The organism is Marichromatium gracile, assembly GCF_004343155.1.
GTDB lineage: Bacteria > Pseudomonadota > Gammaproteobacteria > Chromatiales > Chromatiaceae > Marichromatium > Marichromatium gracile.
Genome location: NZ_SMDC01000015.1, coordinates 13,955 through 69,974, shown reverse-complemented (window position 1 = coordinate 69,974; position 56,020 = coordinate 13,955). Strand labels below are relative to the sequence as shown.

The following is a 56,020-nucleotide window of genomic DNA, read 5'->3' as shown; positions in this document are numbered from 1 at the left end:
CGTCTTGGGCACGGATCGTTGCATGTTAGCAGCCCGTTGTGGGGTGGCGCGACGGTGTTCGATGGCCGCTTCAGCCGTCGGCGGCGCCCCCTCGGGCGAGCAGTGCTGCGCCGAAGGCCGCTTCCTGACGCAAGGCGCGGAGCACGGTGCAGTCGAGCAGGCGTGCGCGCAGCCGCGTCCAGGTGGGGTTGTGCGCGCCGCCGCCGATGCTGAGCACGTGGCGTGGTCGCGGTGCGCCGAGCTCGGCGAGCCGGGCATAGCCCTCGGCCTCGATCCGGGCGATGCCCTCGAGCAGGCCGTGGAGGCGGCGTACCGGGTCGCCGGGGTGAGGGTCGAGCCGTGGCGCGAGATGCGGGTCGGGGTGCGGGAAGCGCTCGCCGATCCCCGGCAGCGGGTAGTAGTCGAGCCCCGAGTCGCGCTCGGGGTCGATGCGTGCGCTGAGCGTGACGAGGGCGTCATCGTCGAACTCGCGGCGCAGCACCCCGGCGCCGCTGTTGGAGCCGCCGCCGACCAGCCAGTGCGCGCCGTAGCGGTGGCTGTAGACGCCGTAGTCGGGGGCCTCGATGCGCTGCGGCGAGAGCACCTTGACCACCAGGGTGGTGCCGAGGCTGGTGAGCGCCTCGCCCGGTCGCGCGAGTCCGGCGGCGAGCGCCGCGGCGGTGCTGTCGGTGGTGCCGGCGACCACCCGGGTGGTCGGGGGCAGTCCGGTGGCGGCGGCCACCGCCGGGGCGAGTGGTGCGATCCGGGTGCCGGGGGCGAGCACCTGCGGCAGCCGCGCGCCGGGTGGCAGCAGGGCGCCGACCCACTCGGGCCAGCCCGCGCGTTCGGGGTCGTGACCGAGCTTGAGGGCGTTGTGCCAATCGCTGGCGGCCAGCACGCCGGTCAGTCGGGCGGCGATCCAGTCGGCCTGGTGCAGCGCCCAGAACGGACCTGCGGGGGCGAGCCGGTCATGGAGCGCGAGCAGCTTGGCCAGCCCCGAGCCGGGGCCGCGCGCGGCGCTGCTCGTCGGCGCGCTGGCGGCGATGCGTGCGGCGGCCTGGTGGGCGCTCTGGTCGTCGTACATCAGCGCCGGGCCGAGCGGATCGCCGGCGGTATCGGCGAGCAACAATGTGGGGGAGGTGGCGGCCACGGCGAGCGCCGCGGGGCGATGATCGGGGAGTGCGGCGACCAGCGCGCGCAGCACCTCGGTGAGCGCCTGCCACCAGTCCTCGGGGTTCTGTTCGACCCGACCGGGGGCCGGTCGGGTCGAATCGGGGAGTGCGGTGCGGGTCTCGGCGAGCGGCTCGGCGGCGGCGTTGATCGCTACCGCCCGACACCCGGAGGTGCCGAGATCGAGCCCGATGAAGGCCGCTTCCCCGCGCATCGGTCTCAGGGCAGCTGCACCTGGGGCTGGGGCTGCCAGTCGGCGGCACGATGCTCGGCGACCACCGTGGTGTAGATGCCGCCGCGCACGTTGAAGTCCGCGGTCAGACGCATGAAGCGCGGCTCGGTGGCCGCCACCAGGTCGCCGAGGATGCGATTGGTCACCGCCTCGTGGAAGGCGCCCTCGTCGCGATAGGACCAGACATAGTTCTTCAGCGCCTTGAGTTCGACACAGCGCGCCTCGGGGATGTACTCGAGGGTGAGTTCGGCGAAGTCCGGCTGGCCGGTCTTGGGGCACAGACAGGTGAACTCGGGCACGCGGATGCGGATGGTGTAGTCGCGCTCGGGCTGGGGGTTGGGGAAGGTCTCGAGCGAACGGCTCGGGGCGCTTGGCATTTCTCGGTATCTCCTGATTTGAAGCAGGCCGCGGGTGGCGGCCGGGGCGCAAGTTTACGCGTTGCGCCGGTGCAAGGCGATGGTTCAGCGGTGCTCGGTCGGCTCGGGCTCGTGGTGCGTCGCCTCGCCGGCGGCGTCGATGCTGTAGCGCTGACTGTAGCGCACGATGAGGATGGCGATGCTCACCAAGAGGATGGCGCCGCCCTCGTAGAGCAGGTTCTCGGGGGCGATGTTCTTGCCCTGGAGCACGATCAGCCGCGACAGCGCGGTCACGGCGATGAACATCGGGTAGGTGAAGGGCACGGCGTGACGCACGAAATAGACGTGGGTCATCGCCATGATCTCGATATAGATGAACATCAGCAGCAGGTCTTCGAGGCGCACCTCGCGATGCTCGCCGATGCCCCAGACCAGCTGCGCGATGCCCATCAGCGCGAGCACGCCGACGCCGGTGAGCACCAGCTTCTCGGTGAAGCGGAACAGGGTCGAGAGCAGGGCGTTGAGTCGCTGTTCCAGGCGCATGTCGGCTCCTCCCTTCGACTGGACGTTGGGCCCCGTGACGATCGGGGGGCGGTTCGTCCAAGGATAGTCAGCCGTCGTGAGATATGAGATTTTGGGATCTGGGTCCTGCACGTGAGCAGAATCGAGTGTAGAGTTGGGCGCTAGCCCGAGTTTCTGTATGCCCCGGGGTGTCGAGCGCGATGCGCCGGGGCATGTCGCGAGTTCCAAGTGACAGACGTTCCCGCCGCCGTATCCCCGTCATGCTCGCCGCCTGCCCGACTCGGCACGCTGATCCGCGAGTTGCAGTCCCTTCCGCCGCTTCCCGAGCAGGCGCAGGTGCTGCTCGCCGAGTTGGTCGACCCCGAGCTCGATGTCAATCGTGTGCTCGAGCTGATCGAGCGTAGCCCGCCGATCGCCGCGCGGCTGCTCGGGATCGCCCGCTCGGCCTTCTTCGCCGGTCCCATCCCGGCGCGCGATCTCGGCGATGCGGTGATCCGGGTGCTGGGCTTGCGCCTGGTGCGCGACCTCAGCATCAGTCTGCTGCTGAGCGCGCCCTTCGAGCGCGATCGCTGTCCGGCATTCGACCCCGGGCGCTACTGGCGTCGGGCGATGCTCACCGCGACGCTCGCCGAGGCGCTCGCGGCCAAGGTGCCGGGCGATCGCGAGGAGACCCTCGCCGGGGTCTATCTCGCCGGTCTGTTGCACAACCTCGGGCTGCTGGTGCTGGTGCACCTGACGCCGGAGGTCATGGACGAGGTCTTCATCGCCGCCGCCGACGACCCCGAGCGAGGGGTCGCCGAGTTGACCCGACAACGGCTGGGACTCGATCACTGCCTGGCGGGGGCCGCGCTGGCGCGCGCCTGGCAGCTGCCGCCGGGGCTCGCCGTGACCATGGCGCGACACGGCGAGCCGGACTATGGCGGTGGGTACTGGCGGCTGGTGCAGCTGGTGGGCTTTGCCGAGCGCTTCGGGACGTTGGCCGAGCGTCATCCGGAGACGGCCGGGGATCTGGACCTGGCGCCGCCTGCGGCGTTGGGGGTCGAGGCCGATGAATGGCGGCGGACCGCTTCGCGCTGGTGCGCCCGGATCGGGCATCTGTGCGAGATGGCGGATGCCTTCAGCTAGAGGTTGACATGGATATCTTCCAACCCAGTGCAATGGACGCCGGTGGGGACTCCGGCATTCTTTCCCTGATCGAATCCCTGAGCATGCTGCGCAGTCTGGTGGTGCCGGACGCCACGGCGCTCGACGAACCCGAGCTGTGCGCGCACGCCGCCCGCGCCTGTGTCACGCATCGCGACCTCGAGTGCTGCGCCCTCTATCTCCAGCACGACCGCGCGCTGGTCTGCACCGCCCATGTCCGCCGCGACCCCGATGACGCCGATGCGCCCGGCGCGGCGCTCGACGAGCTGGCCGCGCGCGTCATCGCCGACGGCGAGATCCTGCGCGGCGCCAGCGAGGTCCACGGTTCGCTGCTGGCCGCACCGCTCGCCGCGGCGGGACGGGTGCAGGGCGTGCTGGTGGTCGGTCATCCTGCCGCCGGGCGTTATTCGCGCTGGCACGAGCGCCTGTTGCAACTGGTCTGCGACGTGTTGACGCAGACCCTCGAGCACGGGCGGCTGGTGCGTGGCCAGCGTGAGGCCATCGCCGAGCGCAGCCGCGCGCTCAGTCACTGCGACGCCTCGCTCGATGCCGAGCGCCGTCGGCGCTCGGCGGCCGAGTCGGCGCTGGTGCGCGAGTCGCGGCTGCGCGATCGGCTGGCGCGACTCGACACGCTCACCGGGCTGCTCAATCGCGCCGCCTTCGAGTCAGAGTTGGCGCGGGCGCTGGGGCGGGTTGCGCCCGGCGCCGGGGGGCGGGCGCTGATCCATGTCGATATCGATCGCTTCCGGGTGATCAACGACGCCGCCGGTCAGGCCGCCGGCGATCAGCTGATCCGGGTGCTCGCCGAGCTGCTGCGCGAGCATTTCGCCGGGGCGAGCCTGCTCGGACGGCTCGGTAACGACGAGTTCGGCATCCTGCTCGAGGGCAGGGCGGCCGACCGGGTCGAGACCCTGGCCGAGTCGCTGTGCGATGCGGTCGACGACTTCCAGTTCAGCTTTCGCGGCTATCGCTTCGTCATCAGCCTGAGTATCGGCGTGGCCGAGTATCGTGACGGCGACTCGGGCGAGCAGCTGCTGCGCAAGGCCTATTCGGCCTGTCTCTCGACCCAGGAGGTCGGCGGCGGCAACGTCCGGCTGTATCGCGAGCACGACGGCAAGCTCAAGCGGCGCAACAACGAGGCGCACGCGCTGTCGCGGCTGGTGCGGGCGCTCGAGGAGGACCGCCTGGAGCTGTTCTCGCAGCCGATCGTGGCCAACGCCAGGGCGCCGCAGGCCGCCGCCGAGCCGATCAACTACGAGATCCTGCTGCGACTCAAGGGAGAGGATGGCGATCTGATCTCGCCGGGGCAGTTCCTGCCGATCGCCGAACGCTACGGGCTGTCGGTGAAGCTCGATCGTTGGGTGGTGCGCTCGGTCCTGCAGACGCTCGCCGAACATGCCGAGCGCTTCGATCGCTTCGGCTATGTCACCATCAACCTCTCCGGTCACTCGCTCGGCAGTCGCGGTTTCCTCGACTATGTGCTCGAGCAGCTTCGCCACTTCGACACCACGCCGGGCAAGATCTGCTTCGAGGTCACCGAGACCGTGGCCATCTCCGACCTGCAGGCCGCACGTCGTTTCATCGCCGGGCTCAAGTCGCGCGGTTGTCGCTTCGCGCTCGACGACTTCGGCAGCGGCTATGCCTCCTATCTCTATCTGCGCGACCTCGAGGTCGACTTCCTCAAGATCGACGGCGAGTTCGTCCAGGGCATCGCCACCGACTCGGCCAACCTTGCGCTGATCCGCTCGATCAACGACATCGGCAAGATCCTCGGCAAGCGCACCATCGCCGAGCACGTCGAGAACGACGCCACCCTGGCGCTGCTCGAGGAGATCGGCATCGACTTCGTTCAGGGTTACTTCATCGGCCGTCCCGAGCCGCTGCGCAACATCCTCGAGCCCGAGCGGTCTCATTGAGCTGTTGGTGACGCGGCCATAGCGCCGTGTCGGCGGCATCGTCAACGAGATTTGACATCCACCGCGAGTTCATGGTTTTTCTGCCGCGATGCCGATCGCCGGTCCAGGGCGAGCGGACGCGGCGCGGGGTGTCGTCATCGCATCGTCGATGCCCTTTCTTATCAATGGCTTGAGGTCGCTCTGCACGGCTGTGCCGGGGACGGCAGGGATGGCTCGAGGTGTGGGTGGTGGCTCCCTTCGGGGGGAGCAGGCGCACACGCGACGAATTCCTTCGCGCCCCGGTCACGGGTCTCGCCGGAGCCGCCAGGTCAAGCACTGTGGAGTTAGCACATGGCGCGTATCGTCATTCTCGGGGCAGGGATTTCTGGGCACACGGTCGCCAGATATCTCGGCAAGTGGGTCAAGGGCAAGCACCAGGTCGTGGTGGTCTCGCCCAACGCCAAATGGAACTGGATCCCTTCCAACATCTGGGTCGGGATCGGTGAGATGACCGAGCGACAGGTCACCTTCGAGCTGGCCCCGGTCTACAAGAAGCTCAAGATCGACTTCCGTCAGGCCAAGGCGCTCTCGATCCACCCCGAGGGCGGGGAGGCGGGCGAGCGGCCCTATGTCAGCATCGAGTACACCGACCCAGCGCGGCTCGGGCAGACCGACACGCTCGACTACGACTTCCTGGTCAACGCCACCGGTCCCAGGCTCAACTTCGGCGCCACCCCCGGGCTCGGACCGGAGGGCGGCTACACCACCTCGGTGTGCACCGCGAGCCATGCCCTCGAGGCCAACGCCCAGTTGCAGGAGGCGATCGCGGCGATGCAGCAGGGCGAGCGCCGCACCTTCGTGGTCGGCACCGGGCATGGCATGTGCACCTGCCAGGGCGCGGCCTTCGAGTACATCTACAACATCGACCAATGCCTGCGCGACGCCGGGGTGCGCCAGCTCGGTCGGCTGGTGTGGATCAGCAACGAGTACGAGCTCGGTGACTTCGGCATGGGCGGGGTGCACATCACCCGCGGCGGCTATGTCACCAACGGCAAGACCTTCGCCGAGTCGCTGATGGCCGAGCGCGGAGTGGAGTGGATCACCCGCGCCCATGTCTACAAGGTCGAGCCCAAGGTGATCCACTACGAGCTGCTCGACGGCAGCCATGGCGAGTTGCCGTTTGATTTCGCGATGCTCATCCCGCCCTTCGCCGGGGCCCTGCTCAAGGCCTTCGACAAGGCCGGCGAGGACATCACCAGCACCCTGTTCGCGCCCAACGGCTTCATGAAGGTCGATGCCGACTACACCCCCAAGGCGTTCGAGGACTGGACCACCGAGGACTGGCCCAAGACCTATCAGAACCCGACCTATCGCAACCTGTTCGCGGTGGGCATCGCCTTCGCCCCGCCGCACCCGATCAGCAAGCCGATGAAGAGCGCCAACGGCACCCCGATCAGCCCCACGCCGCCGCGCACCGGCATGCCTTCGGCGACCATGGGCAAGGCGGTGGCGACCAGTATCCGCGACATGCTCAACGGCGCCGAGGAGCCGACCCATACCGCCTCGATGGCCGAGATGGGTGCCGCCTGCGTGGCCTCGACCGGCTCCGGTCTGCTCACCGGCAGCGCGGCGACGATGACCGTCTTCCCGGTGGTGCCGGACTATGAGCGCTATCCCGAGTACGGTCGCGACATGGACCTCACCTTCGGCGAGGTCGGACTGGCCGGACACTGGATGAAGTATCTGCTGCACCACGTCTTCATCTACCAGGCCAAGCTGCGCCCGGGCTGGTCGGTGCTGCCGGACTGAGTGATGCCGCGCCGAGCGCAACCCTTGTCATGGCGGGGCGCGTGCGCCCCGTGACGCCCCACACAGAGAGACCGTCATGCCGATCAAGAACAAAGAGCCCTACCAGCAGGAGTACTACGCGCCGGTGCCCACCGGGTTCACCCGCTACATGCGCACCTCGCTGATCTGGCAGATCGTGCGTTTTCTCGTCATCAACTGGAAGATCCTCAAGCTGATGACCCGCTCGCACGTCTCGCGCTGATCCCTCACGCCCGCCCCCGGTGCAGACCGGGGGCGCGGTCTCATTCGCCGCCGAGTTCGCGTGCGGTCTGCTCCAGTCCTTCACGCATCCCCTCGACCCACTCCCGGGCCTGCGCACCCATTGCTGCGCTCACCGCCTCGGCGAGCGCCTGGCGCGAGAACTCGCGCCCGTCGATGCGCAGTCGCGTCGGCGCCGTGCCATAGACCGAGAGCGGGTCGGCGAGCGCCAGGGCGTCGTCCTCGACCGCGCGATAGGGATAGAAGCATTGCGCGCTGGCCTGCCGCCCGGCGCCGTCGGTGAACTGCAGCCTGACCTCGAGGTCCCGATATTGAGCGGGCAGACGGGTCTCGATCTGCCAGTCGCTGGCCGCGCCCTGGGTGAGCACCAGTCCCTTGCACAGGGTGACGCGGACGTCTTCGCCCGGGGCCGAGCAGCCGGCCAGCAGTACGGCGCCGAACAGGGTCAGTGAGCGTTGTCCGATGGACATGAGCGGGTCTCCTCGCGGTTGCGGTGACGGACATTCTCGCTGCTGGGCGGGGGCGTGGCCAGGGTCAGCCGGGTGCCCCGGTGCCGCGCTGGGCGACGAGCTTGCCGAGCTTCACCGGCAGGATCTCGAGGGTGGTGCGGTAGCCGGCCTGGTAGAGCTCGAGCTTGGTCTCGGGGCTGAGACGGAACTCCAGCGGCGAGATCTCGCCGGTGTCGATCACCACAGTGGTGTTCCAGAAGACGTCCTGGACGAACTCGCGCGAGAGCGTGGTCATGAAGGCGCGGATGAGCATCTGCAGATAGCCCGGCAGCGGTACCCGGCGGCGCTCCGCCGGGCGTTCGTTCTGCTCGTTGGCGCGCAGTCGGAAGCAGCAGCTGGGGGTGCCGTCGCCGGCCCAGTCGCGACGCAGCGCGTCCTCGGAGAGGATGCAGCCGTCGATCATCAGGTGTTGGCGGTACTCGCGATAGGCGAACAGCAGCGGGATCCCCATCGAGTAACGGATCGCCTGGGAGACGCGCATGTCGGGGTCGTGATCGCGATCGAAGACCACCGGCGAGCCGTTGCGCACGTCGGTGGCGACGACATGGAGCGTGCGCGACAGATCGCGAAAGCGCGCGCCCTCGAGCATCTCGTCCATCCAGCGCTCGAAGCCGTCGCCCGATGAGAGTCCGCCGCGAAACAGCAGCTGATAGAGGTTGAAGTCGCGAAACCGGCGGAAGTCGACATTGATCGCCAGCTCCTTCATCGCCTCGGCCGACCAGCCGGCGGCGAACAGCCCGGCAACGATGCTGCCGCCGGAGACGCCGACGATGTGTTCGCAGTCGATATCGAGCTCGCCGAGTGCCTGGATGACGCCGACGTGGGCCGGTAGCCGGGTGCCGCCACCGGCGAGGATGGGCACCAGCCGGTTGATCTCCGGGGGGCGGGCCTGATGTGTCTGGTGCGAGCTCCGGGCACCGCTGGCGAACGACTCGGTCATGGAACACCTCGAGTGGTGTGCCGCTCGTCGGCGGGGTTGCCAGGCGGCGCCGCGCGATCCTTGACGCACCCTCGTCGCGGGACGGGGTGCTCCGTGTCAATGCGCGCGGCGAGGCCCTCGGATGGCCTCGCCGCGCCGCCGATCAGGTTATAAGCGCATCGTCCGGGGATCAAGCGTCGCTTCGATGACGGGGCTTCAGCCGCGTGAATCTGTCCCCATGTATCAGTGCGATGCCGCGCTACCGCGAGCCGACCAGGAGGAGTCATCACATGTTCGCCACCGCAGTGCCATTCCAGCCTCACACCAGCGCGCCCGGCGCGCGCGCCGGCGTGCGGGTGCTGGTGGTCGCCAATCGCGCCTCCGGTAGCGCCGCGGCGCTGGCTGCGGTGGACCTGCTGCGTCAGCGTCTGAGCGAGCAGGGGCGCCGGGTCGACGAGCTGGCGCTGGTCGCCGGGCGGGTCGAGGAGATGCTGCGCGCCGCGCTCTCGGGCGTGACCTATCAGGCCATCTATGTCGCCGGCGGTGACGGCACCGTGCTGGCGGTGGTCGAGGCCCTGGCCGGTCGGTCGGTGCCGATCGCGATCATCCCCTGCGGTACCATGAACTGGACCGCGCGCGATCTCGGCATCCCGCTCGCTCCCGAGGCGGCGATCGATGCGCTGCTCGACGCCGAGGTGCGTCATATCGATCTCGGTCGGGTCAACGGCAAACCCTTCCTCTGTGCCTGCATGGTCGGTTTCGGCTCGCTGCTGGCGCGCTGGCGCGAGCGTGAACGCGCGCGCGGCAACAGCCCCTGGGTGCTGTGGCCGAAGCTGGTGTGGCGGGGGTTGTCGCTGATCCAGCGTTATCGCCACCTGCGTCTGCGGTTGCGCACCGCCGAGCGCCACGAGCGACTGCGCGCGCGGGCGTTGGTGGTCACCGCCAACCTGATCGACGACCGGCCCGGTCCGGTGCCGCGCCGTCCTCGGCTCGACGCCGGCCAGCTCGGGCTCTATGCCGTACGCGACGCCTCGGGTGTCGAGCTGATGCGTCTGGGGATGCGGCTGATGCTCGGCACCTGGCAGCAGGACGACGCGCTGCTCGCCACCTCGGCCAGTCACGCCGAGATCGGCGTCGGTCGGCGTCGCGCCGTCTCGGTGATGTGCGACGGTGAGCGGGTGCGGCTGCGCACGCCGCTGCGTTTCACCCTGGAGCGCGCGACGGTGGCGGTGCTGGTACCGCGCGCGGGGCGCCCGACGGTCTGAGCCGATGCGCATCGCCCATCTCTCCGACCTCCATTTCGGTCGTGACGCCCCCGACCTCGTCGCGGCGCTGCAGACCGAACTCCACGCCCTGGCCCCCGACCTGGTGGTGCTCAGCGGCGATCTTACCCAGCGTGCGCGCCCCGCCGAGTTCGCCGCCGCCGCCGACTTCATCGCCCGGCTACCGGCGCCGGTGCTGGCGGTGCCGGGCAATCACGATCTGCCCGGATGGCGACCGCTGCTGCGCTTCATCGATCCCTGGGGGCGCTGGCGCGCCGGGCTCGGGCGCGCGCTCGAGCCCGAACTCGACGGCGCCGGTTTCATCGCCGTCGGCATCAACACCGCGCGGCGCTGGGGACCGCACCCCGATTGGTCGCGTGGTCGCGTCAACCGCGCCCAGCTCGCGCGCATCGAGCGGCTGGTGACGCGCGCCGAGCCTGGTGCGGTGCGGGTCCTCGTCGCCCACCACCCCTTTCTGCTCTCCTCCGAGCTGCGTCGCCGTGGTCTGGTCGGGCGCGCGCGCCGCACCCTGGTGGGGCTGCGCCGCGCGCGCATCGATCTGATCCTCGGCGGCCATCTCCACCGCGGCTATGCCGGCGTCGCCGAGGGCGTGGTGGTGGCCCAGGCGGGCACTGCGGTCTCCACCCGGCACAAGGGCGAGCCCAACGCCTTCAACTGGATCCGCGCCGATGCCCGCGAGATCCAGGTCGAGCCGCGTTCCTGGAACGGCGTCGGGTTCGTGGGCACGGCTTGCTGGCGCTTCGCCCGCACCGAGGCGGGCTGGCAGGGCGGCGTCGAGGGCTGCTGAGTCGGTTGTCGTCGCCGTGTGGCGCCGCGGCGCGACGATGCTTGGGATCCTCCGGCCTCAGCCTCACCTCTGAGTGCGAGCTCGATCGATTGCATGGTCCGACCCTTGCCGTTGTGTCGGGAGCTGGGGCGCACGCGCCTCTCGGCTCGATCCGGGGCGTGTCTGTCGTATCGATGTCGCCGGGCGCGCCGCCTCCCTTCGCCGGTTGCCACCGCATCGGTGGTGGATGATGTCGCGGTGATCCATGGTGAGACGATGAGTGAATCCCCCCCGAAGTCCAGCGACGCATTGCGTGATCGCGCCCGCCAGGTGCTGCGCGAAGGCCGGTTCGGTCATGTGCTCGAGGCCATCGGGCAGGGTGATGTCGATATCTCCGCGCTGCTCGAGGAGCTGCATGTCTACCATGCCGAGCTCGAGCTGCAGCAAGAGGCGCTGCGTGAGAGCGAGCAGGCCAGCGAGATCGCCTCGCAACGCTTCCGCGGGCTCTATCAGGAGCAGCCGCAGCCGACGCTCAGGATCAGTCCGGAGGGGGAGATCCGAGACCTCAATGCCGCCGCCGCCCGACTCTGCGCCTTCGAGCACCGGCGCTTCGAGCGCCTGGCCGCGCCCAGACACCAGTCCTTTCTGTGCGCCGCGCTCGAGCGCGCCCTCGACGACGGCAAGGCGAGCTGTCGCGAGGTCGAGCTGCGGGGGCGCGAGGGCGCCGCGCTGATCGTCGACCTGGTGCTGATCCGCCTGCCGATCCCCAACACCGACGAGTTCGAGCTGATCTGCAACATCGTCGACCAGACCGAGCGCATCGCCCAGCGCGAGGCACTGGTCGAGGCCAATGCCAAGCTCAGCGCCGCCGCCGAGATCATCGACGCGAGCAACATCGTCGCCTTCCGCTGGTCGCCCGAGCCGGGCTGGCCGATCCGCTATGCCTCGGACAACGTCCGGCGCTGGGGCTATCGGCTCGAGCAGATACGCTCCGGCGAGATGCATTTCGCCGACCTGGTCCATCCCGACGATCGCGCCGCGCTGGAGCAGGGCTTCGACAGCTTCCTCGGCGTCGAGGGGCCGGCCTTCACCCAGCGTTATCGCATCCTCTGGGCCGATGGCTCGGTGCACTGGGTGGAGGAGGACACCAGCGTCCAGCGCGATGAGCAGGGGCGGATCCTCTCTATTCAGGGCTTGATCGCCGACGTCACCGAGCGCGAGCGCATCCAGCAGGCGTTGCGTCATCAGCTACAGTTCCAGCGGTTGATCGCCGAACTCTCGACCCAGTTCCTCCATGCGACCGCGGATGCCTTCGACGGCCTGCTCCAGCACGCACTGGAGCGCATCGGGCGCTTCTTCCAGGCCGACCGCTGTGTCCTGTTTCGGCTCGACCCCCAGTCCCAGACCCTGCGTCAGGATTGTCAGTGGTGTGCCGAGGGGGTGGCGCCGAGCAGCCCGCTGCTCCAGGCCACGCCGTTGGCGCAGACGCCGTGGCGGATGACCCAGATCCATCGTCAACAGCCGATCGGGATCACCGACATCGAGCGGTTGCCGCCCGAGGCCCATCTCGAACGGGCGATGTTGCGCGCGCGCGGCACCCGTGCGCTGCTCGCCGTGGCCCTGACCAGCCATGGTCAGTTGTTCGGCTCGCTGGGGCTGGAGAGCGCGCGCCAGCCGCGGGAGTGGAGCGAGGACGAGGGGCAGGTGCTGCAGCTCTTCGGCGAGACCATCGTCAATCTGCTGGTGCGTCAGCAGATCCAGCGCGACCTGTTGCTCAGCGAGACCCGCTACCGTCAGGTCACCTCGGTGATGACCGATGTCGCCTATGCCAGCCAGCGGCGTGATGGCGGACTGTTCTGGATCGAGTGGATGACCGACTCCATCCTCGCGCTCACCGGCTATACGCTCGAGGAGGTGCTGGCGCAGCGCAGCTGGCGCTTCATGGTGATCGAGGAGGATGGTGAGCTGTTCGACGACAACATCGTCGATCTCGAGCCCGGCCAGACCTCGACCTGCGAGCTGCGGTTGCGCCACAAAGACGGTTCGTTGCGTTGGGTGCGGGCTACCACCGAGTGTCAGCTCGATCCGAGTGATCCAGGGGTGCGTCGCTACTACGGGGGGCTGGTCGATATCAGCGACGAGAAGACCCTCTCCGACAAGCTCGCCTTCCTCTCGCACTACGATCCGCTCACCGGTCTGGCCAACCGTCGCTTGATGCGTAAGCGCATCAAACGTGCGCTCACCCAGGGGAGGCGTGGTGCGCGCAGCCTGGCGCTGCTCTCGATCGACCTCGACAACCTCAAGCTGATCAACGATTCACTCGGTCACCAGGCCGGTGATCAGGTGTTGCGCGAGGTCGCGCAGCGGTTGCTCGGTATTCTCGGTGGCAATGACACCCTGGCGCGCTTCGGCGGCGACAACTTCATCTGGCTGACCGCCGATCAGCCCACCCCGGAGACCTGCAGTGAGCTGGTCAAACAGATCCTGGAGGTGTTGGCTCCGCCGGTGGCGATCGAGGATCGCGCGGTGCTGATCAGTGCCTCGACCGGCATCTCGCTGTATCCCGACGATGCGGTGAGCGCCGACGAGCTGATCGGTCATGCCGACGCCGCCCTGCACATGGCCAAGGCCGAGGGGCGGGGGAGCTATCGTTTCTTCACCCCGGAGACCAACGAGCGGCTGCACGAACAGTTCCAGCTCGAGCAGGACCTGCGTCTGGCGCTCGAGCGCGACGAGATCCTGCTCCACTTCCAGCCCCGCGTCGATCTGCGTGACGGGCGTATCCTCAGCCTCGAGGCGCTGGCGCGCTGGCAGCATCCCGAGCGCGGGCTGATCCCGCCGGGGCGCTTCATCCCGCTGGCCGAGAGCACCGGGCTGATCCTCCAGCTCGGCCCCATCGTGCTCGATCTCGCGTGTCGTCAGCTTCTCGACTGGCAGGCGCAGGGGGTGCCTGTGGTCCCGATCGCAGTCAACCTGTCGGCCAACGAGCTCTTCCTCGATGGTTTGGCGCAGCGGCTCGCCAATACCGCCGAGGCCTTCGGCATCGCCCCGGAGATGCTCGAGTTCGAGATCACCGAGAGTGCAGCGATGCGCTCGATCGAGCGGGCGGTGGCTGCGGTCACTGAGCTGCGTCAACGCGGTTTCTCGATCGCGCTCGATGACTTCGGCACCGGCTACGCCTCGCTGAGCTATCTCAACCGCCTGCCGGTGAACTCGCTGAAGATCGACCGCTCCTTCCTCGCCGAGATCGACGAGCGTCCCGAACTCCCCCGTCAGGCCATCGCCATCCTCAAGGCGATCATCGGCCTCGGCGAGAACCTCGGCCTCGAACGCATCGCCGAGGGCGTCGAGACCGAGGCCCAGCGCCGCTTCCTGCTCGCCCACCACTGCACCGTCGCCCAGGGCTATTACTATTGCCGCCCGCTCCCCGCCGAGCAGCTCGAACCGCTGCTGCGGGCGGGGCGGGTGGAGGCAGGTGGGGGGCTGTGAGCGATGGGGAGAGACATAACCCTTACTGCTACAGCCGCGCATGTTCGCGGTGGTCCAACTCCGTGTACTCGATAGTGGCAAGCTTTCGCACGAGCCCTATGCCTTTATCGCCAATCAGGCTAGGCGATGATGACTTCAGGCGGGGCGCGTCCGTGCCATAGCAACGCTTCGAGTAGGCGGCGAATCTCGGGGGAACCTCAGGCCTATCCCCGCGAGCGCGGGGGAAACGCCGGAGTCGGACGGGGGGCGGCGGGTGATGTGGGCCTATCCCCGCGAGCGCGGGGGAAACGGATTCGACCGCGAGGCCGGCGGCCAGCGCTCGGGCCTATCCCCGCGAGCGCGGGGGAAACCGACCATCGTCGATGCGGCGCAGTTCGACTCCGGGCCTATCCCCGCGAGCGCGGGGGAAACTGGCAGAGCTGCACGCGCGCATCGGGTGCCCAGGGCCTATCCCCGCGAGCGCGGGGGAAACGGGTCCACTGGCGGGGAACCTTCATCATTCGGGGGCCTATCCCCGCGAGCGCGGGGGAAACGCACGACCACCCATCTCGATCGGGGTATTCACGGGCCTATCCCCGCGAGCGCGGGGGAAACACCAACGCCATCAACGGCCTGGGGTTCCGCACGGGCCTATCCCCGCGAGCGCGGGGGAAACGCCACAAAACCGGATCACGACTTCGCCAGCCTGGGCCTATCCCCGCGAGCGCGGGGGAAACTCGGCCTCGTCTTGACAGACGGAAGTAAAACGGGGCCTATCCCCGCGAGCGCGGGGGAAACCATCCAGATGCAAGAGCAGCAGACCATTCGACGGGCCTATCCCCGCGAGCGCGGGGGAAACCCGAGCGCGGCGAACGTGACGACCTATGCGCGGGGCCTATCCCCGCGAGCGCGGGGGAAACGAGAAGGTCACGCTGATTGCGCCAGTGTCGTAGGGCCTATCCCCGCGAGCGCGGGGGAAACGCGCCGACCTCAAGGCCGGCGACGAGTGCAGCGGGCCTATCCCCGCGAGCGCGGGGGAAACTGGACGGTGCGGCCGGTCGTGTAGCCGGCCCGGGGCCTATCCCCGCGAGCGCGGGGGAAACAGGCTCTCGACGTAGCAGCGGCAGCCCCAGCCGGGCCTATCCCCGCGAGCGCGGGGGAAACCGCCACCTGTGTCGCCGCCCGTGTCGCCACCTGGGCCTATCCCCGCGAGCGCGGGGGAAACCCATTCGAATCGATGACCCTGACCCGCACCCCGGGCCTATCCCCGCGAGCGCGGGGGAAACGCCTCGCGCACCAACCGCGCATAAGTCGTCACAGGCCTATCCCCGCGAGCGCGGGGGAAACAAGAAGATCCTCAAGGCCGAGTGCGGGTATCGGGGCCTATCCCCGCGAGCGCGGGGGAAACTCATTCCAGGGCTGGGCCTCGGGACACTCACAGGGCCTATCCCCGCGAGCGCGGGGGAAACGCGCCTGATTTCATCTCCCGCATTCCGGCGCTGGGCCTATCCCCGCGAGCGCGGGGGAAACTCCTAGTTGCGCCTGAAATTGAACGAGATCGAGGGCCTATCCCCGCGAGCGCGGGGGAAACGTTCGAGTCGAATGGGTCAAGAAGGCAGATCGGGGCCTATCCCCGCGAGCGCGGGGGAAACAATGGTGTGACTGCAACGCGCGTGACCTTCCCGGGCCTATCCCCGCGAGCGCGGGGGAAACGAGCGATTCGATTTCGCTGGGGTTGCCGCCAAGGGCCTATCCCCGCGAGCGCGGGGGAAACGCCGTCCGTAAATGGGAGCGCAAGTGGGCAAGCGGCCTATCCCCGCGAGCGCGGGGGAAACCATCACGGTCGATCTCTATGATGGTCCTGCCAGGGCCTATCCCCGCGAGCGCGGGGGAAACTCTTTTGCTTAAGTCTTTGTAATTAATTGCGAAAGCGGTGATTGGGCTTTGTTTTTAAAGAGCCTTTTTACGATGATTTGCGCACTAGCCACAGGCCATCGACGTCGATTAGCTCCCTCGGTGGTGTGCCGAGCGTGGCGATCTCGATTCCACCTGTCGCGCTTACATCGCGCCAAACCATAACGATGCTTCCTTGTGGTTCGCTCTTGTGCCAATTGCTGAGAACATTCCAGGTTCTAACGCGAACTCCGGAGTTCATTCGTGGCGAAATGTAGACCGTTGGAGCGACCTCTAGCATTAGCGATCCCAGGAACCCTCGATACCGATCGGCTACGTCACGAGTCACGACCATGACCAGAGGCATCGGTTTCCTCCATGCGGATAACTTGTTTGATCCGCTCGATCATCATAGGAATGACTCCCTGTTTGCGGAACACGGTAGCCGCTTCACGCCTGACGAGCCTATCGATTGTCTGGGAGTCGGTTTCCGCCTTCTTGGCGACTGTGAAAGCAATTTGAAGCGTGATGGTGTCCCGGAATAGGTCGGCGATGTCGAGAACGAAGGATTGACCGGAGTCCTCATGGATGAAACCCAGCTGAGGTATGGCGGCAACCGCCTGAACGGCGATAGCTGCTGCCGCTTGAACGGCGGTTGCTGCATGGTTTATCGCTTGGTTTGGAATATCCGCGGCATTTGGATTAGCACGATCGTAGCGTCGTCCTTTCCAGTCGATTCCGTAACGTTGCGCCATCAATTTATAGGTCGCCTTGACTCGAGCTCCCTCGATCCCACGCAGAGTGTCAAGGTCGCGATGGGGCAGCACCTCGCCAAGGCGTAGGGCGTACATATGGCGCGCAACACTGATACGGCGGCGTGGACTTCCCCACAACTCAGCTTGCCGACGGGCGATATCCGAACGGTCAGGCATCAAAGGCGGCGCGGTGTAGCAGCGTACGCCATCCTCCCCAACGGCTGCCATCAGTGTTCCGTGTCGAGCAAGTAGACGCAGAGCATCATGGGTGACGGTACTGCCAGGGCCGAGCAGAATCATCGACACTGTTTGATGAGGGATCTGCACGGAGGAGGGCGTAAGCGAATCCTTACCCTGAAAGAAATGCAGACAGCCATCGATCACACATAGCTCGCCACGTTCAAACCAGATCAGCCCATGCCGATCGGAATGCGGCATGCGTGCCGTTTCCAGCCCAAGTCGCCCTTTCAGCATGATCGAGCCGGTTTCAAAAGCACCATGCCGAAACCAAAGGCTCGGTGTCGCCCGATTCCTCGGCGCAATATCTGGGTGAAGGCATCACTATTCTCGACCTGCAACCGCCCCTTGAGCACAACATCCGGCCCCATGATCGTGCGCACTCCTCGCCGACCTGAGGCATCGGCTGCGCTGCGTCGTATGACGCGGCTGAGTCGAAACGACTCTACGGCGACCAGGGCTAAGCGTGCGGCACTGTGCTCAGTGAAACGCTTGCCGAGCCAGTCTGCATAGATCGCCTCGCGGTTGGCGTCTCGTGTGGAGGATGCAGCGGATTCGACCGCATGCAGGAAGACATCTCGCTCGCGTCCATCTTTGGCTCGCAGTACGGGGCGGACACGCACCTCGAACCCCAGCGCTTGATCCTGTCTCCATACTTCCGGAAAAGGACGAGCTGCCAAGGTCTCCAGACCGAGCGCCTGAGCGATATCTGGGGGGACAAGTGCGGCACTCTCACGCAACGCGCTCAATGGTTGATCGGTATAGCCCAGAAGCCCCTGCTTGGCGCCAAGGTAGCGGAATGGCTTCGGCGCCAGATCGCCAAATGCCGCCCTGAGCACGGCGTGAATCGCGTATCCGAGATCGCCGTCGGGAGATAGTAAGCGGTGGCGTGTTGCCCAAACGGTCAAGGCACGGGGGTCGGGAGAGCAATGCAGCAGGTAAAGACTCATCCGGGTTGCCTCTCAAACCGCAGTCGACCTTCACGAATCGGACGCCATCCGCCATGCACGCCACTGGTCCAGTTTCGCTCGTCGCACAGCTCGATCAGGCGGTCACCTGGCAACGTGCCTTCACCATCGGGCCATTGCGCCCGCATACTCGTCGGATGTGGCACTGGTAATGTGGCAGATTGAAGGGTTTCCAGGATGCTCGCGCCGTCTTGCCATCCGGCAAACACCCGACAGCTCGGGAGGCAGGGTTTGCGTCCGATAAACAGTGGGCGGGCAGGATGATCGAGTGCTGCCGCGAGCCCGTCGAGCGTGGGCGGTTCATCGGATGGCTCAAGGCGCATGGCGACTAGGAGGGATTGGCTAGCGTGATAGTCGCGGAAGCGGCGATGTGGGCTTTCATAGGTGCCGGCCCCTCCAGCCCGTTCCTCAGGAACGCCCCAAGTGGTCCAACCTACGTCCTTGGCGCCCAAGCGTGCATTCTGGTTATCCTGAAGCCTTATTCCCTGACGTTCTATACGCGCTCCCATTACCAACCGCTCCTGTAGACGGTCATGTCGTGCGGTGTCTTCGCGCCGCCAGCCGAGGGCATTGGCCAGCAAGCCGGTGATCATCGACAGCGCCGGGAAATCGCGAATGACACCGAAATTGTCGATGGTCTCGCCTCCGAAGGCCATCAGCGGTGCCTCCAGCCGCAGCAGTAGATGGCGGGCCATGTCAACGCGCTCCTTCGTGTTTTCCGTCCGCTGCTGCTTCTTGGAGGGTACCTGCCTTGATGATGTTGGCGGACCAGGTGGCCAAATCTTGTAGATTGAGGCGCTTGGCCTGAGGGATCTCGATCGGGTCCAAGGCCATGAAGCGGCGCGCTAAAGAGGTGCCGTAGGCAGCGTCCATCTTGCTGATCTCGTTGCGTAGCCGATCGATGGCGCGCTGACGAACCGGGAGATCATTGTCCTTGGTTGCGGTCGGCAAGGCATCGTGAAAGGCGTCGGCCAAGCTGCGTGGCTGCCAGTCTCCGGCCTCGACCAGCACGAACTTGGCCCAGTCGAAGGGCGCCGTCGAGCCACGCTTGGCGCCGGGGCTGACGGTCGCGATCAGGTGTAACAGATGCTCGACAACCTTTCCAGCCAAGGCGCGTTTCTCCGGCGATGTCGATGCGTCGAAGCAATGCTTGCGTTCGATCGCTTCCAGATTCTCGACCAATTGCGGGACATCGACCACCACGTATCCGTAGTAGAGACCCGATGCTAGTTCAGTGTCGAAGATGCCTGCCGAGCCAAGCTCGCCGATTTCAACGTTCAAGTCGTCGACCACTGTGAAATAGTCGTTCTCGACTTGCGCCTCATGTACGGTGAAGGCATGGGCGACATAGATCGCGGCATCCCGGCTGGCCAGGACATCGGAGGTCACCATCCGGCCGAATAAAGCGGATTCCAGACCACTGCCATGCTTGATTGCCTCGATGTTCTTCTTCTCGTTCTTAACCATCTTCGCGACAGCTGTGCGCAGTGTGCTCTCATCGGCGATGTTTTGCGCCAACTCCGTGCAGCGAAGGACCAGATAGTCGATTTCGGCCTTTCCCATCAGCACAGCCTGACCGCTCTTAAGGGCTTCATCGCCTTTTATTTTCTTGCCTGCCTTATCCACAAGCCCTGCATCGCGCAAGGCTTCGACGGCCGCTTGCGCCAACTTCTCGGCCACCCCTCCGTCGATGATGCGGTTGCGGATTAGCTCAAGCGTTCCGCGCGAGCGAATCGCCATCGGAACGCCTAGCTCCGATAACGCAAATCGATCTTCGGCAATCCGCCAATGTCGCTTGAGACATTGCGACGAGATCCGTGTGCGAACGGCATTTCCCAACGGCAAGCGCTTGGCGAGTCCCGCATCGTCGCGGTTGAGCAGTGCGGCCGGATAGGTGTGCAAGGTATGGATCTGGATGAAGCGTGGGAGCATGGTCATGGTCTCTATTCCTTTTTGGTCAGGCTGGCTGTTGCTCGGATTTCGCCAAGGCAGAGAAGTAGCGACCGGCAATCCTCATACGGATCGTCTCAGCTTTTTCCTCATCACGACCTTCGGCCAGGATGAGTCCACCAAGCTCGTACCAGTTCGGAGCAACTTCGTTGGACGCGAGCAAGCGCAAGAGGCGTGGTAAAAGCTGTCGGAAGGCATCCCCTCGGGCAGTTAATAACTTGGTGACCCGAGATTCGGACACGTCAGCCGCGTGCAGCTGAACGCCTAGCCGTCCAGAAGCGTGACCCGCCAGTGCCATGCCGTGCGCGATCAAGGCCCAGCGTCGCCATGCCTCCAGAGACCAGCTGTCAGGCTCGATTCCCGCAAGAATCAGTGCGCGCGATAGCGCGGCGATTTGGTGTGGACGGATCTCGCCATCGGGATCGAGACGCGCAAGCGCGGCGCGCTCACCGGTCCCGAGACCTTGGAGATCGCCCTCGAACCGAGCGGCCTGTCCGATGATCTGGGCAAGCCTACCGATCGGTGATGTTGTTTCAGGCGCCTTTCCGGAGTGGAGCTGCAACTCGGGTTCAAGGTTGGGCATGTTTCACCTCTTTGGAATCCTTTTGCGCCTTGTAGTAATTGGCCAGCGTTGGAAGGGTCTTCTCGCTGCGTAATCCGCCATGCAAGCGGCTCAATGCCGCAGCACGCGCGCGATAGCGCTGCTCGCCGCTGCGCGGTCCAGATGAAAACGCATCAATGAGAATGTCCTCGGCGCGCTTTGCCATATCGAGGTACCAACGCAGACGGACATCCTCGGGATGATCCGATTCGATTTCATCATTCAATCCAAGGGGGCCGTCGAAGAAGCGAGTATCCTCGTGTTGCTCGAAGGGTTTGGCAAAAAGGGTTGCCTTCTCGGTGATGCTGTCGTTATCTCGATAGTCCGAGGATCCGTTCGCAAACAGCGTTGCCAGCGACGACCACAGCACACTGCGCACCTTTTTGATATCCAAAACCCTGCCTTCGGCGATCTTCGCGAGAGGGTCCGTGCTTTTCTTGATCATGAAAGTGCGAGTTTTGGGTGAAATTGGAACCCGCCTCTCGTGATATCCTTCGGTCTTGCCTTTCTTCCGAGTAACTCCTCTAGCAAGGATGGTGATTCCTTCCTTGCCATCATTCTCCGTCAGCATTTGTGTGAGCGGCGCGCGGTACTTGTTGCCAAAGATCAGTTCCGATGTGAGCTTGTAGTCGAAGCCCTTGCCAGAGATCGTAAGTGCTTTACCTGCCGCGACATCAATTGGCATCCAGGCGTCTCCCGTCACACCGTTGCGGTTTTTCGCTTCAATGCGAGCCGCTTTGCTGCCAGTCGCGAGAGCGCTAATACCTTGCAAGCCATCCATGAGGCGAATGCGGCGACAGATTTCGATGTAGAAAGGATCTAGTGACGAGAAAGCGATGCTATCTTTTCCGTTCCAAGGTCGTAACCAGACCAAGGCGATCCCGCCCTGCTCGCACAGCCCCGTCTTGCTCGTGACTTCGGCTCTGGATTCCAGGAGACGGTCGACATCGCGCGCCCACCGTCTTCCCCAGCCACCTGACGGCATTGCACCAATCGCTGGCCGGCTCGCGAAACCACCATTCATGCGAGAGATGCCGTAATTCCCGGCCCCGAGAAAACCCTCTTGGGTTTGCAGGCTGATCAAAGCCATCAACCAATCCTCCGGCGCCGAACGCTTCATTCGTGCTGCTTTGAGATCGTGATTCTTCGAGGTCACCAGCATGTCCAACTCGTCAGGGGTTTCGAGTTTGTTCTTCCAAGCTGACAGGGTTCCTTCGGGTACGGGTGTCTGCATCAGCGCAGGACGGTCAGGTGGTGCAATTAGGCACCACGCGGCTCCATCCGGATCATCCAGAGTCAATGCCAAGAGAGACGCCTTCCATTCAGCCTCGTTGGCGAACGGCTCGGCACGCCCAGCCGCGTGCATGGCAATGGCCGCGAGCTGCACTAGGAAGGCATGCCAAGGGTGGCGCTGATGTGGACGCAGGGCCGGAAAATCGCGGATCCTGTCCTCGGCCAGGGCAACGAAGAGCGCGGGCAGGCTCAGGCGACTTCGAGCGCCGTCCAGCGAGCGAACTCCGATCAAAGGCTCGTCGAGCACTGAGTAACGCAGCGTCATCACAGACTCCTTGGTGGTCAGCCGTCGAGCTTCTCCAATCCGAGACGGCTATAGCGAAAGCGAGCGTTCTCCAGACTGAACAAAATCGTCCCGTCATGGATCTCGACCGAAGACGGTTCGGCATCGGGATCGATGCCCTTCGCCAGGAAATGCCGAACCGGCAATTGTCTCAGCGGTTGGCCGAAGGGGCCGATCGGGGCGGGATCGAAAATGAGCAGGCGGTCGCGCAGTCCCAATCGGGTCGCAATGTCGAGATCGGTTGGAAACTCTTGTTGCTCGTCGAAGGGCTTGTCGATCTCCAGCCCATGCAGGTGGGCGATGGATCGCTCGGCACCTGTTCTTCCTTCAATCGTTCGGCCAAGCTGCTGCCAGTGCTCGCCCAAGGATTCGATCGCTTGCAACGGCTCAGGGTGCGTGGCTGCCTCGACCAGCTCCCGGTTGTCCTCGGGAATGGTGATTCTGGGCCTGCTCTGGATCAGGTGGCGCGTAGCCTCGACCGTGCGTAGGTCCGGGTAGATGCCGTCACCGTCACGAAATGGCCCAAGGCCATGTTGGGATTTGGTCAACAGCGGTGTGAGGTCATAGTGCGGTGGCGTCAGGACTAGGGCTTGCGGGGCTTGGTAGGCTGCTGGGCGTTTACCTTTCGGGCGCGAATGCCGATGCAGACGGCCGATGCGCTGCAAGAGCACGTCCATTGGACAGAGGTCGGTGATGAGCAAGTCGGCATCCAGGTCCAGGCTTTGCTCAAGCGTCTGGGTGCCCACGACGACCCGGGGGCCAGAAGAGCGGTGCTTACCGAGCTGCGCCTGAATGGCTGCATCCAGTAAGGGGCGATCCTCGCGACTGAAGCGGCTGTGGTGGAGGGTGGCATGGCCGTTCACGGTAAACAGCCAGTCTGCTTCGGGCGTCTGTTGTTCCAAGGCTTGGAAGACGGCGAGTGCGGCTGGAACGGTATTGCGGACGACCAGCACCTTGGCCCCTAGCGAGGCAGCCTCCAGGGCTAAGCGGGCAATGGCGTCGGGATCATCGATGCAATCATTCAGGCACCAGTCGACAGTTTTGGGGCGGCTGGTCGAATCGAGCTGGCGCACACCGGCTCGGTCGGAGATCGCCGGATAGCACGTCTTGCAGGCTGCTTCAAACACGGGCAGCGAAATTCCGACATCTTGCCCGATGCTGAGATAGCGCGCTCGCGCGTTAGCGCCCAGGGTCGCGGAGAGTAGCAGCGCCTGACCGCCACAGCCGAGATGAGCCTGGAGCAGTCGCTCTAAGAGAGCGGTCATGTAGGGGTCGGATGCATGAACCTCATCGATGACTAACAGACTGCGGGCAAGCAGAGCATGGCGTAGATGAGCATGGCGGACCTGTAAGGCACCGAACAGGGCCTGATCGATGGTGCCAACAGCGATGGGGGCGGCCAGATAACGCTTGGGCGACTCGGCGGCCCAGCGACGGTGCGCCTGTGCATCAGTCGGGTGATCGGGCCACAGCACCTTGAAATCAGGCAGTGCCCTTGGCTCCTGCCCATCGGCGCCGGCGTAGCCCGGTAGTGCCCGCACCGTGACAGGGGCATCAGTTGGCCAAAGCCAGATGACAGCTGCCCGAACGCGTTCGTAAACCTGACTGGCGGACACGCGCGTTGGCAACGCGAAGTACAGACTGTCGACCTCGCCATGTAGGAAGAGGTGCACAAAGCGCCATAGTGCTGCTTCGGTCTTGCCGCTTCCGGTCTCGGATTCCAAAATGACCAGAGGCCCGAGCGCCGAGTCCGCCATCGCCGTCTGAATCGGGTAAGGAGCATTGCCACCGAAGATCGATGCGAATCCAGGTGGCTCTGCCGCGAGCGCCGTTTGCCAAGGGGTTGCGTCCAGGCCCAAAGCAGCGATCGCACGTGCCGCAAAGTTCAGCGCATCGTGCGCGCGATCCCCAATCCCATTAGACAGGGGAAAGAAGGAAGTGTCCGACCCTAGCCAGTCGGCCAGTTGCACCAAGCCAGCGAACAGATGAGCGAACGCCGAGGCATCGGGGAGTGGGTCGCCATCTGTGACGAAGGCATCCGGATAGAGCGCGATCGCACATCGCCCGATCTCGGCAAGCACCGGGGCGGGGTCGTAGAGGGCTCGACCGTCGGTAGCGATGACGGGTTTCCAGTTGGAGCGCTGCCAGTCGTTAGGTTTGGGGGCCGGGAGCGGGCGACCGTGATGGCTGACGGAGGCCCAAAACAGCGACGGAACCGCCTCGCCCCAACCATAGAGACTCTCGAGCGGCAATTGCTCGCGCAGTGGTTCGAGAAAACTATCCTCTCGGAACAGGTCAAGCGCTTCGCGACCGTGCCCGGCATGATTCGGCCAGCCTTTTGGTACCTGTTCTGCTGGCCAGCGTTTCGCCTGGAAGCCGCTGTTGGCCTTCCCCAAGTCGTGCAAAAAGACCATGACCGAGAGGCGAGCCAGATCGCGCTCTGTAAGCGGCCGACTGGCTGCGTGCTCCATGGCTCTTCTGATCGAACGGCATCGACACAAGCGGCTGAAGCAAGCCGCGACATCGGTCAAATGGTCCGTAAGCGCATGCCAAGCTATGACGTTATGATCGGCGTCGTGCTCGAGTTTGCCGAACGCGGACCGTTGATCGAGCAGTTCCATTGAGAATATCCTTCTTCATGCAATCGATAGAAACCAACGGTTCTTCGAGTACGCTTTACGGCAGGATATTACTTTACTGACATCTTCTCCAAGTCCTGCGGTGGTGCCGCTTATTATGTGGAGGCTTGCAAAGGGGAGCACAGGAGATTCTTGCATTGTATTGCGTTGTTGCTCGGCAGGGATATCCAGTCCGTTTTGCAGAGCAAGTCGATATTGGTGTCGACTCTGTACGCAACTAAAAACAAGCTTTTTGATGCCAGAAACGAAAAACGGCCAGTCGATTGCTCGACTGGCCGTTGATCTTGTATGGCGCGCCCGGAAGGATTCGAACCTCCGACCACCTGGTTCGTAGCCAGGTACTCTATCCAACTGAGCTACGGGCGCATCGTGTTCCAGCGATTGCGGCGCGAGGCCGAGGGCTCGGTGGGGCCCTGATGAAAACGCCTCAGACAATGATGATCTGAGGCGATCTCTGTATGGCGCGCCCGGAAGGATTCGAACCTCCGACCACCTGGTTCGTAGCCAGGTACTCTATCCAACTGAGCTACGGGCGCATGAATTTTGCTCCATCCCTGGAGGCTCTATCCAGCCTCGCATGCCTGCGGACTGATTGAGCGGCTTCAGTGGAGTCGTTGCCGACATCGAACACCGAAGAGGCGACAATTATTCCGGCCTTTGTCCGTGCTGTCAACCCCTGATCGCGATCCGTTTCGTCGATGGACCCTCGCGCGGCCGATCCGCTACCATCGGACGCGGTGGCGCCGTGCCGTGTCGCGCCGTTGTGAACCAGGTCTGACAGGGGGAGAAGGGATGCGTCTGATCATCATCGCCATCGTCTCCGGCTGGGTGCTGGTCGCGCTGGCGCTGGCCGTGCGGGTGCGCGCCTGCGATCTCGAGGCGCGACTGAGCGCGGCCTATTTCGTGCTCTGGCCGGTGGCGGCGGTGTCGCTGCTGCTGCAGGCGCCGGTGCCGGGCGTGATCGCGCTGCCGGCCACACTTGGCTTTCTGCCCTGGTTCCTCTCCGGCCCGCATCTCTGGGCGCGACTGCGCCGTGGCGTGCCGGCCGCGCCCGGCGCCTTCATCGGCATCGCCTTCCGGGTGTGGGGCTGGGGCATCCTGCTCTCCATGCTGCTCGGGTTGTTCTTCTGATGTCTTCCTCCGATTCCGCTCCCGTGGCGCCGCGACGCTACGATCTCGACGACCTGCTCGCGATCATGGCGCGGCTGCGTGACCCCCAGTCGGGTTGCCCCTGGGATCTCGCCCAGACCTTCGCCACCATCCTGCCCTTCACCCTGGAGGAGGCCTACGAGGTCGCCGATGCGATCGAGCGCGACGACATGCCGGAGTTGCGCGACGAGCTCGGCGACCTGCTGCTGCAGGTGGTCTTCCACGCCCGCATGGCCGAGGAACGCGGCAGCTTCGCCTTCGCCGAGGTGGTGCAGGCGATCTGCGAGAAGCTGGTGCGGCGTCATCCGCACGTCTTCGCCGACACCGCGCTCGACGACGGCGCGGCGGTGCGCGAGCACTGGGAGCGGGTGAAGGCCGCCGAGCGCGCGCACAAGGGCGCGGGCGCCACGCCGCCCGGGGCGCTCGACGGCGTGGCGCGGGCGCTGCCGGCGCTGCTGCGCGCCGAGAAGCTGCAACGGCGCGCGGCGCGGGTCGGCTTCGACTGGGACGACGCTGCTGGCGTCTTCGCCAAGGTCGAGGAGGAGCTGGCGGAGTGTCGCGAGACCCTGGCGCGCCCGGCGGGCGCGCCCGAGCGGGTGCACGAGGTCGGCGACCTGCTGTTCTCCTGCGTCAACCTCGCCCGTCATCTCGGCGTCGACGCCGAGCAGGCGCTGCGCGAGGCCGGGCAGCGCTTCGAGCGGCGCTTCGGCGCGGTCGAGTCGCGGTTGCGCGAGGCCGGGCGGGCGCCCGCCGCCGAGCTGCGCGACGAGATGGAGCGGCTGTGGGGCGAGGTCAAGCGGGAGGAGCGGGATTGAATCATCACATGGCGCGCCGCCGGGCGCGCGCGACGGAGACCGATTGATGGGGCTGTACGACAAGATCCTCGCCTGTAATCGCTGGGACCCGGAAGACTTCGTGCCCTGGCTGCTCGACGGGGTGCGAATCGGCACCCTGCGCCATGCCGCGGCGCGGGCGCTGACGCGCTGGCCGCGCTGGTTCCGCGTCGAGCCGCAGGCGGTGCACTGGATCAACGCGCCGCGCGACTTCGCGGCGCGCTCGGCGCTGCTCGCCGAGGTGGTCGAGACGCTGGTGGCGCAGGGCGAGATCCCCTATGCCCACGGCGAACTCTACCCGGTGACCCCGAACGGGCGCGATCGCGCCTGCTGCGTGGTCGACCGCGCAGCCGGTCCCTTCTTCGGCATCCGCGCCTTCGGCCAGCACCTCAACGGCTTCGTGCGCACCGCGCACGGGCTGGAGATGTGGGTGGGGCGGCGTGCCGCCGATCGCAGGCTCTATCCCAACCGGCTCGACAACCTCGTCGGCGGCGGCCTGCCGCACGGTCTGGGGGTGCGCGAGAACCTGCGCAAGGAGTGCGCCGAGGAGGCCGGGATGGCCGCGGCGCTGGCCGATCTGGCGGTGCCGGTCGGCGCGGTGGTCTACTGTCGCGACTCCGAGCGCGGGCTCAAGCCCGACGTCATGTACTGCTATGATCTCGAACTGCCCGAGGACTTCGTGCCCCGCTGCACCGACGGCGAGGTGCAGGCCTTCTATCGCATGCCGGTCGATGAGGTCGTGGAGATCGTGCGCGATAGCGACGAGTTCAAGCTCAATTGCAACCTCGTCGTCATCGATTTCCTGATTCGTCATGGCTTGATCGGTCCCGACGAGCCGGACTATCTTGCCCTCATCCAGGGGCTGCGCTCGCCCTTGCCCTGCTGAGCCGCCCAGCCCGGCGCTCATCACCCCATCCATTCCGCGGAATCAACAGCACATGAGCCCAGATCGATCCCCCATCCAGCGACGCGCCTGCGTCCCCGTGCGCGTCGGCCACCTCACCATCGGCGGCGGCGCCCCGGTCGTGATCCAGTCCATGACCAACACGGACACCGTCGACGTCGAGGCCACCGTGCGTCAGACCCTGGCGCTGGCGCGGGCGGGCTCGGAGATGGTGCGCATCACCGTCAACAACGAGGAGGCGGCGCGCGCGGTGCCGCGCATCCGCGAGGCGCTCGACGCCCAGGGTTGTGCGGTGCCGCTGGTCGGTGACTTCCACTTCAACGGCCATCGTCTGCTCAACGACCACCCGGCCTGTGCCGAGGCGCTGGGCAAGTACCGCATCAACCCCGGCAACGTCGGTCGCGGCGAGAAGAAGGACGCGCAGTACGCGAGCATGATCGAGACGGCCTGTCGCTACGACCGGCCGGTGCGCATCGGCGTCAACTGGGGCAGCCTCGACCAGGAGCTGCTGGCGCGGATGATGGACGAGAACAACCGCGCCGCCGCGCCCAAGGAGCCGCAGCAGCTGATGTACGAGGCGATGGTCGAGTCGGCCGTCTCCAGCGCCGATCGCGCCGTCGAGCTGGGGCTTGCCAAGGATCACATCATCCTCTCGTGCAAGATGAGCGGGGTGCAGGACCTGATCGCCGTCTATCGCATGCTCGGCGCACGCTGCGACTACGCCCTGCACCTCGGTCTGACCGAGGCGGGGATGGGCTCCAAGGGCATCGTCGCCTCGACCGCGGCGCTTGCGGTGCTGCTCCAGGAGGGCATCGGCGACACCATCCGCGTCTCCCTCACCCCGGCGCCGGGCGAGGCCCGCACCCGCGAGGTCGAGGTCGCGCAGGAGATCCTGCAGAGCATGGGGCTGCGTTCCTTCACCCCGATGGTCACCGCCTGTCCCGGCTGCGGTCGCACTACCAGCGACACCTTCCAGCACCTGGCGCAGGACATCCAGGCCTATCTGCGCGAGCGCATGCCCGAGTGGCGCGGCACCTACCCCGGGGTCGAGCAGATGCAGGTGGCGGTGATGGGCTGCGTGGTCAACGGCCCGGGCGAGAGCAAGCACGCCAACATCGGCATCAGCCTGCCGGGCAACGGCGAGCGCCCGGCCGCGCCGGTGTTCGTCGACGGCGAGAAGGTCGCCACCCTCAAGGGCGACGGCATCGCCGAGCAGTTCAAGCGCATGGTGGACGACTACATCGAGCGTCACTACCGCGCGCGCTGACCGGTCGCCGCCGCGGGGCGGCGGCGCACATCGAAGCAGACGGAGGAGCGAGTGATGCGCAAGCCGATCATCCCGGTCGCGATCGCGACCATGCTGACGCTGGCCGGTCCGCTGAGGGCCGAGGACCCCCTGGTGGTGCCGCTGCAGCGGCTGTCGCTGGCGGCGGCCGGCGCGGTGGCCGAGGGCGCGGTGGCCGAGTGTCGTGCGCGCGGCATCCAGGTCGCGGCGACCGTGGTCGATCGCGAAGGGACGGTGCAGGTGGTGCTGCGCGACACCATCGCCGCGCCCATCACCGTCGACATCAGCCGGATGAAGGCCTTCACTGCCGCTAACTTCAACGCCGCCACCTCGGCGCTGGCCGAGCGCGCCGAGAGCCCCGTCGGCCGGGTCGACGGGCTGGTGATGTCGCCCGGCGGGGTGCCGATCCACGCCGCCGGCTCGGCGCTGGTCGGCGCCGTCGGGGTGAGCGGTGCGCCCGACGGCGAGACCGACGAGGCCTGCGCGCGCGCCGGGCTGGCGGCGATCGCCGACGACCTGGACATGCTCTGACCCATCCCCGGCGCCGCAGCGGAGGCGTCGCCGGGCAGCTCATCACCGGCCCCGTCGGCCGGTCAGCCGAAGGAGACCGTCATGCGTCTGTTCGAGGCCGAACCCGCGCTGGTCGCGGATCTGCGCGGAGAGTGCGAGCTGGTGGAGACGCGCACCCGCGCCGGGGTCGAGGTACTCACCCTGCGTCATCCCACCCTGGGGCGTCTGGTGCTGGTGATCACGCCCGAGGGCGGCGGCATCGTCGCCGAGTTCGGCGACTGAGCGATCAGTCCTCGCCGGGGCGTACGCGGCGCAGTTGCTTGTCGCGACCGCGCTTGCGCTTGGCCTCGAGCCGGCGCCGCTGCGAGCCCTTGGTCGGACGGGTGGCGATGCGCGGGCGGGGGCGGGCGGTGGCCTCGCGGATCAGCGCCGCGAGGCGCTCGCGCGCGTCGGCGCGGTTGCGCTCGCGGGTGCGGTGGCGGTGCGCCTCGATGCGCACCACCCCGGACTGGTCGATGCGTCGGTCGTTGCGCAGCAGCAGCCGGGCGCGTACCGCCTCGGGCAGCGACGGGCTGGTGGCGATGTCGAAACTGAGCTGGACGGCGGTCTCGACCTTGTTGACGTTCTGGCCGCCGGGGCCGGGGGCGCGGATGAAGCGCTCCTGGAGTTCGGACTCGGCGATACGGATCTGCGGGGTGATCTCGAGCATGGCGGGGCTGTCGGAGGACGCGCGGCGACCGGGCAACCGCGGTGTCGATGATGGGGATATCTGCCGATCCCGGTGGCGATGGTCGATAATCGGCATGTCCCTGGAGTGCAGGGGCGGGTGGGCAGTCTAGCGATGCCGAGGGTGTCGCCGCAAGGTCCGCCCTGGTCAAGTCCAGCGAGGTGTGTGATGGACACAGAGGATTATGGGCACTTGCTGCTCGCCACCGATTTCGAACCCGAGAGCGAGCCGGTGGTGGCGCGCGCGGTGCGGCTGCGGGCGCTGTTCGGGGCACGGTTGACGTTGCTGCACGTGGTCGAATACGTGCCGCCGTCGATGGACTACATGCCGGTGGGCTATTCGGGCGATCCGCTGATCGGCGGCGAGGCCGGGCTCGAGGCCGAGTTGTTGCGGGTGGCCGAGCAGGAGATGGCCGCGCTCGGCGAGCGTCTCGGCGTGCCCGCCGCCGATCGTCTGGTGCGCGTCGGCGCCACCGGTCAGGTGATCGACGAGGTCGCAGCCGAACTCGGCGTCGGGCTGGTGGTGATCGGCAGTCACGGTCGTCACGGTCTGCTCGGGCTGTTCGGCGCCACCGCCCGGCAGGTGTTGCGCAACCCCGACTGCGACGTGCTCTGCGTCAAGCTCGGCCAGGATTGAGCGCGACACGGGGCGCGCGCGCCCCGTGTCGCCCGACCCCGCTCAGGCCGGTGTGCCGGTATCGCGCGCGGGCTCCGGGGTGAGCGCCGCGACCACCCGGGCGAAGCGCGTCTCGAGCGCGGCGTCGGCCGGTGCCGGCGCGCTCAGGTACCAGTCGCGCAGCAGCTCGGTGGTGCCGCCGAGCGGGTCGCTCTCGCCATCGCCCATGCGTTCGGCGAGCCGCGCCACCTGATACGCCAGACGCTGCTGACTATACGCCGGCGGTGAGTCGATGCCGGTGAGGATCTCGAGCTGGAGACAGAGCTGCCGGCGCTGCTCGCCGTGCGCATCCAGCTCCGCGGCGAGCGTCTGCGCCGTCGCGGCATCGGCGAGCGCCTCGCAGGCCCGGCGCAGGCGCGCGTCCATCGCCGCCTGCAGCGCCTGATCGTGCAGCGCGCCGAGCGCGCTCCATTCCGCCTCGATCGCGGCGCGCTCGAGCCCCTGTCCATGCTCGGCGATCGCCGCCTGCTCGATTCGGGCGCACAGCGCCTCCTGGCGCTCGAGCAGCGCGATGCTCCGGCCCCGCTCCCGCTCGCGCGCGTGCTGTCGTGCCTGCACCAGCCGCTCGCGCGCCGCCTGCCAGCGTGCCTTGAGCGCACCGGCCGCCTGACGCGGCACCGCCAGTGACTGCAGTTCGCGCCAGCGCGCGTCGAACTCGCCCAGCCGGGCCTCGAGTCGCTCCGGCGTGGTCTCGTCCGCGGCGCTCCGCTCGGCCTCGGCGCAGAGTGCCTCGCGCCGGGCGAGGTTGTCCTCCAGCTCGGCGAACTGGGCCTTCTGCAGCGCCGCGCGCCGGGCGAACACGGCGTCGCAGGCGGCGCGGAACTCGCGCCAGATGCGGTTCTCATCCTTCTGACGCGCCGCGACCGTGGTGTGCCAGTCGCGTTGCAGCGCCTTGGTGCGCTCGAGTGCCTCTTCGAGCGGCTCGTGCTCGACCAGCGTCTCGACCTCGGCGATCAGCGCGCGCTTGAAGGCGAAGTTACGCTTGCGCTCGCCCTCGAGCCGCCGCTCCAGACGCTTGAGCGCGCGGTGGAAGCGGCGCTCCAGGACGTGGCGGTGACGGGCCTCGACCGGGCCGATCGCCGCCCAGGCGCGACGGGTGTCGGCGCGCGTCTGCACCACCTGTTTCCAGTCCGCCTGCTCCCAGTCGACACCCTCGATGAAGGCCTCGAGCTGGTCGCAGAGCCGTTCGCAGGCGGCGCGGTTGGCCGCGCGCTCGGCCACCTGGGCCTCGAGATGGGGGCGGCAGCGCTCGCGGATGCGGGTCGCGGTCTCCTGGAAGCGGGCGCGCAGCGTCTCGTCGGCGCGCGCCCCGGAGCGGTCGAGTTCCTTCCAGCGCTGTTGCAGCGACTGCAGCTGCTCGGCGGCCTGTTCGAGCGCCGGCGCCTCGGCCTCGAGCGCGGCGATCTCGGTGCACAGCGCCTCGCGGTGCTGGTCGGCGCTCCAGCGGCGCCACTGCTGCAGCTCGCGCAGCTGGGGGGCGAGCTGACGCAACCGCTCGGCGGCACGGACGCTGTCGGCGTTGGCGCAGCCGCTGGTCTCGACCAGTTCGAGCCCGGCCTGCAGGCTCTGGAAGAGGGCGTCGGCCTTGCGCAGCTCGCCGGCCTCGAGGCGCTGTTCGAGTTCGGCGAGCCTGCCGCCGAGCTGGTCGCGTCGCTGCTCGGCGTTGCGCCGCTGGGTGCGGATGCGTGTGGCGAGCCGGTCGACGAGCGTGCCGCATGCGGCCGTCGCCGGGTCGCCGTCGAGGGTTGCGCAGCAGTCGCGGGCGCGCTGGAGCAATCGCTCGGCGCGGTGGCAGGCCAGCGGCTTGGGGCTGTCGAGCAGTTCGCCGATGCGCGTCTGGTGCTCGGCGAGCTGGGCGCGTGCCTGCGCCTGTGTGCGCTCGCGGCTGTGGTGATCGGCGATGCGGCTGGCGAGTGCGCGGCGGCGGGCATCGAGCGGCGCCTGCTCGGGGGCGGGCAGGGCGGCGAGCGCCCCCCATTCGTGCTCGATCCGGGCCAGTTCGGCGGCGTCCGGGGTGGCGGCCTCGGCGAGGGTCTCGAGCCGGGCGAGCAGCGTCTGATAGGTCGCGGCGCGCGCGGTCTGGTCCTGCTGCTCGGCCTGCTCCCTGGCCGCTGCCGAGCTGGCCGTCTCGAAGGCCGCGATGAAGCGCTCGCGCGCCTGTTGGTAGCGGGAGCGCAGCTCGGGTTCGGCGCGCGCCTCGAGTTCGGCCCACTGCTGGTCGAGATGGTCGAGCAGCGCGCGGTCCTGGGTCCAGTTGCCGAGCCGACCGAGTCGCTCGGCGCGTTCGCACAGCCCGCTGCACTGCTCGCGGATGCGCTGCGGCTCGGCCTCGCGCTCGGCGATCAGGCGCAGTTTCTCGCGGGCGCGCCGGTGGACGACCTTGTCGCGCTTGCCGATCTCGCGCACCACGCGTTCGAGCGCCTCGCGCCTCTCCAGTCGCTCGATCGCGGCGCGGCGGTTGGCCGCCACCGGATCCTCGAGGGCGCACTCGGCGAGTGCCTCGGCGGCGTCGAGTCGGGCGATGAGCGACAGCCGCAGCGCCGGATCCGGGCAGCGGCGAGCAAGGCTGGCGAGTGCCTCGGGGGCGGTGATCGTCGCGAGGCGCGATTCGCGCTCGGTGGCCGGCTGGAGGCGGGCGAGCAGTTCGCCGTAACGGGTCGCGGCGGCGTCGCGCTCGTTCGCCGCCGTCGCGTTGACGAGGGTTGCGGCGAGGCGGTCGAGGTCGCCTGGCTCGACCGGCGGTGGCGGCGTCTCGGCCGGTTCACGCGCGACGGATGCCGGTGGCGTCCTCGGGTGTGCGGTTGCGTCGGTCTTGCGCCGCTTGAGAAAGCGTTTGAGTAACATCTCGTTCCCACCCAGGTTTGCGCTCGAGCCTGCGCGGCGCGCGACGTTGCCGCGCCCGTGGCTGAAGGTGTCAATGACGGAGCCGTCGCGAGGGTTCGGACGGCTCCGAGTCGATCGGTTCTTCCGGGGCGCGCCGTCTCGTCGACGGCGCGCCCCGGGCCGGGCGTCCGGCCGCGGCGGCGGGCGTCTCCCCGCCCGCGCCGTCGCTCGTGGCCGGCGCCGCCCTAGTGTAACCGAGCGCGACGGCGACGGCCCGTGGTGGTGTTCAGGCGGGGTCGCGAACGAAGGGGTTGGTGCGTCGCTCGCGACCGAGCGTCGACATCGGGCCGTGCCCGGGGATGAAGGCGATCTCGTCGCCGAGCGGGAACAGTCGCTCGCGGATCGAGGCGATCAGCTGGGCGTGATCCCCGCGGGGGAAGTCGGTGCGACCGATCGAGCCGCGGAAGAGCACGTCGCCGAGCTGGATCAGACCGCTCGCGCGGTTGAGATAGGCGATGTGTCCCGGGGTGTGTCCCGGGGTGTGGATCACCTCCAGGGTCTGTTCGCCGAGGGCGATGGTCTCGCCGTCGGTGAGCCAGCGCTGCGGGGTGAAGGGCTCGATCGGCGGGAAGCCGAACAGCTCGCACTGGTGCTCCAGGGTCTCGATCAGAAAGGCGTCGTCGCGGTGCGGACCGAGGATCGGCACCCCGAGCCGCGCGGCGAGCGGGGCGCTGGCGCCGACGTGATCGAGATGGCCGTGGGTGAGCAGCAGGTACTCGGGGATGAGTTCGAGCTGCTCGATCAGGGTGGCGATGACCTCGGGCTCGCCGCCGGGATCGATGACCGCCGCACGTCGGGTCTGGTCGCACCACACCAGGGTGCAGTTCTGCTGGAAGGGGGTGACGGGCTGGATCTGGTAGTGCACTGGGCTGTCGTCGGGCTGATGGATCTTGCGCGCGGATGCTCGCAGTCCTCTGCCCAAGTGTCCAGCCCGGCGTGTCCGGGAGCAGTCGTGCAGCTGCGCGTCGAGCTGGTCTCTGTGGCTGATCGAGATGGTGGCCCCATGTGGCGGCGTGGAGACCGGCCGCGCGCGGCCGGTCGCCGGGGTCAGTCGTCGTCGAGACGCTCGATCACCGCCTCGGTGATGTCGAGTCCCTCGTCGATGTAGAGCAGGCCGTTCTGGCCGCGCTCGACGACCATGTCGAGCCCGCGCTTCTCGGCGATGGCGTTGACCACCTCGCGCGCCGGGACGACGATCTCGCGGCCTTTTTCCTGCTGGGCCTTCATCAGCTCGCGTTGCAGTTGCGCGGCCTCCTTCTGGTAGGCGGCGATGCGCTCCTTGAGCTCGGCGCGCTGCTTGTCGACCTGTGCCTCGCTCATCAGCGGGGCGTCGCGCTCGAGCGATTGCTGCATCTGCATCAGCGTCTGCTCCTCCTCGGCCAGGGCGCGTCCGCGCGGCTCGAAGTCCTTGCGCAGCTGCTCCTGCACCTGCTGACCGATGCGGCTCTCCTCGAGCACCTTCTGCATGTCGACATAGCCGACGCTCGGGCCCGCGAGGGCGGGCAGGGGCAGGGCGAGGGCGAGCAGCAGGGCTGTGGTCTGAAGCGGACGACTCATGTGTGGACTCCGGGATGGTCTCGGGTATCTGGTGGTCCGGCACGGATGGCGGTCGGTGCCGGCGGTTCGGGCCTCTGGCCCCGGCGGGATTCTAAGCCAGGGCGCCGGATCGCGTCACAGTGGCGTGCGCCTGGCCGGTGGTCGCGACCCTGGCGAAAATCACCACGGAAAGCGACAATATACGGAACTTCACCGCCGTTGCGTCCTCAATCGCCTGTGCCGCCGTGAGCGGTGGCGGGCTCGGGGTCGTCGGGCTCGATGGTGACAGGCATGGGGCGGGAAGGTGTCGACGCGCCTCGTTCGTCGTCGCGGTCCAGGCCTCCGGGCGCGACCGGATCCGGTCGCCGACCGACCCCTTTCGATATAGACAGACCGCGTCCGGCAGGCGCGGCCAGCTTTTCCGGAGATCCGCAACGTGGGCAACTCGCTCCAGGACCAACTGCTCAAGGCGGGCTTGGTCAACGAACAGAAAGTCAAGCAGGCACGCTCGGCCAAGCGCAAGAAGGTCAAGCAGAATCCCAAGGGCGGGGCCGGTGACGAGGCCGCGCGCCAGGCCGCCGAGCGTGCGCGCCGCGAGAAACTCGAGCGCGATCGCGCGCTCAACCGCCAGCGCCAGGAGGAGGCCGCGCGGCGCGCGGCCGAGAACGAGATCCGCCAGCTCATCCACAGCAACCGGGTGGTGCGCGAGCGTGGTGACGTCGCCTACAACTTCACCGACGGCAGCAAGCTCAAGCGGATCTATGTCAACAAGGCACAGCACGCCAAGCTGGTCGCGGGTCGGCTCGCGGTGGTGCGTCAGGACGACTTCTACGAGCTGGTGCCGGCGGAGATCGCCGAGCGCCTGCTCGAGCGCGACGCGCGTCTGGTACTGGTGCTCAACCGCCCCGAGGAGACGCCCGACGCCGACGACCCCTACGCCGAGTTCCAGGTGCCCGACGACCTGATGTGGTGAGGCGGTCGCGCTGCCCATGTCCCTGTTACCGATGGAGTCGCCGATGACGGAACCGGTCAATCTCAAGCTTGCGGTGCTGATCGACGCCGACAACGCCCAGGCGAGTATCGTCGAGGGGCTGCTCGCCGAGGTCGCCAAGTACGGCACCGCGCACGTCAAGCGCATCTATGGCGACTGGACCTCGCCCAATCTCGGCTCCTGGAAGGAGACGCTGCTGCGTCACTCGATCCAGCCGATCCAGCAGTTCAGCTACACCAGGGGCAAGAATGCCACTGATGGCGCGATGATGATCGACGCCATGGATCTGCTCTATTCGCGCAACTTCGACGGTTTCTGCATCGTCTCCAGCGACAGCGACTTCACCCGTCTGGCCTCGCGGTTGCGCGAGTCGGGGATGACCGTCTACGGCTTCGGTGAGCGCAAGACCCCCGAGCCCTTCGTCGCCGCCTGCGACAAGTTCGTCTTCACCGAGGTGCTGCGCGAGGACGTCGACGAGGACATCGACGCGCGCAAGAGCGCCAAGGAGCTCAAGTGCGACACCCGGCTGGTCAACCTGCTGCGCAGCGCCGTCGACAGCGCCGCCGACGACACCGGCTGGGCCGGGCTGGGGGCGGTGGGCTCGGCGGTCGCCAAGCGCAGCCCCGGGTTCGACGCGCGCAACTACGGCTACCGCAAGCTCAGCGAGCTGCTCAATGCCATCCAGCTCTTCGAGCTCGAGGCGCGTCAGGTCGGGCGTGGTCCCAACCGCGTGCTCTACGTCCGCGACCCGCGTGCCCATGGCTGAGACTGCGCTGCCCCTGATCGACACCCATTGTCATATCGATCTGCCGGTGTTCGACGCCGATCGCGCGGCGGTGCTGTCCGCGGCGCGCGCCGTCGGGGTCGAGACCCTGGTGGTGCCGGCGATCGACCTCGACGGTTGGTCGCGGGTGCTGGCGCAGCGTGCCGCCGCCTCCGGCGAGCGCCCGGCCTGTCGCGCCGCGCTCGGGCTGCACCCGCTCTATCTGCCGCCGCCCGAGGAGGCCGAGTCGGCACTGACGACGCTGCGCGCGCTGGTCGCCGCCGAGCGCCCGGTGGCGATCGGTGAGATCGGGCTCGACTTCCATCGTGCCGACGCCGATCGCGACCACCAGCTGGCGCTGTTCGAGGCCCAGCTGGCGATCGCCCGCGAGGCCCGGTTGCCGGTGCTGCTGCATGTGCGCAAGGCCCACGAGGAGGTGCTCGCGGCGCTCGCCCGCGCCGGTGTCGAGGGCGGCATCGCGCACGCCTTCGGCGGCAGCGAGCAGCAGGCCGGGCGTTATCTCGAGCGCGGGTTCCGGCTCGGCTTCGGCGGCATGCTCACCTTCACGCGCTCGACCCGGCTGCGGCGGCTGGCGCGGGCGTTGCCGCGTGACGCCCTGGTGCTCGAGACCGACGCGCCGGACATGACCGTGGCCAGCCACCGGGGCGAGCGCAACAGCCCGGCCTATCTCGATCAGGTGCTCGCCGCCCTGGCCGAGGTGCGCGACGAGTCGGCGGAGGCGCTCGCCGCCCACACCACGACCAATGCCCGCGAGGTGCTGGCGCTATGAGCCTGGATCAGCCGCTGTGGGACCGCACCCGGATCCTCGTCGGCGAGGACGGGGTGGCGCGACTGCGTGATGCGCACGTCTTCGTCGCCGGGCTCGGCGGGGTCGGTGCCTTCGCCGCCGAGGCGCTGGCGCGCGCCGGGGTCGGCACCCTCACCCTGGTCGACCACGACCGCGTCGCCCCCTCCAACCTCAACCGTCAGCTGGTGGCGCTCACCACCACCCTGGGCCGCCCCAAGGTCGAGGTGATGGCCGAGCGCGTCGCTGCGATCAACCCCGCCTGCCGGGTCCGCGCCCATGCCGCCTTCCTGCCCGCCGAGGGGGCCGATGCCTTCCTCGCCGAGCGCCCGGACCAGCTCGTCGATGCCATCGACAGCCTGGCGAGCAAGCTCGCGCTGATCGAGACCGCGCTGCGTCTCGGGGTGCCGGTGGTCAGCAGCATGGGCGCCGGCGGGCGGCTCGATCCCACCCGTATCCAGGTCGGCGACCTGATGGACACCAAGGTCTGCGGGCTGGCGCGCGCGGTGCGCACCAAGCTGCGCCGCCGTGGGGTCGGGCGCGGGGTGTGCGTGGTCTGGTCGGACGAGGAGCCGCACCCGCCGGCACCGCCCGAGCCGGTTAGCCAAGGGCGTCCGCGGGCGGTCAACGGCACCATCAGCTATCTGCCGGCGCTGTTCGGGCTGACCCTCGCCGGGGTGGTGATCCGGCGCCTGCTCGAGGGAACGGACGCCGGCTGAGCGGTTCAGTCCGCCCGTGCCCGCGAGCCGATCCAGTCCGGCAGCGCCTCGGGCGCGAGCGGTCGGGCGAACAGATAGCCCTGGCCGAGCCGACAGCCGAGTCGGCGCAGCGCCAGCGCCTGCTTGCGGGTCTCGATGCCCTCGGCGAGCACCTCCTGCCCCAGTGCCTCGCCGAGGGCGATGATCGCGCGGATGATGTCGCGATCCTGTCCCTGGCTCTCGATCCCGCCGACGAACGAACGATCGATCTTGAGCAGATCGACGGGCAGCTCCTTGAGCCGCGCCAGCGACGAGTGTCCGGTGCCGAAGTCGTCGACCGAGAGGCTGATGCCCTCGGCGCGCAGTCGTTCGAGCTCGGCGATGACCTCGATATCGTGCTCCATCACCACGCCCTCGGTGATCTCCAGTCCCAGATGGTGGGCCTCGAGCCCGGTCTCGGCGAGGATGCGCCGGGTCGTGTCATAGAGTGCGCCGCGCTGGATCTGGGCATGGGCGACGTTGACGTGCACCCGACCGATGGCGATCCCGGCGTCGAGCCAGCGACGTGTCTGGAGACAGGCCTCGTGCAGTGCCCACTCGCCGAGCGCGAGGGTCAGCCCGCTCGACTCGGCGATGGGGATGAAGCGCCCCGGCGGCAGCAGTCCGTGCTGGGGGTGCTGCCAGCGCACCAGGGCCTCGAGACCGACCAGGGCGCCGTCGATCAGCGAGACCTGGGGTTGGTAGTGGAGCAGCAGCTCGCCGTCGCGGATGGCGCGCCTGAGCTCGTGTTCGAGCTGGGCGCGCTCGCGGGCGATGCGGGTGAGGGTGGCGGTGAAGAAGGCATAGCTGTTGCCGCCGGCATGCTTGGCCTGGCGCAACGCGACCTCGGCGTTGCGCAGCAGCTGGGAGCTGTCGGCGCCGTCGCGCGGGTAGAGCGCGACACCGATGCTCACGGTGATCAACAGCTCATCGTCGCAGAGCTCGAAGGGTGCGGCGATGGCCCGCAGCAGCTGTTCGGCGAGTCGGGCGCTGTCGGCCTCGTCGGCGATGTGCTCGGTGAGCACCATCAGCTCGTCGCCGCTGAAGCGGGCGATGGTGTCGTCGCGTTGCAGTTGTGTCTTCAGGCGCCGCCCGACGGCGCGCAGCAGGGCGTCGCCACCGGCGTGACCGAGTGCATCGTTGATCCCCTTGAAGCGATCGATGTCGACGAACAACACGGCGAGCTGAGCGCGTCCCTGTTCGGCGCGACCGATGGCGTGCTCGAGCCGGGCCTGGAACAGCAGCCGGTTGGGCAGCTCGGTGAGGGCGTCATGATGGGTGAGGTAGTCGACCCGCGCCTGGGAGTGACGGACCTGGCTGAGGTCGGAGAAGACGCCGACGAAGTGCGCCGTCTCGCCCTGGGCATCGCGCACCCGGTTGACCCGCAGCAGTGCCGGGTGGACGCTGCGGTCGCGATAGCGGATCCAGATCTCGCCGCGCCAGTAGCCGGTCTCGGCGAGGGCGCGGCGCATCGAATGGAAAAAGCCCGGGGGGTGGCGGGCCGACTTGAGGATCGAGATCGGCCGACCGAGCAGGGTGTCGTGCTCATAGCCGGTGATCGCGGTGAAGGCGCGGTTGACCTCGAGCAGGCGTCCGCTCGCGTCGGTGATGTAGATCCCCTCGGCGGTGCTGTCGAAGACGGTGCCGGCCAGGCGCAACCGCTCCTCGGCGGCGCGGATCTCGGTGAGATCGATGTCGACGCAGAACATCTCGCGCCGGCCGCTGCTGTAGCGCTGCATCACATGGCTGGAGAAGACCTCGACCGGTGAGCCGTCGCGTCGGCGCAGCCGCAGCTCGCCGGCCGGCGGGTCGCGATCGCTCTGCAGCCAGGTATCGATCAGCCCCGTCATCCGCTCGCGAAACTCCGGCGGGATGATCAGCTCCTCGATCCGCCGTCCCAGCGCCTCTTGCGGGGTGTAGCCGTAGACGCGCTCGTTGGCGCGGTTCCAGAAGGTGACGCGACGCTGTTCGTCGTAGCCCTGGACCGCGATCGCCGGCAGCTTCTCGAGGATGCCGCGAAAGCGCGCCTCGCTCTCGCGCAGCGCCGACTCGATGCGGCGACGCTCGCGATGCGACAGCACCACGAGCACCACCGGGCCGCTGGGTGTGTTCTCGACCAGTTGCAGTCGCACCTCGAGCGGGGTGCGCGGGTCCGGGCCCGGGGCCTCGAGCACCCGCTCGCCGGTGTGCACCGCGGCCAGCTCGTCGTCGAGTTCCCGCTCCGCCGGCCAGCAGGGCAGCGGCTCGAGCCGCTGGCCGAGCAGCTCGCGTTCGTCCAGACGCAGCAGCTGGCAGGCGGTCAGGTTGGCGAGCAGGATGCGCCCGTCGTCGGGGTCGATTGCGATCAACCCTTCGTGGCTGGCATCGAAGAGCGTACGCAACAACCCCAGCGCCGAGTTGGTTGAGGAGAGGTGCGGACGCTTGGGTGCGACGGGCACGGGGTCAGACTCCAAGGTCAGCGTCGTTGTTCGGCTGGAGGAGAAGGTCGGTCCGGTCGTGTTCGGCGCATCGGGATCGCTCCGCAGTGAAGTCCGCTGTCGATTCTAAGGGGGCATTGACGATGCCACATGTGGATTATGGGCTCGATTTGATCCCCTCCCACCCGGCAAGTGCCTCGCGGCGCGACTGCGCCAGGTCGACGATGGGGGTCGGATAGTTGACGCCGAGCCCGACGCCGGCGCGTGCCAGCGTGGTGCTGGTGGCGGTCCAGGGCTGTTGCAGTACCTTGTCGGGCAGCCGCGCCAGCTCCGGACACCAGCGGCGCACATAGTTACCATTGGGGTCAAATCGTTCGCCCTGGCGCACCGGGTTGAAGACCCGGAAGTAGGGTGCGGCATCGGCGCCGCAGCCGGCCGTCCACTGCCAGCCGAGGGTGTTGCTGGCGAGGTCGGCATCGACCAGGGTGTCCCAGAACCAGCGCGCGCCGAGCTGCCAGGGCAGGCGCAGGTTCTTGGTGAGCAGCGAGGCGGCGACCATGCGCACCCGGTTGTGCATCCAGCCGGTGTGCCACAGCTCGCGCATCCCGGCATCGACCAGGGGGATGCCGGTGCGTCCCTGCTGCCAGCGCTCGAGTAACTCGCTATCGGACGGCTCGCGCCAGGGGTAGTCGGCGAAGCGCGTATCGAGCGGATGCTCCGGGGTTTGCGGGAAGTGATAGAGCAGATGATAGGCGAACTCGCGCCAGCCGAGTTCGCGCACGAAGGCGTGCTCGCCTAGGGGCAGGGCTGCGGGGAGCGCGGCGCGGGTCAGCGCGAGCAGCCGGTGTGGCCCGATCTCGCCGAAGTGGAGGTGTGGCGAGAGCCGCGAGGTGGCGGGGCGGTCGGGGTGATCGCGCAGCTCACCGTAGCTGTCGAGATGGCCGGCGAGGAAGCGCTCGGCGGTCGTCCGGGCGCCGTGCTCGCCGGGCGTCCAGGCCTCGGCCAGCCCCTGGTCCCAGCGGATGCGGGGCAGCAGGTCGAGCTCGGCGACGGTGTCGCCGCCGTCGAGCTCGACGCCGGGGATGCGCACCGGGGCCGCGATCGGGTCGGGGAACTCGGCGAGTCGGGGTGTGCAATGACGCCAGAAGGCGCTGAACACCTTGTAGGGAGCGCCGCTGCCGCTAGCCACCTCCCAGGGCTCGAACAGCAGCGCGCCCTTGTGGCTGGTGCAGTCGAGCCCGGCGGCACGGAGTTGCTGCTTGATCGCGGTGTCGCGCTCGCGGGTGGCGGGGTCGTAGAGACGGTTCCAGTGGACCGCACGGGCGCCGCTGGTCTCGGCCAGCCGGCGCAGCAGCGCGAGGCTCTCGCCCTGGCCGATCCACAGTCGGGCGCCGCAGGCGCGCAGCGCGGCATCGAGCGCCTCGAGGCTGTGGTGCAGCCACCAGCGGCTGGCCGCGCCCGGGGCCCAGGGGGCCTCCTCATCGGGGGCGTGGATATAGACCGGGAGGATGCGTGCGCCCGAGCGCAGCGCCGCCTCGAGCGCGGGGTTGTCGTCGAGACGCAGGTCGCGTCTGAACCAGACGATGACGGTATCGGACATGATGTGGTGCTGATCGGTGCGTGTGAACGGACGGCGGCGTCGCCGGCGAGGCGCGATGCCGATGGTAGCCGATCCGGGCGTGTTCGAGTGCTCCGCTCAGGGTGCGGTTGTCAGCACCTCGTCGAGGAAGGTCTCGAGCATGCGCCAGGCGCGTTGTGCGGCGCGGGCGTCGTAGGCCACCCCGTCGAGCTTGTAGCGGTCGGCCCCCGGGTTGGTGAAGCCGTGACGGGCACCGCCGTAGATCACCAGCTGCCAGTCGGCGCCGAGGCGTTCGAGTTCGTGCTGGAAGGCGTGCACGCGCGCCGTCGGCACCATGGGGTCGGCGGCGCCGTGCAGCGCGAGCACCGCGGGTGAGAGGTGGCCGAGCTCGGGCGGCGGCGGGGGCAGGGAGCCGTGGACGCTGACCACGCCGGCGAGCGGCGCGCCGGCATAGGCCAGTTGCATCGCGGTGGCGCCGCCGAAGCAGTAGCCGAGCGCGACGATGCGCTCGGGGTCGACCTCGGGGCGCTCGCGCAAAACATCGAGCCCGGCGAGTGCGCGCTGGCGCCAGGCCTCGGGGTCTTCGCTGAGCTGGGTCATCCACGCCTTGGCGTCGGCGGCGTGTTCGGTGACCCGGCCGGCGCCGTAGAGGTCGGCGGCGAAGACCACGTAGCCGAGTTCGGCGAGTCGGCGCGCCTGGGCGCGGACGTGATCGTTGAGCCCCCACCACTCGTGCAGCACCAACACCCCGGGGCGTGGGCCGGGTTGGGCGTCGTCAAGGCTGAGATAGCCGCCGAGGCGGGTCTCGCCGTCGGTGTAGAACAGGGTCTCGGTGCGGGGCGTGGCCCCGACCTCGAGCGTGACCAGCAGGGCGACGGCGGCGAGCAGCGACGGGATGCGCATCCTCAGTTCCCTCCGTGCGGATCTCTGGGGCGGGCGTGGACCTGGCCCGCATGAGGGGGATATCCGGGCGCATGGTCGCGATGGCAATATGTCTCCCAGAGGCAGGATTGCAACCCTGATCCGGCCCGTCTATCCTGATGCTGCGTTGCAGCACGGCGGTCCGGCCCCGCCGATTCAGACGTGGCCGATCAGCTCGTCGAGATGCGTACTGACACAACGGCCGAGCGCCGACAGCGTATACCCCCCCTCCAGGCAGGACACCACCCGTTCTCCGGCATGGCGCAGCGCGAGCTGATGGAGCTCGCGGGTGAGCCAGCCGAAGTCGGCCTCGCGCAGGTTGAAGTGCGCCATGTCGTCCTCGATATGGCCGTCGAATCCCGCCGAGATCATGATCAGCTCGGGCGCGAAGTCGTCGAGCCGGGGCAGCCAGGCCTGCTCGATCGCGGTCTTGAAGGCGGCCCCGTCGGTCAGTCGCGGCAGCGGCAGGTTGAGGATGTTGGGTGCGTCGGTGTCGGCGCCGCTGTTGGGGTAGAAGGGGTGCTGGAAGCTCGAACAGAACAGCACCCGCTCGTCGCCGCGGAAGATCTCCTCGGTGCCGTTGCCATGATGGACGTCGAAGTCGATGATGGCCACCCGCTCGAGCCCGTGATGGGCGAGGGCGTGGGCGGCGCCGATGGCGACGTTGTTGAACAGGCAGAAGCCGCCGCCGCTGCGCCGTCCGGCATGGTGGCCCGGCGGCCTCACCGAGCAGAAGGCGGCATGATGACGGTCGCTCATCACCAGATCGACGCCGAGGATCACCGCGCCGGCGGAGTGCATCGCCGCCTCCATGGTATGGCGGTTCATGCCGGTGTCGCCGCCGTCGACCCAGGCCACCGAGTCGTCGCTCGGGGCGGTGTCGATGATGTGCTGGACATAGTCCGGGTCGTGCACCATCTCGAGCTGCGCGCGACTCGCGGCGGGGGCGTCGTAGTGGGTCAGCAGCATCTCGATGCCGCAGGCGATCATGCGATCGCCGATCGCGTTGAGCCGCTCGGGGCACTCGGGATGATGTTCGCCCATGCGGTGTTCCATGCAGGACGGGTGGCTGATGAAGGCGAGATTCATGTCGGGTCCTCGGTCGTCGAGCACGGCGTCCGCTGGAGGCGCCGCCGGCATGGTTTCGTTCTTCGCGACAGGGCGTCCACACGGACGCATCCGGGCTGCGATCATTGGCACGGGGGGCGGCGCACGCGCTGGGCGCGGGCTCGCCGACACGACCTTCCATCCTCGCCTCGGCGGGGATTCCCGGTCAATGCGGAGCATCCCCGGCGTCTCGGGTGCGCGTCGCTGCCCCGAGGCGATGGCCGGTTTCCGTGCCGGGCGTGACGGGATGGCCGATAATCAGTCCCTCTTGGAGGGTTTCAATGCAGCTTAACCCCTTTCCTGCCTCGGAGGGCAGATCCCATGCGCTTGACCGACATTGACCAACTCTTCACCCCGAGTGCCGTGGCGGTGTTCGGTGCGAGCGATGAGGAAGGCTCGATCGGCGGAATGGTGTTCCGCAACCTGCTCGCCGGTGGCTTCAAGGGCCACTGCTATGCGATCAACCCCAAGTACGAGGAGGTCGCCGGTCAGCCCTGCTATCCGAGCCTGACGGCGCTCGACAAGCACATCGATCTGGCGGTGATCGCCATCCCCGCCGAACGGGTGCCGGCGATCCTCGATCAGTGCGGCAGCTATGGGGCCAAGGCGGCGGTGGTGCACTCGGCCGGGTTCGCCGAGCACGGTGAGCGCGGCGAGGTGCTCCAGGAGCGCATGGTCGAGGCCGCACGGCGCAATCGCATCCGCGTGCTCGGGCCCAACTGTCTCGGGGTGATGCGCCCGCAGCACGGGCTCAACGCCAGTGTCGGCGAGGCGTTGCCGCGCAGCGGCAACGTCGCCCTGGTGTCGCAGTCGGGGGCGATCTGCACCGCGATGATGGACTGGTCGGAGCCGCGCAAGGTCGGCTTCTCGGCGGTGGTCTCGCTCGGTGCGGCGGCCGATGTCGACTTCGGCGACATCCTCGATTATCTCGCCCTCGACAGCCAGACCCAGTGCATCCTGCTCTATGTCGAGGGCATCCGCAACGCGCGCCACTTCATCAGCGGGCTGCGTGCCGCGGCGCGGCTCAAGCCGGTGGTGATCGTCAAGGCCGGGCGCCATCCGGCCGGCTCGCGGGCGGTGAAGTCGCACACCGGCGGCTTCGTCGGCTCGGCGGAGGTGTTCCGTGCGGTGACCGATCGCGCCGGCGTGGTGCAGGTCGACGACCTCGACCAGCTGTTCGCCGCCGCCCAGGTGTTCGGCGCCCGCCGTCGGCTTGCCGGCGACCGCATCGCCATCATCACCAATGGCGGCGGTCCCGGCGTGCTCGCCGCCGATCGCACCGTCGAGCTGGGCCTGACCCTGGCGCAGTTGAGCGACTCCACCCGTCAGGTGCTCGAGCGGGTGTTGCCGGACTACTGGTCGCACGGCAACCCCATCGACATCATCGGGGATGCCAACCCGGAGCGCTATCGTGCCGCGCTCGACGCCTGCCTCGCCGACCCCGAGGTCGACGGCGTGCTCTGCATCCTCGCGCCGCTGGTGTTCGGCGATCCGGTGGCCACCGCCAAGGAGGTGATCGATGCGGCCAAGGGCAGTCGCAAGCCGGTGCTCGCCTGCTGGATGGGCGGGCAGTACGTGGTCGATGCGCAGACGCTGCTCGCCGAGAACGGGGTGCCGCACTTCGACAACCCCGAGGTCGCCGCCTCGGCCTTCGCCTTCCTCGCCGTGCACCAGCGCAACCAGAAGCTGCTGATGCAGTCGCCGGCGCCGCTGGCCTTCGAGAACCCGCCCGACATCGAGGGCGCGCGACTGATCATCGAGGGGGTGATGGCCGAGGGGCGCAAGGTACTCGGTACCGTCGAGGCCAAGGCGATCCTCTCGGCCTTCCGCATCCCCACCATGCAGGCGGTGATGGCGCGCACCCCCAACGAGGCGTTGATGGCGGCCGAGGCGCTCGGCTTCCCGGTGGTGATGAAGGTCAACTCCCCCGACCTGGAACACAAGTCCGCGGTCGACGGGGTCAAGCTCAACATCGCCGACGCCCAGTCGGTGCGCCGCACCTTCACCGAGATCGTCGAGCGCGCCCGGCGGCTGCGCCCGGACGCCCGGCTCGAGGGGGTGACGGTCGAGCATATGGTGTCGAGCCGCGCCGCGCGCGAGCTGATGATCGAGGTCTTCCGCGACAAGATCTTCGGTCCGGTGATCTGCTTCGGCGCCGGCGGCACCAAGATCGAGGTGATCGAGGATCGTGCCCTGGGCCTGCCGCCGCTCAACGCCTTCATCATCCAGACGATGATCGACCACACCCGCATCGCGCGGCTGATGGGCAGCTTCCAGCACATGCCGCCGATGAACCGGGTGGCGCTGGCGAGGATCCTGCAACGCGTCTCGGAGATGGTCTGCGAGCTGCCCGAGGTCATCGGTCTGCGCATCAACCCGTTGATCGGCAACGACAAGGAGGTGATCGCGGTCGACGCCTCGATCCATGTCGACTACCGCCCGCCGCAGCAGCGCATCTACGGCCACATGGCGATCTATCCCTATCCGAGTCACCTCATCGAGCGGGTACAGCTGCCCGACGGGCGCGATCTGGTGATCCGCCCGATCCGTCCGGAGGATGCCGAGATGGAGCAGGACTTCGTCCGCGGACTCTCCGAGCAGACCAAGTACTTCCGCTTCATGCAGGCGATCAAGGAGCTGACCCCGGAGATGCTGGTGCGCTTCACCCAGATCGACTACGACCGCGAGATCGCGCTGATCGGGGTGCTCGAGCACGAGGGCAAGGAGGTGCAGGTCGGGGTGGCGCGCTACATGACGCGCCCGGGCGGCGAGGCCTGCGAGTTCGCCATCGTGGTCTCCGACCAGTGGCGCAACATGGGCATCGGCGCGCGGCTGATGCGCTCGCTGATGCAGAACGCGCGCCGGCGCGGCTTCCGGGTGATGGACGGCGAGGTGCTCTCGGCCAACAACCGCATGCTGGCGCTGGTCAAGTCGCTCGGCTTCCGTATCGTCAACGACCCCCAGGACATGTCGGTGAAGCTCGTCAGCAAGGTGCTCTGAGCCCTGCGACGGTGTGCCAGAGTCCCGGATAAATCGCACTAATAATCTTTGGTAAGGTTATAATAGCGCGAGTAATTTTTGGAGGGATTCATGGCACAGGCTACCCGCCGTGGGCAATTGACACTGAGCGACTATGTCGAGCGCATCCTGCGCGAGGGGGCGATGTGGGCACTGATGTGCCTGGCGCTCTATCTGTTGCTCGCGCTGGCGACCTACTCACCCCAGGACCCCGGCTGGTCCTATGTCGGCGATGGTGAGCGGGTGAGCAACGCCGGTGGTCGCACCGGGGCCTGGTTCGCCGACGGCGCCCTCTATCTGTTCGGTTTCTTCGCCTACCTGATCCCGGTGCTGGTCGGCTGGAGCGCCTGGGTGGTGTTCCGTGGTCGCGGCGAGGCGGTGGTGCTGCGCCCCTGGGTGCTGTCGCTGCGCTGGATCGGTTTTGCGCTGACCCTGGTGGCCGGTTGCGGCATCGCCTCGATCCACTTCTCGACCCTCGGCGGGGTGCTGCAGAACGGCGCCGGGGGGGCGCTCGGCAGCAGCCTCAGCTCGGCCATGCTCGGTGCCTTCAACGTCCCCGGGACCGACCTCTTGCTGGTCGGCACCCTGCTGATCGGACTCAGCCTGTTTTGGGGGATCTCCTGGGTGAGACTGCTCGATGCCACCGGGGCCACGGCGCTGCAGGCGCTGCGTGCCGCGCGTGGTCTGCTCGAGGACTCGCGGGGGCGTCTGCAGCAGTTGCGCGAAGGTCCCGAGCTCAGTCCCGAGGGGCTGCCGCGCGCGCTCAACCTGATCGACCCCGATGAGTTCGCCGGCGACCCCGAGCCTGCGCCCACCCCGCGTCCCGCGCCCCGCGCGAAGGCCCGGCGTCGCTCGCGCGCTCGCCCCAACGGGTTCCCGGAGGCGGTGCGCGCGACCATGACCGATCCACTGCCCGAGCCCGAGCCCGAGCCCGAGCCCGAACCGGCGCCTCGTCCAGAGCCGGCGTCGCCGCGCCGCCCGGTCGCTCCTGCTCCTGCTCCCGCTCCCGCTCCCGAGCCGAGTGCGGTGCCGCCGCGCGCTGCGCGACCCGCGCCGCCGCCAGCACCGGTCTCTGCGCCCACGCCCGACCCCGAGCCGCCGGCCCAGGTGCCGGTCGCGGTGCGCGACATCCCCGCCGAGGGCATGCGCCCGCCGCTCTCGCTGCTCGACGCGCCGACCAAGAGCGGTCGCGGCTACAGTGCCGAGCAGCTCGAGGAGCTGTCGCGTCAGGTCGAGCTGCGCCTGGCCGATTTCGGCGTCGAGGCGCGGGTCGAGGAGGTCTATCCCGGTCCCGTGGTCACCCTCTTCGAGATCGACCTCGCCCCCGGTACCAAGGTCAGCAAGATCACCGGCCTAGCCAAGGATCTGGCCCGCGCGCTGTCGACGATCAGCGTGCGCGTGGTCGAGGTGATCCCGGGCAAGTCGCTGATCGGCATCGAGATCCCCAACGAGCAGCGCGAGATCGTGTTCCTGCGCCAGACGCTCGGCTCGGACGCCTATCAGGAGGCGCGCTCGGTGCTCACCCTGGGGCTGGGCACCAACATCGCCGGCCAGCCGGTGGTTGCCGATCTGGCACGCATGCCCCATGCGCTGATTGCCGGCACCACCGGCTCGGGCAAGTCGGTGGCGATCAACGCGATGATCCTCAGTCTGCTCTACAAGGCCGACCCCAAGGACGTGCGGCTGATCATGGTCGACCCGAAGATGCTGGAACTCTCGGTCTACGAGGGTATCCCGCACCTGCTCACCCCGGTGGTCACCGACATGAAGGAGGCGGCCAACGCGTTGCGCTGGTGCGTCGGCGAGATGGAGCGACGCTACCGGCTGATGGCCAAGCTCGGGGTGCGCAACATCGCCGGCTACAACAAGCGCATCGCCGAGGCCGAGGCCGCCGGCACCCCGATCGCCGATCCGCTCCACGACCCCGCGCTCGGCGCCGCACCGGCGCTCGAGCACCTGCCCTATATCGTGGTCATCATCGACGAGCTGGCCGACATGATGATGGTGGTCGGCAAGAAGGTCGAGGAGCTGATCGCGCGCCTGGCGCAGAAGGCGCGCGCCTCGGGCATCCATCTGCTGCTGGCCACCCAGCGCCCCTCGGTCGACGTGCTCACCGGGTTGATCAAGGCCAACATCCCCACCCGCATGGCCTTCCAGGTGTCCTCGCGGATCGACTCGCGCACCATCCTCGATCAGCAGGGCGCCGAACAGCTGCTCGGGCACGGCGACATGCTCTATCTGCCACCCGGCGGCAACCTCCCCAATCGCGTGCACGGCGCCTTCGTCGACGATCACGAGGTGCACGCGGTGGTGGAACATCTCAAGCAGTTCGGTGGTCCGGACTATATCGACGACGTGTTGCGCGAGCCGACCGAGTCGCTGCCGGGGATCGACCCCGAGCCGCGCGGCGGCGACACCGAGGACACCGACCCGCTGTTCGACGAGGCGGTGCAGATCGTCGTCGAGACCCGTCGCGCCTCCATCTCCGGGGTGCAGCGCCGGCTCAAGATCGGTTACAACCGCGCCGCGCGCCTGATCGAGGAGATGGAGCGTATCGGCATCGTCAGCCCGGCCGAGACCAACGGCAACCGCGAGGTCCTGGTCCCGCCGCCACAGGAGGAGTGATCGCGTGATTCGAGCGACCCTGTCCGCCCGCGCCCTCGGCGCCGTCCTGCTCGCCTTGCTGTTGCCCGTCGCGGCGTTCGCCGGGGAGGGCGCGCAGCGTCTCGAGCGCTATCTCGCCGGTCTCGACAGCCTGCGCGCGGACTTCGTGCAGTACACCTTCAATGCCGCGCGCACCCAGATGACCGAATCGCACGGACGCTTCTATCTGCAGCGCCCGGGTCGCTTTCGCTGGGAATACGACGACCCGGTGGCGCAGGTGATCATCGCCGACGGCAAGCGCGTCTATGTCCACGACCTGGAACTCGAGCAGGTCACCCACCAGAGCCAGGAGCGGGCGCTGCGCGGCACCCCGGCGCTGCTGCTCGCCAGCGGCGCGCCGATCACCGAGCACTTCGCCGTCAGCGAGCTGCCGAGCACGGATGGGCGCGCCTGGGTGGCGCTGCGTCCGCTCGACGCCGACGCCGAGGTCGAGCGCATCGAGCTCGGCTTCGGCAGCGATGGCCTCGAGAGCCTGATCATGGAGGACGGCTTCGGTCAGAACACCCGGCTCGACTTCAGCGCGGCGACCCGCAACCTCGCGCTCGAACCCGACCTGTTCGAGATCGATCGCAGCGCGGTCGACGACTTCCTCTCCTTCGACTGAGCCATGCCCGCGACCCGCGACAACCCCCAGACCCCGCTCGCCGAGCGGCTGCGCCCGGCCTCTCTCGAGGATTTCCGCGGGCAGTCGCACCTGCTCGGTCCCGACAAGCCGCTGCGTCGCGCGCTCGAGTCGGGGCATGCCCATTCGATGATCCTCTGGGGACCGCCCGGCACCGGCAAGACCACCCTGGCGCGGCTGATCGCCGCGCGCGCCGAGGCCGAGCTGATCACCCTCTCGGCGGTGCTCGCCGGGGTCAAGGAGATCCGCGAGGCGGTCGCCCGCGCCCAGGCGCGGCTGGCCGCCGACGGCAGCGCCAGCCTGTTGTTCATCGACGAGGTGCACCGCTTCAACAAGGCCCAGCAGGACGCCTTCCTGCCGCACGTTGAGGACGGCACCCTGACCTTCATCGGCGCCACTACCGAGAACCCCTCGTTCGCGCTCAACAACGCGCTGCTCTCGCGCGCCCGGGTCTATGTGCTGCAGTCACTCGGTAGCGATGATCTGGTCGCGGTGCTCGAACGCGCGCTGCATGACCCGCGCGGCGGGCTGGCCGCGCGCCGTCTCGCGCTCGACCCCGAGGCGGCGCGGTTGATCGCCGAGGGCGCCGACGGCGATGCGCGCAGCGCGCTCAACCTGCTGGAGCTGGCTGCCGCAGCGGTCGATACGGGCGCGGTGATCGGGCGCGAGACGGTGGCGGCGGTGGCCAGCGCCTCGCTGCGCCGCTTCGATCGCGGCGGCGACGACTTCTACGACCAGATCTCGGCGCTGCACAAGTCGGTGCGCGGCTCGGCGCCGGATGCCGCGCTCTACTGGCTGGCGCGGATGCTCGACGGCGGCTGCGACCCGCTCTATCTGGCGCGCCGCCTGGTGCGTATCGCCAGCGAGGACATCGGCAACGCCGACCCGCGCGCGCTCGATCTGGCGCTCAACGCCTGGGAGGCGCAGGCGCGGCTCGGTTCGCCCGAGGGCGAGCTGGCGCTGGCACAGGCGACCGTCTATCTCGCCTGCGCGGCCAAGAGCAACGCCGTCTACACCGCCTGGAAGGCCGCTCAGGCCGATGCCCGCGCCTCGGGCTCGCTGGGGGTGCCGCTGCATCTGCGCAATGCGCCGACGCGGCTGATGAAGGAACTCGGTCACGGTCGGCGCTATCGCTATGCCCACGACGAGCCCGAGGGCTATGCCGCCGACGAGCGCTACTTCCCCGACGAGCTGGGCGAGCGGCGCTATTACGCGCCGGTCGAGCGTGGGCTGGAGATCCGTATCCGCGAGAAGCTCGAACGCCTCGCCGCACTCGACCGTGCCGCGCGCGCGCGGCACGGCGGGCGCGGCTGAACGGGTCTAGTCGGCGAGGGTGCCGAGGCGCTGGCCGAGGCGCACCGTCTGTCCCGGGGCGAGCCCGGTCTCCCAGTCGACGCGCCCGCGCGGCAGCAGCACCACCACGGTCGAGCCGAGGTTGAAGCGGCCCATCTCGGCGCCGCGCGCGAGTTCTACCGGCGCGGCCTCGCGATAGTCCAGACGGTTGGGCGGCCCGAGCCGGTGCGGCGGCGTCACCACCCCGGACCACACCGTCTCGATGCCGCCGACGAAGATCGCCCCCACCAGCACCTGCGCCAGCTCGCCGGCCGCGGTCTCGAAGCGGGTCACCAGACGCTCGTTGCGGGCGAACAGCCCCGGCACCCGGTTGGCGGTGGCGGCGTTGACGCTGAACAGCGCGCCCGGGACATGGGTCATCTCCAGCAGCCGCCCGGCCAGCGGCATGTGGATGCGGTGATAGTCGCGCGGCGAGAGATAGATGGTGACGAAGTGCCCGCCCTCGAACGGGTGCGGCGCGCCGGGATCGAGCCCGAGCAGGGTGTCGACGGCGTAGTCCTGGCCCTTGGCCTGGATCAGCCGTCCGTTCTCGATGCGTCCGATCTGGCTGATCGCGCCGTCGACCGGGCAGAGCAGGGCGCGCGGGTCGGGGTCGAGCGGGCGCGCCTCGGCGCGCAGCGCGCGGGTGAAGAAGGCGTTGAAGTGGGGATAGGCGTCGATGTCGGGCTCGGCGGCTTGCTGCATGTCGATCCGGTAGTGGCGGGCGAAGCCGTGGATCAGCAGGCGCTTCAACGGGCGCCAGCGCAGTCGTGAGAGACGGTGCATCAGCTCGGAGAGCAGACGCTGTGGCAACAGGTACTGCAGGGCGACGAACAGCCGTTCGCCCCAGTCGGATCGGGTCATGGGGTCTCCGCGAGCAACGCCGGCGCGGCGGCGTGAAGCGCCGCCAGATCGGCGGCCAGGGTGGCACCGGCGGCGGTGCCGGGGAGGATCGCCAGCAGTCGCGCGCCCGGCGCGAATACCAGGATCGGGGTCGATCCGGCGTCCGTGTCGTCGCCCAGCGCGGCGAGCGGCGCGCGCGCCTCGGGCGGGCCCGAGACGATGTCGAGCGCCGGCGAGAGCCGACTGAAGTCGCGCGCCCGGGCGCGATCGGCGCCGCCGTCGATCAGCACCAGGCGCAGCGCTCCGGCGATCGCGGGCCGATCGGCGAGCCGGTTGCGGGTCTCGATCAGGCGCTGCAGCGCGCGCTGACCGGAGGCGTCGGCGAGCGAGCCGAAGGCGAGCAGGGTCCAGTCGGCGCCGAGTCGGGCGCGGTCGAAGGGACGCCCGAGGGCGTCCTCCAGGGCGAACTCGGGGGCCGCCAGCGGCGGGCGCAGCAGCACCCCGCTGATCGTCGGCGGCTCGGCATGACGGCGCTGGTACTGGTTCCCCCACTGGTAGCCGAGCACCAGTATCGCCATGGCGAGCAGCATCAGGATCAGGCGTGCCGCCAGCGGGCGGCGATTGGCGAGCTGCACCACGATCCGCCTCAGTCCGTCCCCAGCACCGCGCGCGCCGCGGCGCGCGCCGCGCCGGTGTCGGTCTGGTGGCCGAGCGCGCCGAGTTCGGTGCCGAGCGCGCCGAGACAGAGCAGGATGTTCTCGGGACGGCTGCTGTAGCCCATCAGCCCGATGCGCCACACCTTGCCGGCGAGGCTGCCGAGCCCGGCGCCGAGTTCGAGGTTGTAGCGCGCGAGCAGCCGGGTGCGGATCTCGGCCTCGTCGATCCCGGCCGGCACCGCCACGGCGTTGAGCTGTGGCAGGCGCTCGGCCTCGGGCACGATCAGCTCCAGCCCCAGGGCCTCGAGCCCGGCGCGCAGTGCCTGGTGGTGATGGGCGTGCCGCGCCCAGGCCTGTTCGATGCCCTCCTCGGCGAGCATCACCAGCGACTCGTGCAGGGCGTAGAGGGCGTTGACCGGGGCGGTGTGGTGGTAGCTGCGCTTCTGCTCGCCGCTCCAGTAGCCCATGATCAGGTTGAGGTCGAGGAACCAGCTGTTGACCTTGGTGGTGCGGGCGCGGACCTTGTCGAGCGCGCGCTCGCTGAAGGTCACCGGGGCCAGCCCCGGGGTGCAGCTGAGACACTTCTGCGAGCCCGAGTAGACCGCGTCGAGCCCCCAGGCGTCGACCTCCAACGGGCTGCCGCCGAGCGAGGTGACCGCGTCGCAGATGGTCAGGCAGTCGTGACGGCGCGCGATCTCGGCCAGCGCCTGGGCATCGGAGCAGGCGCCGGTGCTGGTCTCGGCATGGACGAAGGCGAGGATGCGCGCCTCGGGATGGGCGGCGAGGGTGCGCTCGACCTGCTCGGGGTCGACGGCGCGCCCCCAGGTGCCCTCGACCACCACCGCGGTGGCGCCGGCGCGCTCGACGTTCTCCTTCATCCGCGTGCCGAACACCCCGTTGATGCACACCACTACGGTGTCGCCCGGCTCGACCAGGTTGACGAAGCAGATCTCCATCCCCGCCGATCCGGGGGCCGAGACCGGCATGGTCAGCGCGTTGTCGGTGCGGAAGGCGCCGCGCAGCAGGGTCTTGAGCTCGTCCATCATGGCGACGAAGGCCGGGTCGAGATGACCGATGGTGGGACGGGCGAGGGCGGCGAGCACGCGCGGGTGGACATCGGCCGGTCCCGGCCCCATCAAGGTGCGTGCAGGGGGATTGAAGGAGTGGATCATGGTCTGCGTTCCGGTGTCGTTCGTTTTGATGGCGAGCGCCGGGGCGCGGGCGATGGATCTGCCGCGACTGGTCGCTGTCGGGAGCTTCCGGAGTATACGGGGCGTCCCCAGGGCGCTCAAGACGGCCCGGCGCGACCACTCGCACCCCAGTGACAGCGGCAGAAATCGGAGGTGGACGATGAGCGACGAGATCGAGCTGAGCGATGAGGAATGGCGCGCGCGCCTGACCCCGGAGCAGTATCAGGTGTGCCGTGAGCGGGGCACCGAGCGTGCCTTCACCGGCGCCTATCACGACTACAAGGGGCCGGGGCTGTTTCGCTGCGTGTGTTGCGGCGAGCCGCTGTTCGACGCCGCGGCCAAGTTCGACTCCGGCACCGGCTGGCCGAGCTTCCACAGCCCGCACGCGCCGGGGACGGTGGCGCGCGCCGCCGACCACAGTCACGGCATGGAACGCACCGAGGTCCACTGCCGACGCTGCGGCGCCCACCTCGGCCACGTCTTCCCCGACGGCCCGGCCCCCACCGGCGAGCGCTACTGCATCAACTCCGTGGCCCTCGCGCTGGATACCGGGGAGGGGTAGCGGTCAGCCATCGGTCCCCAGCCGCCAGCCGCCAGCCGCCAGCCGCCAGCCGCCAGCCGGGGATTGAACCGCGAAGGCGCGAAGGGCGCAAAGGGAAGAAGAGCCTCCAGCGATCAGCCGCCAGTTGAAAGTGGCTGCCTGCCCTCAAGTGCTGGCACCGAGAGCGTGCGTGACGGCTGATGGCAAGCAGTGCTGTCGTCGAGGGCGCACTCCCACTGGCTGCTGGAGACTGGTCGCTTACAACTTGAGGCTCTTTGCGCCCTTCGCGCCTTCGCGGTTCAATCCCCTGGTAGCTGGTAGCTGGTAGCTGGTAGCTGGTAGCTGGTAGCTGGTAGCTGGTAGCTGGTAGCTGGTAGCTGGTAGCTGGTAGCTGGTAGCTGGTA

The 56,020-nt window shown here is 68.2% G+C and carries 47 protein-coding genes, 2 tRNA genes and 1 CRISPR repeat array; of the genes, 23 read left to right on the top strand and 26 right to left on the bottom strand.

The window, feature by feature from the left end; all coding sequences use genetic code 11:
• Positions 1-70: 70 nt before the first annotated feature.
• From EDC29_RS15955 to EDC29_RS15945, 3 genes are all read right to left on the bottom strand, one after another.
• Complete coding sequence (locus EDC29_RS15955) at positions 71-1,363, bottom strand: FGGY-family carbohydrate kinase (RefSeq protein WP_132230592.1); 1,293 nt, start codon at positions 1,361-1,363, stop codon at positions 71-73.
• A 5-nt stretch (positions 1,364-1,368) separates the two neighbouring features.
• Positions 1,369-1,758: a preQ(1) synthase gene (queF, locus tag EDC29_RS15950; protein WP_062276506.1), complete on the bottom strand. Its 390-nt coding sequence runs from the start codon at positions 1,756-1,758 to the stop codon at positions 1,369-1,371.
• Positions 1,759-1,842: 84 nt separating this feature from the next.
• On the bottom strand, positions 1,843-2,280 hold the full coding sequence (locus EDC29_RS15945; protein WP_123139697.1) for a phosphate-starvation-inducible protein PsiE: 438 nt from the start codon (positions 2,278-2,280) through the stop codon (positions 1,843-1,845).
• Between the two features lie 279 nt (positions 2,281-2,559).
• On the opposite strand from EDC29_RS15945, the gene EDC29_RS15940 reads away from it, so the two are divergent.
• From EDC29_RS15940 to EDC29_RS17335, 4 genes are all read left to right on the top strand, one after another.
• Positions 2,560-3,384, top strand: a complete 825-nt coding sequence (locus tag EDC29_RS15940; RefSeq protein WP_132230591.1) for an HDOD domain-containing protein — start codon at positions 2,560-2,562, stop codon at positions 3,382-3,384.
• Positions 3,385-3,392: 8 nt separating this feature from the next.
• Complete coding sequence (locus EDC29_RS15935) at positions 3,393-5,318, top strand: putative bifunctional diguanylate cyclase/phosphodiesterase (protein WP_132230590.1); 1,926 nt, start codon at positions 3,393-3,395, stop codon at positions 5,316-5,318.
• A 330-nt stretch (positions 5,319-5,648) separates the two neighbouring features.
• Entirely contained in the window at positions 5,649-7,106 is a 1,458-nt protein-coding gene (locus EDC29_RS15930; RefSeq protein WP_123139700.1) for an NAD(P)/FAD-dependent oxidoreductase, read from the top strand.
• 76 nt (positions 7,107-7,182) lie between these two features.
• Positions 7,183-7,347: a hypothetical protein gene (locus tag EDC29_RS17335; protein ID WP_165913556.1), complete on the top strand. Its 165-nt coding sequence runs from the start codon at positions 7,183-7,185 to the stop codon at positions 7,345-7,347.
• A gap of 40 nt (positions 7,348-7,387) precedes the next feature.
• Here the strand turns inward: EDC29_RS17335 and EDC29_RS15925 are convergent, their stop codons facing one another.
• Together EDC29_RS15925 and EDC29_RS15920 are read right to left on the bottom strand one after the other, a co-directional pair.
• A complete protein-coding gene (locus EDC29_RS15925) occupies positions 7,388-7,834 on the bottom strand; it encodes a hypothetical protein (protein WP_123142770.1) in 447 nt (148 codons plus the stop codon).
• 64 nt (positions 7,835-7,898) lie between these two features.
• Positions 7,899-8,813 (bottom strand): patatin-like phospholipase family protein, encoded by a 915-nt coding sequence (locus tag EDC29_RS15920; RefSeq protein ID WP_123142769.1) that lies wholly within the window; start codon positions 8,811-8,813, stop codon positions 7,899-7,901.
• Positions 8,814-9,082: 269 nt separating this feature from the next.
• On the opposite strand from EDC29_RS15920, the gene EDC29_RS15915 reads away from it, so the two are divergent.
• The 3 genes from EDC29_RS15915 to EDC29_RS15905 all read left to right on the top strand — a co-directional run bounded on the left by EDC29_RS15915 (position 9,083) and on the right by EDC29_RS15905 (position 14,330).
• A complete protein-coding gene (locus tag EDC29_RS15915) occupies positions 9,083-10,057 on the top strand; it encodes a diacylglycerol/lipid kinase family protein (protein WP_165913555.1) in 975 nt (324 codons plus the stop codon).
• A gap of 4 nt (positions 10,058-10,061) precedes the next feature.
• Complete coding sequence (locus EDC29_RS15910) at positions 10,062-10,862, top strand: metallophosphoesterase family protein (RefSeq protein WP_132230588.1); 801 nt, start codon at positions 10,062-10,064, stop codon at positions 10,860-10,862.
• Between the two features lie 255 nt (positions 10,863-11,117).
• Positions 11,118-14,330, top strand: a complete 3,213-nt coding sequence (locus EDC29_RS15905; protein WP_132230587.1) for a sensor domain-containing protein — start codon at positions 11,118-11,120, stop codon at positions 14,328-14,330.
• 199 nt (positions 14,331-14,529) lie between these two features.
• A CRISPR array of direct repeats spans positions 14,530-16,205; the repeat unit is 29 nt; unit sequence GGGCCTATCCCCGCGAGCGCGGGGGAAAC.
• Positions 16,206-16,272: 67 nt separating this feature from the next.
• Here EDC29_RS15905 and cas2e read toward each other — a convergent pair.
• The 10 genes from cas2e to EDC29_RS15855 form a co-directional block, all read right to left on the bottom strand.
• Complete coding sequence (cas2e, locus tag EDC29_RS15900) at positions 16,273-16,503, bottom strand: type I-E CRISPR-associated endoribonuclease Cas2e (RefSeq protein ID WP_242466019.1); 231 nt, start codon at positions 16,501-16,503, stop codon at positions 16,273-16,275.
• A gap of 37 nt (positions 16,504-16,540) precedes the next feature.
• Positions 16,541-17,395, bottom strand: a complete 855-nt coding sequence (gene cas1e / locus EDC29_RS15895; RefSeq protein ID WP_242466018.1) for a type I-E CRISPR-associated endonuclease Cas1e — start codon at positions 17,393-17,395, stop codon at positions 16,541-16,543.
• 29 nt (positions 17,396-17,424) lie between these two features.
• Positions 17,425-18,144 (bottom strand): type I-E CRISPR-associated protein Cas6/Cse3/CasE, encoded by a 720-nt coding sequence (cas6e, locus tag EDC29_RS15890; protein ID WP_132230584.1) that lies wholly within the window; start codon positions 18,142-18,144, stop codon positions 17,425-17,427.
• Positions 18,141-18,857, bottom strand: coding sequence for a type I-E CRISPR-associated protein Cas5/CasD (gene cas5e / locus EDC29_RS15885; protein WP_132230583.1), 717 nt, complete (start codon positions 18,855-18,857; stop codon positions 18,141-18,143). The genes cas6e and cas5e overlap by 4 nt, the downstream gene beginning before the upstream one ends.
• 1 nt (position 18,858) lies before the next feature.
• The gene (gene cas7e / locus EDC29_RS15880; protein ID WP_132230582.1) at positions 18,859-20,100 is read right to left on the bottom strand and encodes a type I-E CRISPR-associated protein Cas7/Cse4/CasC; all 1,242 of its coding nucleotides are present in this window, start codon (positions 20,098-20,100) and stop codon (positions 18,859-18,861) included.
• Between the two features lie 19 nt (positions 20,101-20,119).
• Complete coding sequence (gene casB, locus EDC29_RS15875; protein ID WP_082806069.1) at positions 20,120-20,695, bottom strand: type I-E CRISPR-associated protein Cse2/CasB; 576 nt, start codon at positions 20,693-20,695, stop codon at positions 20,120-20,122.
• Complete coding sequence (casA, locus tag EDC29_RS15870; RefSeq protein ID WP_132230581.1) at positions 20,682-22,271, bottom strand: type I-E CRISPR-associated protein Cse1/CasA; 1,590 nt, start codon at positions 22,269-22,271, stop codon at positions 20,682-20,684. Before casA ends, casB begins: the two co-directional genes overlap by 14 nt.
• Before the next feature lie 17 nt (positions 22,272-22,288).
• A complete protein-coding gene (gene cas3, locus EDC29_RS15865; RefSeq protein WP_132230580.1) occupies positions 22,289-24,910 on the bottom strand; it encodes a CRISPR-associated helicase Cas3' in 2,622 nt (873 codons plus the stop codon).
• A 307-nt stretch (positions 24,911-25,217) separates the two neighbouring features.
• A tRNA-Arg gene (locus EDC29_RS15860) sits at positions 25,218-25,294 on the bottom strand.
• A 93-nt stretch (positions 25,295-25,387) separates the two neighbouring features.
• Positions 25,388-25,464: transfer RNA gene (locus EDC29_RS15855), tRNA-Arg, on the bottom strand.
• 256 nt (positions 25,465-25,720) lie between these two features.
• On the opposite strand from EDC29_RS15855, the gene EDC29_RS15850 reads away from it, so the two are divergent.
• The 6 genes from EDC29_RS15850 (at position 25,721) to EDC29_RS15825 (ending at position 29,891) form a co-directional block, all read left to right on the top strand.
• On the top strand, positions 25,721-26,059 hold the full coding sequence (locus EDC29_RS15850) for a hypothetical protein (protein WP_123139706.1): 339 nt from the start codon (positions 25,721-25,723) through the stop codon (positions 26,057-26,059).
• Positions 26,059-26,892, top strand: coding sequence for a nucleoside triphosphate pyrophosphohydrolase (gene mazG, locus EDC29_RS15845; protein WP_132230579.1), 834 nt, complete (start codon positions 26,059-26,061; stop codon positions 26,890-26,892). Before EDC29_RS15850 ends, mazG begins: the two co-directional genes overlap by 1 nt.
• Positions 26,893-26,938: 46 nt before the next feature.
• Positions 26,939-27,796 carry a DUF4743 domain-containing protein gene (locus tag EDC29_RS15840; RefSeq protein ID WP_132230578.1) on the top strand — a complete coding sequence of 286 codons (858 nt, stop codon included), beginning with the start codon at positions 26,939-26,941 and terminating at the stop codon, positions 27,794-27,796.
• Between the two features lie 52 nt (positions 27,797-27,848).
• A complete protein-coding gene (ispG, locus tag EDC29_RS15835; protein ID WP_123139709.1) occupies positions 27,849-29,081 on the top strand; it encodes a flavodoxin-dependent (E)-4-hydroxy-3-methylbut-2-enyl-diphosphate synthase in 1,233 nt (410 codons plus the stop codon).
• A gap of 54 nt (positions 29,082-29,135) precedes the next feature.
• Positions 29,136-29,630, top strand: a complete 495-nt coding sequence (locus EDC29_RS15830) for a GlcG/HbpS family heme-binding protein (RefSeq protein ID WP_132230577.1) — start codon at positions 29,136-29,138, stop codon at positions 29,628-29,630.
• Between the two features lie 81 nt (positions 29,631-29,711).
• Complete coding sequence (locus EDC29_RS15825; protein WP_005223509.1) at positions 29,712-29,891, top strand: hypothetical protein; 180 nt, start codon at positions 29,712-29,714, stop codon at positions 29,889-29,891.
• Between the two features lie 4 nt (positions 29,892-29,895).
• Here the strand turns inward: EDC29_RS15825 and arfB are convergent, their stop codons facing one another.
• Positions 29,896-30,318 carry an alternative ribosome rescue aminoacyl-tRNA hydrolase ArfB gene (gene arfB, locus EDC29_RS15820; protein WP_005223517.1) on the bottom strand — a complete coding sequence of 141 codons (423 nt, stop codon included), beginning with the start codon at positions 30,316-30,318 and terminating at the stop codon, positions 29,896-29,898.
• 186 nt (positions 30,319-30,504) lie between these two features.
• Here arfB and EDC29_RS15815 point away from each other — a divergent pair, with 186 nt between their 5' ends.
• On the top strand, positions 30,505-30,972 hold the full coding sequence (locus EDC29_RS15815; protein ID WP_123139712.1) for a universal stress protein: 468 nt from the start codon (positions 30,505-30,507) through the stop codon (positions 30,970-30,972).
• A gap of 42 nt (positions 30,973-31,014) precedes the next feature.
• Here EDC29_RS15815 and EDC29_RS15810 read toward each other — a convergent pair whose 3' ends face one another.
• The 3 genes from EDC29_RS15810 to EDC29_RS15800 form a co-directional block, all read right to left on the bottom strand.
• The gene (locus EDC29_RS15810) at positions 31,015-33,855 is read right to left on the bottom strand and encodes a DUF349 domain-containing protein (RefSeq protein WP_132230576.1); all 2,841 of its coding nucleotides are present in this window, start codon (positions 33,853-33,855) and stop codon (positions 31,015-31,017) included.
• Positions 33,856-34,120: 265 nt separating this feature from the next.
• Entirely contained in the window at positions 34,121-34,759 is a 639-nt protein-coding gene (locus tag EDC29_RS15805) for an MBL fold metallo-hydrolase (RefSeq protein WP_123139714.1), read from the bottom strand.
• A gap of 182 nt (positions 34,760-34,941) precedes the next feature.
• Entirely contained in the window at positions 34,942-35,451 is a 510-nt protein-coding gene (locus EDC29_RS15800; protein ID WP_123139715.1) for an OmpH/Skp family outer membrane protein, read from the bottom strand.
• Between the two features lie 415 nt (positions 35,452-35,866).
• Here EDC29_RS15800 and EDC29_RS15795 point away from each other — a divergent pair, with 415 nt between their 5' ends.
• Genes EDC29_RS15795 through EDC29_RS15780 form a run of 4 tightly spaced genes read left to right on the top strand, consistent with a single transcriptional unit; the run spans position 35,867 to position 38,708 of the window.
• Positions 35,867-36,403 (top strand): DUF2058 domain-containing protein, encoded by a 537-nt coding sequence (locus tag EDC29_RS15795; protein ID WP_123142990.1) that lies wholly within the window; start codon positions 35,867-35,869, stop codon positions 36,401-36,403.
• Positions 36,404-36,446: 43 nt separating this feature from the next.
• Positions 36,447-37,187: an NYN domain-containing protein gene (locus tag EDC29_RS15790; protein ID WP_123139717.1), complete on the top strand. Its 741-nt coding sequence runs from the start codon at positions 36,447-36,449 to the stop codon at positions 37,185-37,187.
• Positions 37,180-37,974: a TatD family hydrolase gene (locus EDC29_RS15785; RefSeq protein ID WP_132230575.1), complete on the top strand. Its 795-nt coding sequence runs from the start codon at positions 37,180-37,182 to the stop codon at positions 37,972-37,974. The genes EDC29_RS15790 and EDC29_RS15785 overlap by 8 nt, the downstream gene beginning before the upstream one ends.
• Positions 37,971-38,708: a tRNA threonylcarbamoyladenosine dehydratase gene (locus EDC29_RS15780; RefSeq protein ID WP_123139719.1), complete on the top strand. Its 738-nt coding sequence runs from the start codon at positions 37,971-37,973 to the stop codon at positions 38,706-38,708. The genes EDC29_RS15785 and EDC29_RS15780 overlap by 4 nt, the downstream gene beginning before the upstream one ends.
• 5 nt (positions 38,709-38,713) lie before the next feature.
• On the opposite strand, the gene EDC29_RS15775 is transcribed toward EDC29_RS15780, so the two are convergent.
• From EDC29_RS15775 to EDC29_RS15760, 4 genes are all read right to left on the bottom strand, one after another.
• The gene (locus EDC29_RS15775) at positions 38,714-41,164 is read right to left on the bottom strand and encodes a sensor domain-containing protein (RefSeq protein ID WP_165913554.1); all 2,451 of its coding nucleotides are present in this window, start codon (positions 41,162-41,164) and stop codon (positions 38,714-38,716) included.
• 136 nt (positions 41,165-41,300) lie between these two features.
• Positions 41,301-42,743 (bottom strand): cryptochrome/photolyase family protein, encoded by a 1,443-nt coding sequence (locus tag EDC29_RS15770; RefSeq protein WP_132230574.1) that lies wholly within the window; start codon positions 42,741-42,743, stop codon positions 41,301-41,303.
• A 96-nt stretch (positions 42,744-42,839) separates the two neighbouring features.
• Entirely contained in the window at positions 42,840-43,625 is a 786-nt protein-coding gene (locus EDC29_RS15765; protein WP_123139722.1) for a dienelactone hydrolase family protein, read from the bottom strand.
• Positions 43,626-43,799: 174 nt separating this feature from the next.
• Positions 43,800-44,732, bottom strand: coding sequence for a histone deacetylase family protein (locus tag EDC29_RS15760; protein ID WP_123142986.1), 933 nt, complete (start codon positions 44,730-44,732; stop codon positions 43,800-43,802).
• A 339-nt stretch (positions 44,733-45,071) separates the two neighbouring features.
• Here EDC29_RS15760 and EDC29_RS15755 point away from each other — a divergent pair, with 339 nt between their 5' ends.
• The 4 genes from EDC29_RS15755 (at position 45,072) to EDC29_RS15740 (ending at position 52,368) form a co-directional block, all read left to right on the top strand.
• Positions 45,072-47,750, top strand: a complete 2,679-nt coding sequence (locus EDC29_RS15755; protein ID WP_123139724.1) for a bifunctional acetate--CoA ligase family protein/GNAT family N-acetyltransferase — start codon at positions 45,072-45,074, stop codon at positions 47,748-47,750.
• A gap of 90 nt (positions 47,751-47,840) precedes the next feature.
• Entirely contained in the window at positions 47,841-50,393 is a 2,553-nt protein-coding gene (locus EDC29_RS15750) for a DNA translocase FtsK (RefSeq protein ID WP_132230573.1), read from the top strand.
• A 4-nt stretch (positions 50,394-50,397) separates the two neighbouring features.
• Positions 50,398-51,036, top strand: coding sequence for an outer membrane lipoprotein periplasmic chaperone LolA (lolA, locus tag EDC29_RS15745; protein ID WP_123139726.1), 639 nt, complete (start codon positions 50,398-50,400; stop codon positions 51,034-51,036).
• A gap of 3 nt (positions 51,037-51,039) precedes the next feature.
• Entirely contained in the window at positions 51,040-52,368 is a 1,329-nt protein-coding gene (locus EDC29_RS15740; RefSeq protein WP_123139727.1) for a replication-associated recombination protein A, read from the top strand.
• Positions 52,369-52,374: 6 nt separating this feature from the next.
• Here EDC29_RS15740 and asd read toward each other — a convergent pair whose 3' ends face one another.
• From asd to EDC29_RS15725, 3 genes are read right to left on the bottom strand one after another with little or no spacing between them, the layout of a single operon-like run.
• Positions 52,375-53,250, bottom strand: coding sequence for an archaetidylserine decarboxylase (asd, locus tag EDC29_RS15735; RefSeq protein ID WP_132230572.1), 876 nt, complete (start codon positions 53,248-53,250; stop codon positions 52,375-52,377).
• Positions 53,247-53,864 carry a hypothetical protein gene (locus EDC29_RS15730; RefSeq protein WP_132230571.1) on the bottom strand — a complete coding sequence of 206 codons (618 nt, stop codon included), beginning with the start codon at positions 53,862-53,864 and terminating at the stop codon, positions 53,247-53,249. The genes asd and EDC29_RS15730 overlap by 4 nt, the downstream gene beginning before the upstream one ends.
• Positions 53,865-53,875: 11 nt before the next feature.
• Positions 53,876-55,057: a pyridoxal-phosphate-dependent aminotransferase family protein gene (locus EDC29_RS15725; protein WP_132230570.1), complete on the bottom strand. Its 1,182-nt coding sequence runs from the start codon at positions 55,055-55,057 to the stop codon at positions 53,876-53,878.
• Between the two features lie 178 nt (positions 55,058-55,235).
• Between EDC29_RS15725 and msrB the strand changes: the two genes are divergently transcribed.
• Positions 55,236-55,637, top strand: coding sequence for a peptide-methionine (R)-S-oxide reductase MsrB (gene msrB, locus EDC29_RS15720; RefSeq protein ID WP_123139731.1), 402 nt, complete (start codon positions 55,236-55,238; stop codon positions 55,635-55,637).
• The last annotated feature ends 383 nt before the right edge of the window (positions 55,638-56,020 follow it).

What these genes read in the sequence shown, in the direction of transcription:
- EDC29_RS15955 (WP_132230592.1), bottom strand. Translation starts at nt 1,363, where the DNA reads ATGCGCGGGGAAGCGGCCTTCATCGGGCTCGATCTCGGCACCTCCGGG.
- queF (WP_062276506.1), bottom strand. Translation starts at nt 1,758, where the DNA reads ATGCCAAGCGCCCCGAGCCGTTCGCTCGAGACCTTCCCCAACCCCCAG.
- EDC29_RS15945 (WP_123139697.1), bottom strand. Translation starts at nt 2,280, where the DNA reads ATGCGCCTGGAACAGCGACTCAACGCCCTGCTCTCGACCCTGTTCCGC.
- EDC29_RS15935 (WP_132230590.1), top strand. Translation starts at nt 3,393, where the DNA reads ATGGATATCTTCCAACCCAGTGCAATGGACGCCGGTGGGGACTCCGGC.
- EDC29_RS15930 (WP_123139700.1), top strand. Translation starts at nt 5,649, where the DNA reads ATGGCGCGTATCGTCATTCTCGGGGCAGGGATTTCTGGGCACACGGTC.
- EDC29_RS17335 (WP_165913556.1), top strand. Translation starts at nt 7,183, where the DNA reads ATGCCGATCAAGAACAAAGAGCCCTACCAGCAGGAGTACTACGCGCCG.
- EDC29_RS15925 (WP_123142770.1), bottom strand. Translation starts at nt 7,834, where the DNA reads ATGTCCATCGGACAACGCTCACTGACCCTGTTCGGCGCCGTACTGCTG.
- EDC29_RS15920 (WP_123142769.1), bottom strand. Translation starts at nt 8,813, where the DNA reads ATGACCGAGTCGTTCGCCAGCGGTGCCCGGAGCTCGCACCAGACACAT.
- EDC29_RS15915 (WP_165913555.1), top strand. Translation starts at nt 9,083, where the DNA reads ATGTTCGCCACCGCAGTGCCATTCCAGCCTCACACCAGCGCGCCCGGC.
- EDC29_RS15910 (WP_132230588.1), top strand. Translation starts at nt 10,062, where the DNA reads ATGCGCATCGCCCATCTCTCCGACCTCCATTTCGGTCGTGACGCCCCC.
- EDC29_RS15905 (WP_132230587.1), top strand. Translation starts at nt 11,118, where the DNA reads ATGAGTGAATCCCCCCCGAAGTCCAGCGACGCATTGCGTGATCGCGCC.
- cas2e (WP_242466019.1), bottom strand. Translation starts at nt 16,503, where the DNA reads ATGCTAGAGGTCGCTCCAACGGTCTACATTTCGCCACGAATGAACTCC.
- cas1e (WP_242466018.1), bottom strand. Translation starts at nt 17,395, where the DNA reads ATGCCGCATTCCGATCGGCATGGGCTGATCTGGTTTGAACGTGGCGAG.
- cas6e (WP_132230584.1), bottom strand. Translation starts at nt 18,144, where the DNA reads ATGAGTCTTTACCTGCTGCATTGCTCTCCCGACCCCCGTGCCTTGACC.
- cas5e (WP_132230583.1), bottom strand. Translation starts at nt 18,857, where the DNA reads ATGGCCCGCCATCTACTGCTGCGGCTGGAGGCACCGCTGATGGCCTTC.
- cas7e (WP_132230582.1), bottom strand. Translation starts at nt 20,100, where the DNA reads ATGACCATGCTCCCACGCTTCATCCAGATCCATACCTTGCACACCTAT.
- casB (WP_082806069.1), bottom strand. Translation starts at nt 20,695, where the DNA reads ATGCCCAACCTTGAACCCGAGTTGCAGCTCCACTCCGGAAAGGCGCCT.
- casA (WP_132230581.1), bottom strand. Translation starts at nt 22,271, where the DNA reads ATGACGCTGCGTTACTCAGTGCTCGACGAGCCTTTGATCGGAGTTCGC.
- cas3 (WP_132230580.1), bottom strand. Translation starts at nt 24,910, where the DNA reads ATGGAACTGCTCGATCAACGGTCCGCGTTCGGCAAACTCGAGCACGAC.
- EDC29_RS15850 (WP_123139706.1), top strand. Translation starts at nt 25,721, where the DNA reads ATGCGTCTGATCATCATCGCCATCGTCTCCGGCTGGGTGCTGGTCGCG.
- mazG (WP_132230579.1), top strand. Translation starts at nt 26,059, where the DNA reads ATGTCTTCCTCCGATTCCGCTCCCGTGGCGCCGCGACGCTACGATCTC.
- EDC29_RS15840 (WP_132230578.1), top strand. Translation starts at nt 26,939, where the DNA reads ATGGGGCTGTACGACAAGATCCTCGCCTGTAATCGCTGGGACCCGGAA.
- ispG (WP_123139709.1), top strand. Translation starts at nt 27,849, where the DNA reads ATGAGCCCAGATCGATCCCCCATCCAGCGACGCGCCTGCGTCCCCGTG.
- EDC29_RS15830 (WP_132230577.1), top strand. Translation starts at nt 29,136, where the DNA reads ATGCGCAAGCCGATCATCCCGGTCGCGATCGCGACCATGCTGACGCTG.
- EDC29_RS15825 (WP_005223509.1), top strand. Translation starts at nt 29,712, where the DNA reads ATGCGTCTGTTCGAGGCCGAACCCGCGCTGGTCGCGGATCTGCGCGGA.
- arfB (WP_005223517.1), bottom strand. Translation starts at nt 30,318, where the DNA reads ATGCTCGAGATCACCCCGCAGATCCGTATCGCCGAGTCCGAACTCCAG.
- EDC29_RS15815 (WP_123139712.1), top strand. Translation starts at nt 30,505, where the DNA reads ATGGACACAGAGGATTATGGGCACTTGCTGCTCGCCACCGATTTCGAA.
- EDC29_RS15810 (WP_132230576.1), bottom strand. Translation starts at nt 33,855, where the DNA reads ATGTTACTCAAACGCTTTCTCAAGCGGCGCAAGACCGACGCAACCGCA.
- EDC29_RS15800 (WP_123139715.1), bottom strand. Translation starts at nt 35,451, where the DNA reads ATGAGTCGTCCGCTTCAGACCACAGCCCTGCTGCTCGCCCTCGCCCTG.
- EDC29_RS15790 (WP_123139717.1), top strand. Translation starts at nt 36,447, where the DNA reads ATGACGGAACCGGTCAATCTCAAGCTTGCGGTGCTGATCGACGCCGAC.
- EDC29_RS15785 (WP_132230575.1), top strand. Translation starts at nt 37,180, where the DNA reads ATGGCTGAGACTGCGCTGCCCCTGATCGACACCCATTGTCATATCGAT.
- EDC29_RS15780 (WP_123139719.1), top strand. Translation starts at nt 37,971, where the DNA reads ATGAGCCTGGATCAGCCGCTGTGGGACCGCACCCGGATCCTCGTCGGC.
- EDC29_RS15770 (WP_132230574.1), bottom strand. Translation starts at nt 42,743, where the DNA reads ATGTCCGATACCGTCATCGTCTGGTTCAGACGCGACCTGCGTCTCGAC.
- EDC29_RS15765 (WP_123139722.1), bottom strand. Translation starts at nt 43,625, where the DNA reads ATGCGCATCCCGTCGCTGCTCGCCGCCGTCGCCCTGCTGGTCACGCTC.
- EDC29_RS15760 (WP_123142986.1), bottom strand. Translation starts at nt 44,732, where the DNA reads ATGAATCTCGCCTTCATCAGCCACCCGTCCTGCATGGAACACCGCATG.
- EDC29_RS15755 (WP_123139724.1), top strand. Translation starts at nt 45,072, where the DNA reads ATGCGCTTGACCGACATTGACCAACTCTTCACCCCGAGTGCCGTGGCG.
- EDC29_RS15750 (WP_132230573.1), top strand. Translation starts at nt 47,841, where the DNA reads ATGGCACAGGCTACCCGCCGTGGGCAATTGACACTGAGCGACTATGTC.
- EDC29_RS15740 (WP_123139727.1), top strand. Translation starts at nt 51,040, where the DNA reads ATGCCCGCGACCCGCGACAACCCCCAGACCCCGCTCGCCGAGCGGCTG.
- asd (WP_132230572.1), bottom strand. Translation starts at nt 53,250, where the DNA reads ATGACCCGATCCGACTGGGGCGAACGGCTGTTCGTCGCCCTGCAGTAC.
- EDC29_RS15725 (WP_132230570.1), bottom strand. Translation starts at nt 55,057, where the DNA reads ATGATCCACTCCTTCAATCCCCCTGCACGCACCTTGATGGGGCCGGGA.
- msrB (WP_123139731.1), top strand. Translation starts at nt 55,236, where the DNA reads ATGAGCGACGAGATCGAGCTGAGCGATGAGGAATGGCGCGCGCGCCTG.